Origin of the sequence: Methanococcoides sp. NM1 (assembly GCF_900774285.1) — an archaeon.
Taxonomy (GTDB): Archaea; Halobacteriota; Methanosarcinia; order Methanosarcinales; family Methanosarcinaceae; genus Methanococcoides; species Methanococcoides vulcani.
The window spans coordinates 115,344-173,014 of record NZ_CAAGTW010000005.1 but is presented as its reverse complement, the minus strand read 5'-3'; the positions used below and the strand labels follow the sequence as shown (position 1 = coordinate 173,014).

47 protein-coding genes and 2 tRNA genes (2 of these 49 cut by a window edge) are annotated in these 57,671 nt (G+C 43.2%); 13 read left to right on the top strand and 36 right to left on the bottom strand.

What is annotated here, in order from left to right; all coding sequences use genetic code 11:
• Positions 1 to 405, bottom strand: the start of a protein-coding gene (thiI, locus tag E7X56_RS06725) for a tRNA uracil 4-sulfurtransferase ThiI (protein ID WP_135606044.1). It extends 774 nt beyond the left edge of the window; only the first 405 of its 1,179 coding nucleotides appear in the window; its start codon is at positions 403 to 405; its stop codon lies beyond the left edge, outside the window.
• A gap of 268 nt (positions 406 to 673) precedes the next feature.
• Here thiI and E7X56_RS11775 point away from each other — a divergent pair, with 268 nt between their 5' ends.
• The gene (locus E7X56_RS11775) at positions 674 to 811 is read left to right on the top strand and encodes a hypothetical protein (protein ID WP_167879472.1); all 138 of its coding nucleotides are present in this window, start codon (positions 674 to 676) and stop codon (positions 809 to 811) included.
• A gap of 9 nt (positions 812 to 820) precedes the next feature.
• On the top strand, positions 821 to 973 hold the full coding sequence (locus tag E7X56_RS11770) for a hypothetical protein (protein ID WP_167879471.1): 153 nt from the start codon (positions 821 to 823) through the stop codon (positions 971 to 973).
• Here E7X56_RS11770 and E7X56_RS06720 read toward each other — a convergent pair.
• Positions 961 to 1,437 (bottom strand): toprim domain-containing protein, encoded by a 477-nt coding sequence (locus E7X56_RS06720; protein ID WP_135606043.1) that lies wholly within the window; start codon positions 1,435 to 1,437, stop codon positions 961 to 963. The genes E7X56_RS11770 and E7X56_RS06720 overlap by 13 nt on opposite strands.
• A gap of 148 nt (positions 1,438 to 1,585) precedes the next feature.
• Here E7X56_RS06720 and E7X56_RS06715 point away from each other — a divergent pair, with 148 nt between their 5' ends.
• Complete coding sequence (locus E7X56_RS06715) at positions 1,586 to 1,792, top strand: hypothetical protein (RefSeq protein WP_135606042.1); 207 nt, start codon at positions 1,586 to 1,588, stop codon at positions 1,790 to 1,792.
• 82 nt (positions 1,793 to 1,874) lie between these two features.
• Here E7X56_RS06715 and E7X56_RS06710 read toward each other — a convergent pair whose 3' ends face one another.
• The 9 genes from E7X56_RS06710 to E7X56_RS06670 form a co-directional block, all read right to left on the bottom strand.
• Positions 1,875 to 2,165, bottom strand: a complete 291-nt coding sequence (locus E7X56_RS06710) for an acylphosphatase (protein ID WP_135606041.1) — start codon at positions 2,163 to 2,165, stop codon at positions 1,875 to 1,877.
• A gap of 19 nt (positions 2,166 to 2,184) precedes the next feature.
• The gene (locus E7X56_RS06705; RefSeq protein WP_135606040.1) at positions 2,185 to 4,092 is read right to left on the bottom strand and encodes a threonine--tRNA ligase; all 1,908 of its coding nucleotides are present in this window, start codon (positions 4,090 to 4,092) and stop codon (positions 2,185 to 2,187) included.
• A 106-nt stretch (positions 4,093 to 4,198) separates the two neighbouring features.
• On the bottom strand, positions 4,199 to 5,293 hold the full coding sequence (locus E7X56_RS06700) for an AI-2E family transporter (RefSeq protein ID WP_135606039.1): 1,095 nt from the start codon (positions 5,291 to 5,293) through the stop codon (positions 4,199 to 4,201).
• 77 nt (positions 5,294 to 5,370) lie between these two features.
• Positions 5,371 to 7,401: a phosphoadenosine phosphosulfate reductase family protein gene (locus E7X56_RS06695; protein ID WP_135606038.1), complete on the bottom strand. Its 2,031-nt coding sequence runs from the start codon at positions 7,399 to 7,401 to the stop codon at positions 5,371 to 5,373.
• A gap of 154 nt (positions 7,402 to 7,555) precedes the next feature.
• On the bottom strand, positions 7,556 to 8,926 hold the full coding sequence (gene gltA, locus E7X56_RS06690; protein WP_135606037.1) for an NADPH-dependent glutamate synthase: 1,371 nt from the start codon (positions 8,924 to 8,926) through the stop codon (positions 7,556 to 7,558).
• The gene (locus E7X56_RS06685) at positions 8,917 to 9,768 is read right to left on the bottom strand and encodes a sulfide/dihydroorotate dehydrogenase-like FAD/NAD-binding protein (RefSeq protein WP_135606036.1); all 852 of its coding nucleotides are present in this window, start codon (positions 9,766 to 9,768) and stop codon (positions 8,917 to 8,919) included. The genes gltA and E7X56_RS06685 overlap by 10 nt, the downstream gene beginning before the upstream one ends.
• Positions 9,769 to 10,004: 236 nt before the next feature.
• Positions 10,005 to 10,077: transfer RNA gene (locus E7X56_RS06680), tRNA-Asp, on the bottom strand.
• Positions 10,078 to 10,156: 79 nt separating this feature from the next.
• Positions 10,157 to 10,265: transfer RNA gene (locus tag E7X56_RS06675), tRNA-Tyr, on the bottom strand.
• Positions 10,266 to 10,518: 253 nt separating this feature from the next.
• Complete coding sequence (locus E7X56_RS06670) at positions 10,519 to 11,724, bottom strand: methionine adenosyltransferase (RefSeq protein WP_135606035.1); 1,206 nt, start codon at positions 11,722 to 11,724, stop codon at positions 10,519 to 10,521.
• Between the two features lie 328 nt (positions 11,725 to 12,052).
• Between E7X56_RS06670 and hisG the strand changes: the two genes are divergently transcribed.
• From hisG to hisB, 3 genes are read left to right on the top strand one after another with little or no spacing between them, the layout of a single operon-like run.
• A complete protein-coding gene (gene hisG, locus E7X56_RS06665; protein WP_135606034.1) occupies positions 12,053 to 12,907 on the top strand; it encodes an ATP phosphoribosyltransferase in 855 nt (284 codons plus the stop codon).
• Positions 12,908 to 12,919: 12 nt separating this feature from the next.
• Entirely contained in the window at positions 12,920 to 13,660 is a 741-nt protein-coding gene (gene hisA / locus E7X56_RS06660) for a 1-(5-phosphoribosyl)-5-[(5-phosphoribosylamino)methylideneamino]imidazole-4-carboxamide isomerase (RefSeq protein ID WP_135606033.1), read from the top strand.
• A 24-nt stretch (positions 13,661 to 13,684) separates the two neighbouring features.
• Positions 13,685 to 14,260, top strand: a complete 576-nt coding sequence (hisB, locus tag E7X56_RS06655; protein ID WP_135606032.1) for an imidazoleglycerol-phosphate dehydratase HisB — start codon at positions 13,685 to 13,687, stop codon at positions 14,258 to 14,260.
• Between the two features lie 49 nt (positions 14,261 to 14,309).
• Here the strand turns inward: hisB and E7X56_RS06650 are convergent, their stop codons facing one another.
• The 5 genes from E7X56_RS06650 to E7X56_RS06630 all read right to left on the bottom strand — a co-directional run bounded on the left by E7X56_RS06650 (position 14,310) and on the right by E7X56_RS06630 (position 19,812).
• Entirely contained in the window at positions 14,310 to 16,412 is a 2,103-nt protein-coding gene (locus E7X56_RS06650; RefSeq protein ID WP_135606031.1) for an endonuclease MutS2, read from the bottom strand.
• Between the two features lie 23 nt (positions 16,413 to 16,435).
• Positions 16,436 to 17,269, bottom strand: a complete 834-nt coding sequence (locus E7X56_RS06645; protein WP_135606030.1) for a DUF4130 domain-containing protein — start codon at positions 17,267 to 17,269, stop codon at positions 16,436 to 16,438.
• Positions 17,266 to 18,357 carry a helix-hairpin-helix domain-containing protein gene (locus tag E7X56_RS06640; RefSeq protein ID WP_244603436.1) on the bottom strand — a complete coding sequence of 364 codons (1,092 nt, stop codon included), beginning with the start codon at positions 18,355 to 18,357 and terminating at the stop codon, positions 17,266 to 17,268. Before E7X56_RS06640 ends, E7X56_RS06645 begins: the two co-directional genes overlap by 4 nt.
• 126 nt (positions 18,358 to 18,483) lie before the next feature.
• Complete coding sequence (locus E7X56_RS06635; protein ID WP_135606028.1) at positions 18,484 to 18,999, bottom strand: ArsR family transcriptional regulator; 516 nt, start codon at positions 18,997 to 18,999, stop codon at positions 18,484 to 18,486.
• An 87-nt stretch (positions 19,000 to 19,086) separates the two neighbouring features.
• Complete coding sequence (locus E7X56_RS06630) at positions 19,087 to 19,812, bottom strand: sugar phosphate isomerase/epimerase (protein ID WP_135606027.1); 726 nt, start codon at positions 19,810 to 19,812, stop codon at positions 19,087 to 19,089.
• Between the two features lie 355 nt (positions 19,813 to 20,167).
• On the opposite strand from E7X56_RS06630, the gene E7X56_RS06625 reads away from it, so the two are divergent.
• Positions 20,168 to 22,630 (top strand): PKD domain-containing protein, encoded by a 2,463-nt coding sequence (locus E7X56_RS06625; protein ID WP_244603435.1) that lies wholly within the window; start codon positions 20,168 to 20,170, stop codon positions 22,628 to 22,630.
• A 510-nt stretch (positions 22,631 to 23,140) separates the two neighbouring features.
• Here E7X56_RS06625 and E7X56_RS06620 read toward each other — a convergent pair.
• The 6 genes from E7X56_RS06620 to E7X56_RS06595 form a co-directional block, all read right to left on the bottom strand.
• Entirely contained in the window at positions 23,141 to 24,253 is a 1,113-nt protein-coding gene (locus tag E7X56_RS06620) for a hypothetical protein (RefSeq protein ID WP_167879470.1), read from the bottom strand.
• Between the two features lie 44 nt (positions 24,254 to 24,297).
• Entirely contained in the window at positions 24,298 to 24,726 is a 429-nt protein-coding gene (locus E7X56_RS06615) for a type IV pilin (protein WP_135606024.1), read from the bottom strand.
• Positions 24,727 to 24,739: 13 nt separating this feature from the next.
• Entirely contained in the window at positions 24,740 to 26,551 is a 1,812-nt protein-coding gene (locus E7X56_RS06610) for a type II secretion system F family protein (protein ID WP_167879469.1), read from the bottom strand.
• On the bottom strand, positions 26,551 to 28,203 hold the full coding sequence (locus E7X56_RS06605) for a type II/IV secretion system ATPase subunit (protein WP_167879468.1): 1,653 nt from the start codon (positions 28,201 to 28,203) through the stop codon (positions 26,551 to 26,553). The genes E7X56_RS06610 and E7X56_RS06605 overlap by 1 nt, the downstream gene beginning before the upstream one ends.
• A 155-nt stretch (positions 28,204 to 28,358) precedes the next feature.
• On the bottom strand, positions 28,359 to 28,871 hold the full coding sequence (locus E7X56_RS06600; protein WP_135606021.1) for a type IV pilin: 513 nt from the start codon (positions 28,869 to 28,871) through the stop codon (positions 28,359 to 28,361).
• Positions 28,872 to 29,576 (bottom strand): type IV pilin N-terminal domain-containing protein, encoded by a 705-nt coding sequence (locus E7X56_RS06595; protein WP_135606020.1) that lies wholly within the window; start codon positions 29,574 to 29,576, stop codon positions 28,872 to 28,874.
• Between the two features lie 280 nt (positions 29,577 to 29,856).
• Between E7X56_RS06595 and E7X56_RS06590 the strand changes: the two genes are divergently transcribed.
• The 4 genes from E7X56_RS06590 (at position 29,857) to E7X56_RS06575 (ending at position 34,576) form a co-directional block, all read left to right on the top strand.
• A complete protein-coding gene (locus E7X56_RS06590) occupies positions 29,857 to 31,515 on the top strand; it encodes a PQQ-binding-like beta-propeller repeat protein (protein ID WP_135606019.1) in 1,659 nt (552 codons plus the stop codon).
• A 207-nt stretch (positions 31,516 to 31,722) separates the two neighbouring features.
• On the top strand, positions 31,723 to 32,748 hold the full coding sequence (locus E7X56_RS06585) for an ABC transporter substrate-binding protein (RefSeq protein WP_135606018.1): 1,026 nt from the start codon (positions 31,723 to 31,725) through the stop codon (positions 32,746 to 32,748).
• 30 nt (positions 32,749 to 32,778) lie between these two features.
• The gene (locus E7X56_RS06580; protein ID WP_135606017.1) at positions 32,779 to 33,804 is read left to right on the top strand and encodes an iron ABC transporter permease; all 1,026 of its coding nucleotides are present in this window, start codon (positions 32,779 to 32,781) and stop codon (positions 33,802 to 33,804) included.
• A complete protein-coding gene (locus E7X56_RS06575) occupies positions 33,797 to 34,576 on the top strand; it encodes a heme ABC transporter ATP-binding protein (protein ID WP_135606016.1) in 780 nt (259 codons plus the stop codon). The genes E7X56_RS06580 and E7X56_RS06575 overlap by 8 nt, the downstream gene beginning before the upstream one ends.
• Positions 34,577 to 34,633: 57 nt before the next feature.
• Here E7X56_RS06575 and E7X56_RS06570 read toward each other — a convergent pair whose 3' ends face one another.
• The 4 genes from E7X56_RS06570 to E7X56_RS06555 all read right to left on the bottom strand — a co-directional run bounded on the left by E7X56_RS06570 (position 34,634) and on the right by E7X56_RS06555 (position 38,384).
• The gene (locus E7X56_RS06570) at positions 34,634 to 35,233 is read right to left on the bottom strand and encodes a hypothetical protein (RefSeq protein WP_167879466.1); all 600 of its coding nucleotides are present in this window, start codon (positions 35,231 to 35,233) and stop codon (positions 34,634 to 34,636) included.
• A 204-nt stretch (positions 35,234 to 35,437) separates the two neighbouring features.
• Positions 35,438 to 36,556 carry a PKD domain-containing protein gene (locus E7X56_RS06565; protein WP_135606014.1) on the bottom strand — a complete coding sequence of 373 codons (1,119 nt, stop codon included), beginning with the start codon at positions 36,554 to 36,556 and terminating at the stop codon, positions 35,438 to 35,440.
• A gap of 42 nt (positions 36,557 to 36,598) precedes the next feature.
• Positions 36,599 to 37,348 carry a PGF-CTERM sorting domain-containing protein gene (locus tag E7X56_RS06560; protein WP_135606013.1) on the bottom strand — a complete coding sequence of 250 codons (750 nt, stop codon included), beginning with the start codon at positions 37,346 to 37,348 and terminating at the stop codon, positions 36,599 to 36,601.
• Between the two features lie 550 nt (positions 37,349 to 37,898).
• A complete protein-coding gene (locus E7X56_RS06555; protein ID WP_135606012.1) occupies positions 37,899 to 38,384 on the bottom strand; it encodes a hypothetical protein in 486 nt (161 codons plus the stop codon).
• A 355-nt stretch (positions 38,385 to 38,739) separates the two neighbouring features.
• Here E7X56_RS06555 and E7X56_RS06550 point away from each other — a divergent pair, with 355 nt between their 5' ends.
• Entirely contained in the window at positions 38,740 to 39,138 is a 399-nt protein-coding gene (locus E7X56_RS06550) for a hypothetical protein (protein ID WP_167879465.1), read from the top strand.
• An 88-nt stretch (positions 39,139 to 39,226) separates the two neighbouring features.
• On the opposite strand, the gene E7X56_RS06545 is transcribed toward E7X56_RS06550, so the two are convergent.
• The 6 genes from E7X56_RS06545 to E7X56_RS06520 all read right to left on the bottom strand — a co-directional run bounded on the left by E7X56_RS06545 (position 39,227) and on the right by E7X56_RS06520 (position 52,523).
• Positions 39,227 to 40,507, bottom strand: a complete 1,281-nt coding sequence (locus E7X56_RS06545) for a PQQ-binding-like beta-propeller repeat protein (protein ID WP_135606010.1) — start codon at positions 40,505 to 40,507, stop codon at positions 39,227 to 39,229.
• An 812-nt stretch (positions 40,508 to 41,319) separates the two neighbouring features.
• Positions 41,320 to 43,179, bottom strand: a complete 1,860-nt coding sequence (locus tag E7X56_RS06540) for a PQQ-binding-like beta-propeller repeat protein (protein WP_244603438.1) — start codon at positions 43,177 to 43,179, stop codon at positions 41,320 to 41,322.
• Positions 43,180 to 43,431: 252 nt separating this feature from the next.
• Positions 43,432 to 45,141: a PQQ-binding-like beta-propeller repeat protein gene (locus E7X56_RS06535; protein ID WP_135606006.1), complete on the bottom strand. Its 1,710-nt coding sequence runs from the start codon at positions 45,139 to 45,141 to the stop codon at positions 43,432 to 43,434.
• Positions 45,142 to 45,383: 242 nt separating this feature from the next.
• Positions 45,384 to 47,825 carry a hypothetical protein gene (locus E7X56_RS06530; RefSeq protein ID WP_135606004.1) on the bottom strand — a complete coding sequence of 814 codons (2,442 nt, stop codon included), beginning with the start codon at positions 47,823 to 47,825 and terminating at the stop codon, positions 45,384 to 45,386.
• A gap of 61 nt (positions 47,826 to 47,886) precedes the next feature.
• The gene (locus E7X56_RS06525) at positions 47,887 to 51,141 is read right to left on the bottom strand and encodes a PQQ-binding-like beta-propeller repeat protein (RefSeq protein ID WP_167879463.1); all 3,255 of its coding nucleotides are present in this window, start codon (positions 51,139 to 51,141) and stop codon (positions 47,887 to 47,889) included.
• A gap of 965 nt (positions 51,142 to 52,106) precedes the next feature.
• Positions 52,107 to 52,523: a hypothetical protein gene (locus E7X56_RS06520; protein ID WP_135606000.1), complete on the bottom strand. Its 417-nt coding sequence runs from the start codon at positions 52,521 to 52,523 to the stop codon at positions 52,107 to 52,109.
• Positions 52,524 to 52,901: 378 nt separating this feature from the next.
• On the opposite strand from E7X56_RS06520, the gene E7X56_RS06515 reads away from it, so the two are divergent.
• On the top strand, positions 52,902 to 53,141 hold the full coding sequence (locus tag E7X56_RS06515; RefSeq protein WP_135605997.1) for a hypothetical protein: 240 nt from the start codon (positions 52,902 to 52,904) through the stop codon (positions 53,139 to 53,141).
• 184 nt (positions 53,142 to 53,325) lie between these two features.
• Here E7X56_RS06515 and E7X56_RS06510 read toward each other — a convergent pair whose 3' ends face one another.
• The 4 genes in view from E7X56_RS06510 to E7X56_RS06495 are tightly spaced (at most 38 nt apart) and all read right to left on the bottom strand, a layout consistent with a single transcriptional unit that may run on beyond the window.
• A complete protein-coding gene (locus E7X56_RS06510; protein ID WP_135605995.1) occupies positions 53,326 to 54,675 on the bottom strand; it encodes an ADP-dependent glucokinase/phosphofructokinase in 1,350 nt (449 codons plus the stop codon).
• A 9-nt stretch (positions 54,676 to 54,684) separates the two neighbouring features.
• Entirely contained in the window at positions 54,685 to 56,145 is a 1,461-nt protein-coding gene (pfkC, locus tag E7X56_RS06505; RefSeq protein ID WP_135605993.1) for an ADP-specific phosphofructokinase, read from the bottom strand.
• 38 nt (positions 56,146 to 56,183) lie between these two features.
• Entirely contained in the window at positions 56,184 to 57,368 is a 1,185-nt protein-coding gene (gene argJ / locus E7X56_RS06500; RefSeq protein ID WP_135605991.1) for a bifunctional ornithine acetyltransferase/N-acetylglutamate synthase, read from the bottom strand.
• Between the two features lie 10 nt (positions 57,369 to 57,378).
• Positions 57,379 to 57,671, bottom strand: partial view of a CBS domain-containing protein gene (locus E7X56_RS06495; protein WP_135605989.1) — the 3' portion only. The gene runs 172 nt beyond the window's last position; only the last 293 of its 465 coding nucleotides appear in the window; its start codon lies off the right edge, out of view; the stop codon is at positions 57,379 to 57,381.

Genomic DNA, 57,671 nt, shown 5'->3' with positions numbered 1-57,671 from the left:
TTCCAGGCGACCCCAGACTGCATCTCCACAAAGGCGTCCAATATCAGTGGATGAAAGACCATCTTTACCCGAGCGGCGTGCACGAATACCGAATGATTCGCCATCTTTGATCAGATCAGCACCAATATCGGCACACACCTTTGCCGCGACATCAATATCAGCTTCGACCTTTGCAGCAGACGAAGCGGACACGACTCCAAAAACATCTGCTGCTGCCTTTGCAGCAGCAGGATCATCAGATTCGATAAAAATACGGCCCCATTCCCTGAAGACCCTGGAGAACGATATATTCTCCTGCTTCAGCATGGCTTCAAGGTTACGAACCAGGACCCTTTCGTACAGATTCCTGACACCCGGACTCTTGAGAGCCAATTCGCCATATCTTACAATAACCACGTCGTACATGAGGCATACTTATTCATACATGTTTTTTAAGCTATTTGGTAAAGGCAAAACTGACCAACAAAATCAAAATGCCGAAAACTATAAATATTGATGAGATGATTATATAGGTTTGCCGTCCCACCAGAAATGTGGGGCACAATGTCAATTTCGGCATCAATATGGATATGAGCGTGTTTGGGGAGTGGGAAACTCAACACACCCTTATGGTAATCTTTGTAGATCATATCCTGCGATGTGAAATAATATTTGAAATAGGGGAAGACGTAGCATGAAAACATTACACAAATGTCCAAAATGTAGTTCAAGATTGGAATTGAAAGGGGAAAACATACAGGTTTGCAATGTCTGTAAATACTGGACAGAAGCAGGAACTGCAAGACTTGACTCCATTACAATTCTTGAGTGAGGGGATACCTTGGAAATTACTTTGAAATGCCACCTGTGTGATGTTGACCTGAAGATCATGAGGATTGGCGACAACGCAATGTATTATTGCCAGAAATGTGGAAGAACGACATCCATTGACTCGACCTACAACATTTCTGAACAATCCGCTTATACCGCCTGATGTGAACTGCCTGCAACCTCCCTTAATTTCGTAACATAGGAATAAAGGCTTTCCACATCTTTAATCTCTTTTTTTACCATTGAACTCAAGCGTTCACGCATATACATATCTACATCAATACCAAAATACCGGAGGTCTTCCGAGATCTTTGATGCCAGTAAGTCACCACGACGATCCCAGTCGGTCAGGATTATTACCCTTTTACCAGTATTAACGATCCTTGCAGAAACCTCTGTAAGAGGCCGGTGGGTTGCAAGTTCAATATCCCCATGAAAGCCTAACTTTCTCAAAGAAATGACATCCCTTTTCCCTTCAACAACAATAAGATCACCTTTATTCGAACATTCCAGCATCCCATCAAGAAGTTCCTCGATCCGTTCAAGCTTTCGTTGGTATACAAAAATAGGTGCTTTCAGGTGAGGCCTGCCCACTGGCACATTTCCAGTCTGCTCATGTTCTGACATTAAGATAGAATATTGGAACTTAAACCTAAATAACCATCCCACAAAAATAAGGCTCTGCACACCATACACATCGATAATCTTATATACAAATGTCTATTAAACTTTATACAGATGGTATGATCGACCAGGCCATCAAGGAGTGGTATACATGGTTTGCATCTTTTGTGGAAAGGTTTGTACAGAAGCCGGAGTAGAAGGCGAATATGGGAAAGAGGTTGCTGAAGGTCGCATCGTCGGGCATACTCACATTTGCCTGGATTGTCTGGCAGAGTTAAAAGAGATCCTTGATATTGAAGAAATTGAAAAGAAGCTCGCCGAGACCGAATACGAAATTTTCGAAGAGACCGCCCACTGAAAGACATTAATTACTTAGCATAAATTAATAAAAAGAAGACAGTCCAGGCAGTTTCAACTGTATGGAACTATCAAAAAGTAGTTTATCTTTTAATAAAGAATTCAGTGAATTCATCAGAAATATCGACCCAGCCAACATCGATGCCTTCAACGTTGGAAAGCTCGGGTCCGATACTCAGATTGTCCAATAGCTCAGATATAAGAGATCTTTTACCCTGTGCAATGACCTTTACACGCCCATCAGGCAAATTCTGGGCGTATCCGACCAGACCCAATCTGGTCGCCACCTTCTGGGTAAAGCCCCTGAAATACACACCCTGAACCCTGCCGGAGACATGTATCTCCGCGCAGACATTATCATTATTTTCTGACATATTCACTGCTATAAATATCTTAGAAGAATTTCGGCCTCATGGAAAGCAACTTTGCAAGAGGTAAACTGCGGTATGGCATGTCACCGATCTCGGACAAAACCCGCTCATTGAGCCCCTCAGCAGTCATTTCGACCTTCTTTGGCTTCTTTGGTTCGGACTCAGCACGGATGGTCACGTTGACATTACCACTTTCGACTTCAGAATCGCCGATAACTGCTACGTATGGAACCCATTCCCGACCTGCATCGCGTATCTTCTTACCCACGGTTTCCTCGCGGTCATCAATATCCACACGACACTGAAGAGCATCTGCAATCTCATTGGCAAATTCCATATGCCTTTCAGCAATAGGAATAACACGGACCTGTGTTGGGGACAGCCATACAGGCAAGTTTGGAACCTTACCAGCTTCTGTATCCATTGCTGCCTTTTCAAGGAGGGCATATATACACCTCTCAATTGCCCCGCTTGGGCAGCAGTGGAGAACAACAGGATGCTGCATCTCACCATTGGAATCAGTGTAATTGATATCATAGCGCTCTGCATTCTCCACATCGATCTGCACAGTAGACAATGCACTTGCCTTTGCTGTAGCATCCACGAAATTGAACTCGAACTTAAGGACGAAATAGAAGAACCTTGTATCCCACATTTCCACAAGGACAGGCTTGTCAACCTTTCTTGCAAGGTCCGTGATAAAGTCCTTGTTGCCTTCATAGAAGTCACGTGTAAAACGGATAGCAACTTCAAAGTCACTTACATCAATACCGATCTTGTTCAGCGTATCAATGCACATGCTGTACTGCTCACCGAACTGGGACACAGAACCTTCCATATCCGGACAGAGCGTGTGCATGTCCGGCATTGTGAAAGCACGCAACCTTCGAAGTCCCACGAGCTCACCACGCTGTTCCTTCCTGAAACTGTATCTGGTAAGCTCGATCATCTTAAGAGGAAGATGCCTGTAGGAGATCGTCATATCATGGTTCATCAGGAACTGACCGAAACAGGCAGCAAACCTGAGGAACATGTGACGTTTGTCGGACTCAATAGAATACTGACGTGCAGGGAACCTGTCAAGATACTTCTTCAAAGTAGGATGGTTCATATCATACATCAGTGGGGTTTCTACCTCCATTGCACCGACCTTTGCAGACTCATCGAGAACGAAATTCTCGATAAGTGACTTCATCAACCTTCCCTTTGGATAAAAACGCATATTACCGGAATCAGAACCGGGCTCATAATCTGCGATCTCAAGCCTGCGCATCAGGTCCACATGAGGTGGTGCCTTGTCAATATTCCTGTTCTTGGTAATTTCATAATCCACGAACTTTTTGAGATTATCGTGGCCAGTAAAATCAAAGCCTTCTGCTTCATGAAGCTCACCATCAGGAGTAAGGATACGCCAGTAGGACTTTGCAGTACTCTCTGCTTTCAGTGCTTCAGAAACTACTTCGTCCTTCTTCCCTTCAACTACCACCGCTTCACCACAGGTTGCAGACTCTTCCGGCCTGATAGTACGTGAAAGCTCAGAGAGCGGATGACCTTTACAGCTGATACTGAATGCCTTATACCACCCGAATGGGGCCCTCATGACATTATATTTGCCAGAAAGTTCCTTTTCGATGCTCTTGAGCACAGAGACCGCTACCTTCGGAGATGAAAGGTCGGAGCTCAAGTGTGCATAAGGATAGATCATCACATTTTCAGCTTTTACCTGACCTGCTACCTTCCCTATTTCAGCTACTGCACGCTCAACTACCTGCTGCGGATCAGCCTCATCGAAGCTCTCAACAGCCATGAATGCCGTAAGTGCTTCCTCAAGACGGCCCTGCTTGAAGGACTCCTCGATCTTTTCGGCCACAGGAGTGCTCTTTTTTACATCATATTCAATGTAATCTGAATGGATAAGTAATAACTGCATGATCTCACCGGTTGAATAATCCTGTGCTTTAATTAAACCAATCCTTATTAACCTTTTTCAAGTAAGTGGCTCGGAAACAAAACTTGAATAAAAATTAAAGATGGGTTTACTCTTCTTCTGTCTGTTCTTCTTCAGCTTGCCTTACGTCTACTTGCTCAGCTTCAGCCTTATCCTGACACTCCACATAGACGCGGTAGGCTGCCACCAATGACCCCAGAAGTATCGGGGCTGCAAAGAAACCGGCAATTCCCCCGACAAATGCACCACCAAGGAATGTAACCATAATAAGGAACGGATGAATGTGAGATTTTATACCTGCAAGATATGGACGCAGGAACAATTCAGGTGGTGCATAGATGACGATCGAACATATAACAAAGAATGTCAGAGCACTCTCAAGTCCAAGGTTGAAATAGCGTACAATGGAAAGAACTACCAGTACCATGTAACCGGCAAACATAGGTATCGCAGATGCAACGAAGATAAGGGTTGCCAGCGCAAGCACATGTGACAGACCAAATGCATAGAACACGATAACAGAAAGCGTACTTACTGAAAGTGCAGCATACGCATTGCCAATGAACACACCACTAAGGATCACATCCATGTGATGGACATACCTTTTGACAACATTCTGATCCCCGTCCGGAACGATCCTGAGCATTGAACGGTAGAGCGCATCACCATCTGCAAGAAGGAAAAAGCACATAAAAATAGCGATCAGAAGATTGATCATGAACATAGCGATCCCGCGTGCGTAGGAAACAAATACAAGATTGCCAAGAAGAGGCAGGATAGAGAGAGATGAATCCCATATAGTCTGCTGTATCTGTTCATAGTATGCCTGAGGTATATTGAGATTGCGTACAAAATCGAACAGAGATCCAAGTACAGCAGTTTGATTCTCGGTTATCCAGATTATCTGGTTAGCGATCTCGACAATACCCATACCAAGTATCAGAATAATAGGTGCCACAATGAACATCGTAGCAATGAAAGCACCTAAGTGACGTTTCTTCTTCAATGGCATATAGATAGGACGTGCTATATATGCGAACACAAGGCCAAGCATTATGCCATCAGCAAGCGGCAGTAAGATATAAACGAAAGTGGAAAAAAGTATAACTAAAGCTATGATTACAAGGACCTTCCATCTGGAACCGATCTGCCGGGACAGCTCATTCGATATATCTGTGACCATCAAACACACGTACAGTAATTTTAACGAATAATAATATTATTTAGCATATAATATAACTGTAACACACTATTAATACTTCACTCAAAAGACGTTCTTCTTGCGGACCTTCCATCCAGTTTCAGGATGTCGGAGAGAAGCCTGTCCGAATATTTCAGGACAACACAGGCATCCGTACATCTGCCACAACGTATGCAAGCATCACTTATGAACAACTTCCCCTTTTCGGATCCAAGAGTAATGGCATTCACAGGACAGACCTTCAGGCATATGCCACATTCAGTGCACTTGTTTATGCGCATCAGTTGTTCTGCTGTCCTTTTGAGATATTCCCTGGCATCATCTTCTGTTCTTGCAGTAACCTTGAGACTTCCGGAAGAGAAGAATTTTATCGAATCCCTGCCCGTCCTGACAAGCAACATGCCAAGATCTTCTGAGAGAACTGTGGTCCCAATTATATTCAACACTGCAGCAGCCTCGCTTAAAAGCACTCCACTGACAGCTGCTTCAACGGTGTAACCGCCTTCCCTGCAAGGAGAAAAGCCTGAAGTGAGAATGATAGCAAAATCCTCATCCACCCGGATCTGTTCAGTCCCAATTCCAAGCTCTTTAGCAAGATTTACCATCTTAGGCGGTAACTCCTTCCAGCGCCATAGCCCATGCTTCACATAATCATCCGAAAGACCCCGGGAACGTGACCACTTCAGCAGATAATCATTCCACCTACCATATAGCGATGGATGAATATCACGCAACCTTTCATACTCTGCAGACAATTCCGCAGGACACAGGTAGCAGCCCACCCGCTCAAAGCCTGTATCGTAGAGAGGATTGTACTCCAGCCCGCGCCAGTGTATGTAAAGCCAGACCTCAATAGCACGCCAATCCCTTATCGGAAAGATGTTCAACTGGTAGGGAACAAAGGGATTCTTTTCACTGGCAGCAATATTGGCCCTGGAGAACGACTCATGCTTGCGCTTTCCATCAATCGTCAGGCACACATCACCACTTTCAGTACAACGATCGATTATACTTCCGGCAGGAGCAAGTTTACAGACCTTGCAGCACCAGCGGAAATCTTTTGCAGGAGGACCGAAACTTTCAAGATTGTCCCAGAAAGCATTTCCTGCCTTTGCTTCGATAAGTTCGATACCCCGTTTTTCACAGTAGTCGTGCACGAAATCTACTGTTTCCGGAAACTCTATCCCTGTGTTCAGGAAGAAAGCGTTCACATCCCGGTTCTTAAGAGCACTCAATGTAAGGTCCAGAACCACAAGACTATCCTTTCCTCCACTGAAAGACACATGTACAGGAAGATCGCGGTATTCTTTCTGGTTTGCAATACCCTTGATGGTGTTCATTGCATTCTTCCCAAACTGCCTGAGGTGAGGCAGATTAGCCTTTATCACATCATCCATCACGGATATCCTTTGATTCAGCATCATAGTGTTGGCCAGGATCTTTCTTACCCGAATAACCGGACCTTCGATATGCCCCATGTCATCACTGTTGCACAAAGCAATACCAGAACCAACGAGATTACCTGACACCACAATGACAGGATCGCCTTTTTTGATGTCATTACTAAAGTGCTCCAGCATCTCTGCCTGCACTTTCTTGCCATTAAGATGGGACCTCGTCTTCTTCAGAATAACGGTCCTGCTATCGGTCATTGAATGGAGCAACTGTGCACCAGTTGCAGATGGCTCGAATCGATAAGCCATCACATGCATGTCATAGAACAACACACCTATTTTCAGCCCGTCAACGATCACCTCGTCGGTCTTGTCATCGCCCGGGATCTTATTCAAAAGGACCATATGAAGACCAATGGGATCGCAACCATATTCAGACAACAGCAGATCCCCAAGCACCTCACGCTCATAGGGCGAACAGAAACGTATGTCACCTGAACCTGAAAGTTTCACTTCAAGTATCTCACCATCACATGAATCACATTTTGGTTTGATAAGGGGTACATTACAATCCTTACACCAGAAGATACGAGGATTCTCGTGTCCGGCAGGTTTTCTGAAACCCTTTTTCTGATCCCTGATACCTTTACTAGAAGGACTTTTGTGCATCCGAGAATCGGCCTTTTTTAAGTGCATTGACATAAAAATAGGGCTTGGTGTTCATAAATACTTCCATGAAATATCTATAAGATCGACACTTGAAATATACCAAAATCTACAATTATCGATCGTGACAATGACAGAAATTAAAAAAGAAAATGCAGATCAGTATGACCTGCTGCAAATTTCCTTATTTTGAAAGGTGATCGTTGATGGTCTGTGCAGCCAGTTTGCCTGCACCCATTGCACTGATAACTGTAGCCGCACCAGTCACAGCATCTCCACCTGCACATACACCTTCAAGGGATGTCATACCAGCCTCGTTCACAACAATGGTCCCCCATGAGGTGACCTCGAGACCTTTTGAACCGTCGAAGATTATCGGGTTAGGTGAAGTACCGATCGCAATGATCACAATGTCTGCATCGATCACATGTTCGGAACCTTCCACCGGCACAGGTCGCCTGCGGCCTGATTCATCCGGCTCGCCAAGCTCCATCTTTATACACTCCACACCATTGATGGACATGTTCTCACCCTCAAGGATGCGAACAGGGTTGTTCAGAAGACGGAAGACGATACCCTCTTCCTTCGCGTGCTCGATCTCCTCGCGCCTTGCAGGAAGTTCTTCATCACTGCGCCTGTAAACAATGCTCACCTCATCAGCACCAAGTCTTAAAGCACTGCGCGCTGCATCCATTGCAACATTACCGCCACCTACTACGATGACATGGTTGCCGCACTTGATAGGAGTATCAGATTCAGGGAAACGGTATGCTTTCATCAGGTTCACACGGGTCAGGAACTCATTTGCGGAGTAAACACCATTCAGGTTCTCTCCTTCGATACCCATGAACTTTGGAAGACCTGCACCGGTTCCAAGGAAAACTGCATCAAACTCATCATCGAGCTGGTCAAGTGTCTTTATGCGACCGATCACATAGTTCACCTTAAGGTCTGCACCCAGCTTCATGATGTATTCGACCTCTTCCTTCACAATTGCTTTTGGAAGCCTGAATTCAGGGATACCATAGATCAATACGCCGCCGGCTTCATGCAAAGCTTCAAATATCGTTACAGAATGACCTGCCTTTGCAAGATCTGATGCTGCAGTAAGCCCGGCAGGACCGGAACCTACGATCGCCACTTTCTTGCCGGTTGGTTCGGCAACAACAGGATCTTTAACACCGACCTCGCGCTCACGGTCCGCACAGAATCTTTCAAGACGTCCAATAGAGATAGGTTCGCTCTTCTTGCCGAGGATGCAAAGCTTCTCACACTGCTCTTCCTGAGGGCAGACACGGCCGCATACTGCAGGAAGGGTGTTCGTTTTCTTGATCACACCGATAGCTTCCTGGAAATTGCCTTCTTTCATCTTTGCGACAAAGCCAGGAATGTCAATATTCACAGGGCAGCCTTCCACACACTTTGGTTTTTTGCATTCGAGGCAACGTTCTGCTTCAAGGATAGCCTGCTCTTCGGTGTAACCTAATGCAACCTCATCAAAGTTGTGGATACGCTCATCAGCAGGCTGCTCAGGCATTTCCTGTGTTACTGACATTTGCAATCATCCCCGCAACCTTTTTTGTAATTCTCAAGAGAGTCCATTTCCTCTTTGCGATACAGTGACAGACGGCTCATGAGCATGTTGAAGTCCACATCCTTTGCATTGAACTCAGGACCATCCACACATGCGAACTTGGTCTCACCGGCAATGTTCACACGGCATCCGCCGCACATACCGGTACCATCCACCATGATCGGGTTGAGGCTTACAATGGTCTCCACATCATAAGGATCAGTGACACCTGCAACTGCACGCATCATAATAGGAGGACCAATAGCTACTATCCTGTCTATCTTCTCATCACCATCGAGAAGTTCCTTGACAAGGTCTGTAACAAAACCGTGGTGACCTTTAGAACCATCGTCCGTTGCCACAAGAAGTTCGTCACTTACAGCCATCATTTCATCTTCAAGGATAAGCAGGCTCTCATTGCGTGCGCCAATTATGGAGATCACCTTGTTGCCGATCTCGCGGTATGCCCTGGCCTGAGGATAAACAGGAGCAATTCCAACCCCTCCACCTACAAGAACTACAGTGCCGATCTTCTCGATCTCGGATGCTTTTCCTAAAGGACCTACGAAGTCCTGAAGCTCATCCCCTGCAGCCATCTTAGCGAGCTGTTTTGTTGTTTTGCCCATTTCCTGGAAGATAATGGTAACAAAACCCCCGGCTACATCATAATCTGCAATTGTCAGAGGGATCCTTTCACCCTCTTCATCAATACGAAGAATAATGAACTGACCGGGCTTTGCAGCCGCAGCCACATCAGGAGCCTCGATGTTCATCAGGTGCACATCCGGCACCAACTGACGTTTCTCTACTATTTTGTATGCCATTAGATCACTTTCATAATACAATAGGAAGTACGCGTACTTTTCACCAATATATTAATGTTATCCAAGAAATATTCATCTTATTTTAGGTTTTCTGTCCAAAACCGAAAACATCACCAGAAGGCGTGTTCTTGAGAGAATTACAAGATGAGCTGGAGCTAGCTAACAGTCATCTAAAGTTAATAAACTTTTGTAAAAATTAGAAATTTTTACCGGCATAATTTGCCGGTAAAATTGTACGCCCGAACCGGGATTCGAACCCGGGTCGGAGCCTCGACAGGGCTCCATGATAGGCCTCTACACTATTCGGACATTGCGTTTGATTGCTGTTGTGAGCACACCCTAATACGCTGCCAGGTATATAAACCTTTTGTATCATTAGGATGTTTAGTCCCGCCTCCCAGACTCGAACCGGGGACATCGCGGTGCCTGCGCGGTATGTGCGACAAGTCGCATGAACCATACTACAGCCGCGCACTCTACCACTGAGTTAAGGCGGGCCTCCACTAAATACAGCATCCATTACACCCCACCACTGTGAGATGCAACCCCTCCATATCCATAATGATACTTATTCTTTTCGCCGCCTGAGCAAAAACAAAGCAAAGAATGGGGTAAATAGCAATGAAAATTACCAAAAAAGAGTGTTAAGTACAAAAGAAAGAATGCAAAATACAAAAAATGAAAAGAAATGGCAGTTATAAAGCCTGTTCCCAGTAACTGCCCACTTGCAAAAGACTTATCCAGTCCTTCTCAGAAAGTCATGACGTCGCCGTTGACGACCATATCAGTGATCTTTGTGATGTTCTCAAGCCAGTCATCAATGACAACTTCTGCCTCAGACCTTATGTTAGCGAAGTTTGCACCTTCTTCAGGGATAATACGGGCATTTGCCACTAATGGCTGGTCAATAGGCTGCCCTATCTGAGAGAGCAACTTCACATGAACATCGCTGATCTCATCCACTGCACTTACGACATCCCTTGCCATCTGTGTGGACAGGATGTTATAGATCTTACCAATGTGATTGATAGGATTCTTACCACTTGTTGCTTCCATGCTCATTGGCCTGTTTGGAGTGATAAGACCATTAGAACGGTTTCCACGTCCCACTGAACCATCATCACCCATCTCTGCAGATGTTCCTGTAACGGTAAGGAAAACACGATCGCATCCACCTTCAACGTCATCCGCAGTATTGATGCGGGCGAATACATTCCTTTCAGTATACTTGGTAGCAAGGTCCAGAACATACTCGGTCATCTCTTCCTTTGCACTGATATAGTGGTCCATGTCATCAATATGCTTGCCCACCATACCACAGCAGATGGTAAGGGAAATATCGTCTTTGTCCCTCAGGCCCATTACCTTGATATCCTCTCCGATGCCCGGGATCTTCTTCCTTTTGAGATCTGTAAGAAGCTGCCTCTCGGTATTGTAAACGATCTGCTCAAGTTCTGAAAATGGAGCATGCCCTACACCAAATGATGTGTCGTTTGCCATAGGCACGTGGTCCCTCTGGAAAACGTCCCTGAGATCAGAAGAACCGGTGCCAAGCTTACAGTCGATGATCATGTCGCGCTCCATATCCATATCAACGATAGTGTTTCGGACATAGTCACGTGCGGCTTCAAGAGCAACTGCCTCAACGGGGATCTCCATACCATCGAATGTCTTGGTTGCTCTTCCTACAAGGAGAGTATAGATCGGCTTGGTAACCTCCCCACCACCGAACTGAGGGTTGGCCCTTCCTGCAACGATCTGGGTCTCATCGGTGTTGTGGTGAAGGACTGCGCCACACTTGTCGATGTATTCTTTACAGAGGGCACGGCTTACAGCCTCTGCCAGACCGTCACTGATACTGTCCGGATGGCCCATACCTTTTCTCTCTACAAGCTCGATTTCCTGCTTCTCGATGGGGGTCTCGTGAAGGTGTTCAACTTTGATATTTCGCATCATTTTTAGCCTCTATTAATAAGTTTAAGACGAACAAGATTGAGATCCATATAAATTGAATGGTCTTTGGAATTAGCCTATAAGATGAATAAATTATATAAAATCGTTACTACTCAAGTTTCATTTAATTACCCCCAGTTATAAAGTCGCACATATACAAGAATTATAACAAATGAAAGAACCAAGAAAGGAAGAAAGGAAGAAAGGAACTCAGGACCATCCATGCAATACTTATAAAGGATAAATGTATTTCAGAACATAATTCCAAAAAAGTTAGACTAATCATCGGCCATCAAAACACCGATCGTTCTGATCTTCAGAAGGACTTCAAATGATACGCATTGCAATACCCAACAAAGGAAGATTACACGACCCCACAGTAGAGCTGTTCAAAGAAGCAGGCCTTCCGGTACTCGGAGGATCTAACAGAAAACTGTTCGCAAAGACCACAGACCCGGAGATAACATTCCTTTTCGCAAGGGCTGCAGACATCCCCGAATATGTACAGGATGGTGCCGCAGACGTAGGTATCACCGGACTTGACCTCATATCAGAGACAGATTCCGATGTCGAGATCCTGCTTGATCTGAAATATGGAGGAGCAGACCTTGTACTCGCGGTTCCGGAAGATTCGGAGATCGCATCTTCAAAGGACCTCGAAGGTATGCGGGTCGCAACTGAGTTCCCTGTGATCACAGCCAGATATTTTGAGAACATGGGAGTAAATATAGATATTGTAAAGGTTAGCGGCGCCTGTGAAATGACACCACATGTCGGCATCGCAGATGCAATTGTGGATATTTCAAGTTCCGGAACCACACTAACCATGAATCATCTGAAGATGATCGAAAAAGTATTTACTTCATCCATCTACCTCATAGCCAACCATAAGACACTGGAAGCAGAGGAGAAGATCCAGCACATCAAAACAGCTCTTGAAAGCGTTCTCCATGCCAAGCAAAAGAGATACCTCATGATGAATGTGCCTTCTGACAAACTTGATACCGTAAAAGAAGAACTTCCGGGACTTGCCGGTCCCACGGTGATGAAAGTGGAATCCAAGAAGGACATTATGGCAGTCCATGCCGTAGTCGATGCCGACATAATATTTGCCACCATAACCCGGCTCAAGAAGGCAGGTGCATTTGACATACTGGTCGTGCCTATTGAGAGAATGATCCCCTGATGAGGTTACAAGATGAGCTTTGAAGTTATCCCCGCAGTTGATATGAAAGGTGGAAAATGTGTCCAGCTTGTCCAGGGTGTCCCTGGAAGCGAGATGGTTTCCCTTGATGACCCCGTACAAGTTGCTCTTGATTGGGTATCACAGGGAGCAAAGACACTGCACCTTATCGACCTTGACGGTGCGATCGAAGGAACTCGCACAAATGCACCCATCATCAGGAACATCGTGGAAAAATGCAAGCCTCAGGGGATCTATATACAGGTTGGCGGAGGCATACGTTCCTTTGAGGACGCTGCTGCACTACTTGAGATCGGTGTTGACAGGGTTATCCTTAGCACTGCTGCATTAAAGGATCCTGAACTTATCAACAGGCTTTCCAATGAATTTGGAAGTGATCGCATCAATGTGGCTCTGGATTCAAAGAACGGAAAGATCTCAATTGAAGGCTGGACAAAAGAATCCGAACATACAGCAGTTGAGATGGGATCCATGTTCGAAGATAAGGGAGCAGGCACTATACTGTTCACCAACATCGACACAGAAGGGCTTTTGAGCGGAGTTGACCCAAAACCTACTGAAGAGCTTGTAAATGCAGTTAATATACCAGTGATCGCATCTGGCGGGGTCACAACACTTGAGGACATAGCAACCCTCAAAGATACAGGAGCCAGTGGAGTTGTTGTCGGAAGTGCCCTCTACAAGAAAAAGTTCACATTGACGGAAGCAATAAATACGATCACTGATGAAGTTTAAGCACAGATCGGCAAGAGGAACAGTATGAGAAATGCAAAGATCACACGAAAGACGAAAGAGACGGACATTCGCATGGAACTTGTCCTTGATGGCACAGGGTCATCAGAGATCAATACAGGAATCGGGTTCTTTGACCACATGCTCACATCCTTTGCAAGGCATGGAAACTTTGATCTGAAGATCGACGCAACCGGTGATCTGATAGTTGATGAGCACCACCTCATAGAAGATACTGCCATTGTTCTGGGCCAGGCGATCGCAAAAACACTCGGTGATAAGAACGGGATCGCAAGATTCGGAGAGGCACGCATACCCATGGATGAAGCCCTGGCAGATGTGGTCCTTGACCTGGGCGGACGAAGTTACCTTGTGATGGATGCTGATTTTGGATCACCATGTGTGGGTGAGATGAATACACAGCTGGTCAGGCATTTCTTTGAGTCTTTAACAGAGAATGCAAAAATGAACTTGCATGCAACTGTTGCAGGCTACAATGATCACCATAAGATAGAGGCACTTTTCAAAGCCTTCGCCTATGCACTACGCCGTGCAGTAAAAATAGAAGGCGAAGGTATCAAAAGTACAAAGGGCGTGCTTTAAAGTTTAATTGTAAAACATAATTTCCGGGTAAGCCCTGAAGAACAGAGGCTTACTGGAACTTTTCTTTTAACTTTCTATAGAACTCCTGTTCAATACCATCGGACCTTCTTGAAAGTCTTTCAACTATGAGCTCAGGGGTGCTCTTTGCCACATAATTATACCTTGGAGTCCTCTCCACGATCAAATTAAGGTCTTTATCAAGACCACTTGCTTCAATTCCATCAACACGCACATGGCATTTTGTATTCTCAAGAATAAGCTCCGATAGATGGGATACGAATATAGAGGTACTATTGCTGTTCTCTGAAAGGACCTCAAGAATACCGCCTATTATCTTTGCAGAAGCACCCGGCTCAGTAATGGATTCAAGTTCATCTGCAAGCACGATCTTGGGAGAATCGTTAGCTACTACCGAAAAATCAACAAGTGTGGTTTCAAATGCACCTGCATCCAGTGTTCCCTTGGATTTTCCGAAATAATAGAAACCTTCTGTCAGGCCGATCTCAAGATACTTTGCAGGAGTCGGGAAACCCATATGAGCCAGAATTATGCATTGTGCTACCAACTCGAGCATAGACGTCTTTCCACCGGAATTCACACCACTCAATAATACAACACCGCTTTTGTTCCCATCGGGATCACGTGTGGTCCCACCAACGGAATAATCGATAGGAACTACCGAACCATGCCGTGTTTTTATGAAAAGGTTCGTAGCTTCTTCAAAGGCAATACCGGAACTTTCGATCAATTCCGGCATCTGGAGATCGAACTCCCTGGCAAAACAACCTATGGAAAAACCAACATCGAAATCCAGGGCTTCACGCACCATTTTTTGTGCAATATCATGATAAGTTGAAAGTGCCTTTGCAATATTGCGTTTGTGTTGGACTTTCTTCCTCTTGATCTGGTTGGATATCTGCTGCTTAAAGGCATAAAGGTGTTCCTGCTGCACTTCCAGCGGATGTGATATCTCATCCGGGAAGAAAGATTCCAGAAGCAGTAACTCACCTTTCTCAAGACAAAGTTCATTTGCAAGCCTTCCCTTTGCCTCCTTTACAACAGAATTATAGGAATGATAAAGCTCCTTTTCAAGCAGGTCCTTTATCTCTATTTTACCATTCATGACCTTCAGCATATCCTGGCCGCTGAGCGTAAGTTTGCTTTGTTCAAGGCAGGAATTAAGGGTCGAGTTTGCATCGGATATTACTTTCGAAACACACTCGTCCACCTGATCAGATATCAGAACAAGGCGATCGATCGCAGCATCCGACCCGGATTTTACATCCCCGCTACTATCAATAAGAGAAAGTGTGCTTTTGAGATCCTCAAGATCATTGCCCCCGATTTCTTCCACAAAACCGATCCCTGATGTACGCAACATCTGCGTCATGAGGATAGTGCTCTCCAGGGAACCAAGATTCTTTGCGAAGAATGCGATCTCAAGCTCCGGCACCATATACCACATATCAACTTTCTGAATATCTATCAGAAATTCAGGATCAATGTCTTCAGGGAGATCGAAAAGCATGCACTTGTCATCTGCTGCTACAACATGTGAATAACCTCTTGCGACATCCACAAATTCCCCGCCCCCCCTGACAAGCTGGACATCCATCAGATCACCATATATCTGCTTTGCGACCTCATACTGTTTGCTCTCGGTCGTCAGTATGGCCCGATCACGTATCTTTGGGATAGCATATTTGCATTCGAGGGTCTTGATGCATGACAACAGGGAAACAAGATCCTGATTATCCCCCATTATACGAGCTGTTTCCATATAACCCGCTGTAGCATTGCGTACTTCCTCGATCTTATCCCTTTTGCTTTCCGGATAGGGGATATAGACATGCAGCTTATCCTTTGCATACCTTGTATGACTGAACTGCTTAATGATATCAAGAAGACGTTCATAGATATCAACACCCTCTTTCGTCTTTAGAAAATCATTCATGGTAACCCCTTCGAGCTGCGCCCGAACCTCATGGACAAGAGAGATAGCATAACGCTGACCGACACCTTCAACTTCGGATATCCCTGCAATGTCCCCACCCAGAATAGCTTCAAGAGCAGCATCTTCACTGCCAAAATGCTCTTCAAACCTCTTTGCCATCTTCTCCCCTATACGTGGAATATCCTGTAGACCTTTCATAATTTCACCTTGTAGCCCATCGATCATGCAAAACTGTCAAGCCTGCAATTTGCTATACCTCTCTCCACCTTGTATCGATCCCTTTTCGCCATCTTGCTCATGGAAGCCGAGAACTTTGGCTGCATCTTCTTTGCAAGACCGATATTTCGACGTGATTCTATCATCTGTGAATCATAATAGATATCCCACAGATCATCAACATCATCAGATCCCGATGTTGACTGGAGACTTTCAATAAAAGCTGCCGTTATCTTTGCAAAACGATCAAGTCCTATAAGATCACCATTGCCCACCCATGCCGTTGAATTCACTATAACAGCAACAGGAACATCGGGATTTTTCCTTGCCAGCCAACCGCAAAAAAGCTCGCCTATATCATGTGGTGAATCGATCACAACAGACAGTATCCCACCTTTGAGATCCGGTCGTGAGAACATGCATAGTCGTTCATATGCCCTTGATACATCGCGCATGTAATTGTAGTACCTTTTTGCAAGCCTCCCCTTCCCGGAATAAAGTTGATCAGTATCCCCATTGCATGAAACGATCAACTGTACCAGCTCAACCGGGTCACAGTCCTTGTGCCTGAGAAGAAGGTCCACATAACGTATGGGATTCGGATCGAAACGTGCCATTCGTGCTTTTCGCTTGCCAAAGACCTCTTTTGAAAGTGATTCGGCCCTTCCGTAAGGGGTGAACCCTAATATCTTGACTTGCCTATTAGAACCTGAAAAACTAAGTTTGCGATCAAGTTCCTGTACATCCTTTGCAAAAACCAGTTCAGCATCAGGATTTTCCCTGAAACAGGAGCATGCAAGCAGGATGCCGTCCACAGTAGGACTGAAACCTATTATCATGAACATGCCCCCATGAAAGATGCCAGATTTGCCTGCCTTGATCCGTTTATCGATATGTAGGGCCGTGCATGGGTTACAACAACACCCATACGTGCGAGTTCCTGCTCAGAGGCTATGGGACGCGTACGTATGATCCTGTTTGCACTTATCGGACCGATACCGGGTACCAAAAGCAGATCGGACATATCCGCAGAATTGATATCCACCGGGAATCGGTCAGGTTGTGATTGCGCGAGCATTACTTTAGGATCATAATTACCAAGAAAACCATGTTCATCATAGACATCATCGAAATCATTTGCCTTCAACCCATAATCCTTCAGCAGGAAAGACATCTGATACAATCTCTGCTCACGCCATTTTGGAGAAGGTATACCATCCTCTAACGGAGTATCAGGAACCGGGTCGAAACTCATAAAATACGGCCTCCTAAGTTCGTATTTGTCCATGAACTTATCAACGGTCCTCACAATTTCCTTATCAGATTCTGACACTGCACCAACTACGAACTGAGTATCGTTAGCTCCGACAAGCCGACCCATTCCTCCATACTCACTCCTCTTCTTCTGGATGAGGTCCTTTGTCCATTTGAGTCTCTGGAGAACATCGTTCTTGTAATCGAAATTCGGACATATCTCCGAATAGTTCACTGAATTTGTGGTCTCTGCATTTACACCGAACTTGTTTGCATGTTCGGCTATCTGCTCAAGTAAGTATTTAGGAGTGCCTGGCATCACCCGTATGTTGATGTAACCCTTGAACCCCTGCCCTCTCAAAAGCTCAACAACTTCCAATTGCTTCTGTGAGGTCTGCTCGGCATCACCCATTATGCCGGAAGAAAGGAACAAACCCTCGATAGCATTCCTTCTGTAAAAGGACCAGGTGATCTTTGCGATCTCCTCGGGATCAAGTGTTGCCCTCATAGTATGTCGTTCGCAGCGGTTCGGGCAATAAGCACACTCCCCTGCACAGGAATTTGATAATAATGTCTTATAAAGTTGTATGCATCTTCCATCGGGACCGAACGCATGGCAGACTGCACTCTGGTTGCAACTGTCATATTTAGTTCCTGAGGAGAGTAATTTCATTCTCTCCGATAGTGTCAGGTGTTGTTCGTTCCTTCGTTCAGCAATCATCAATTGATAGATTGCAGCGTAGCTATATAATCGCCAGCCAAGCGGAGTGAAAGTATTATTTCCAAAAAAAAGAGAAGATCATTCCTTCACATGTATGTCAAGCTTGATCTTTGTAACAGGCTCCAGTTTCTTCCATTCTATTGTCGTATCTTCATCAAGAACACAGTTCTTAACGGATTTTTCCGAGAACTCGCCGTTTATCTCATAGACGTAAAGACCTTCGTCACCATCTGTCGAAACGATAACTTCCCGGTCGCCTTTCTTCTGGACCTTGATAGCCGCAACTCCTCGAAGAGCGTCAAGTAACGTTGTACCTTTTTCTACCTCTATTGATTTTGTAGGTGCGAACACATTCATAGCGAGATAGATATTTTCCCTGTTCGGCTTCAACACATGTGTTTTCCCGAAGATCTTTCGCTCAACAAGGTCAGCCTCTTCTAATATCTTAACGTGTTTTGCAGCCACAGGTACGGAAATACCCAACAGCCTGGCAAGTTCAGATATGTGCTTCTCCCCTTCATCAAGCAATTCAAGCATCCGGACACGTGTATCGCTTCCCAGGGCATGGAATACTTTATTATCTAACTGACTCATAAGTTTAAAGGGAGTGTTATCATATATAAACTTGTTGTCACTGCGTTAACTCCTCTTCTATTTTCGTTATGTTCGCGGAGCAGAGTTTCATTTAATGCCCATTCTTTTAAGTGCTTCCAGACTTTTGAGAACATCCTCTTCACACTTATTCTCTATGATCTTAATTGCTTTACTTTTGTTAAGCAAACCGGAAAATGATGGAAAATCAATATTTCCCCCACCAATAAAGAAATGGTCATCAATTTCCCCATTATTATCGTGCAAGTGAAAATGCGAGACCGAGTCCCCCATTTCCAGGAATTTATTAAGGTTCCCCAATGTGTTCGCATGCCCAACATCAAGAGTAAAACCATTCCCTCCAAGATCAAACTCGGGGTGCCTGAGCAAAAAACAATCCCATTTTGGCATGTTCTCAATACACATCCGGACACCTGTATCCGCAGATATTTCCTTAAGGTCAACAATTGAACTCTCAAACGACCTCTGTGCATGCATCATATCCACAGGATAGGAAAAATATCCGGGATGAACCACCAGAACATCGGAATCCAGCTCATTGCAGATGTCAGCCATCTCTTCGACCAAACTGATAGCTGCAAGCCGGATAGGTTCCCTCAGGCTGGACAGGTTCATATCAGTGCTTGGTGCATGGACAGTATACTTCAGATCATAGGAAAATGCCAGTTCTTCCTCACGGAAGAGGTCATGCGGTCCTTCAGAGAAGATCTCCGCACAATCTGCCATCGGTTCGATCTTTTCAAGTGCCTCCGAAAGTGGAAGCTCGTGAAAAGCAAAGGATGACACGCCTATCATATAGCTATCTCCATACTCTCACTACTAACTAATCAGATCTATTTATGTTTGCTGAAAATTCTCTGCAAAATTGGTCCTTTGAAATGAAGTCACTTAAAAAATATGCTCAGGATTTTTCATTATAAGAAGAGATAAACCTAAATTGATTTTTAAAGTCTTAATTTTCACCCTCATCCTGCCCAATACATCACTATTATGACATTATATTGAGATCTTTTTTTCAAAATGGTTATATATCTAGAAAACAACAGTAATCATTCAAAATTAGAATTATAATACAAATAGGTGAGAAAAGATGAAGAATAACAAAACAAAAGTGTTTTTAAAAAAAATAGGTATAATCTTATTAACACTAATGATATTATCCATCCCAGCCACAGCATCTACTGGAGATGAGATAACAGCAACACAATCACTTTCTGCGAGCACAGCCAGTCCAGGCGATACAATTGATGTGACTGTTCAGATGACAATGAACACTCCGGTAACAGCACTCACATACAAAGCAGATGCTCCAGAAGGTTGGACAGTATCCTGGCAAGACGATTTCTTGGGTTCGACTTTCAAATCCAATACATCTGAATGGATATGGTCTTCAGAATTCCCAGCAGGACTTACCCGTACTATCACATACCAATTAGAGATACCTGAATCAGAATTCGGCGGAACCTACACGACCACAGGAGCTGCATCCGGTTATAATATAACTCCAATAGCCACAACCGGACAGACACAACTTACCGTAACAGGACCAACTCACCCCCTTCCAGAAGCTGACTTTGAGGTAAATGCTACTTCAGGAGTTGAATCATTGACTGTCCAGTTCAACGACCTCTCGACAAATGCTGATGCATGGGAGTGGGACTTTAACAATGACAGTGTAATTGATTCAACTGAACAAAATCCTGCATATGAATTTACAAACCCTGGAATTTACACAGTTTCCCTTAAAGCAAGCAGTTCATATGGAGAAGATACTGAAACAAAAGATAATCTAATTACTGTTTCCAGAGACACAGTTGAGCTTTACAGTAGTACTGTGTCACTATATCCAGAAGAGAGAACCGCTCTCGGAGCACTTAACGCAACCGGAATGACCATTGTTATTGATGGTGTGTTTGTTGATTCAATAGAAGGCTATGCAGATAATTACTATGTCGATGGTAGCTACTGGCACTTCTATTTGAATGATGGTTATTCTGATTACGGTTTGGCAGAGACTGTCGTTGAACATGGTGATGTTGTTCAGCTTATCCTCGCAAGTGACGATCCTGTTACATGGGCAATGAACGAATGGGATGTACAAGCTACCGTGACTATCAATGTTGTTGACAAAATTTCTCCTGTAGCAACGTTAATCTCGATCACACCGAACCCAGCTGCTGAAGGTGATGAGATCACATTCAACGGAAGCGGAGTGGATGATGATGGGACTGTTGTAGGCTACAACTGGACATCCAGCATTGATGGTCCGTTAAGCACCTCTGCTAATTTCAGCACTTCAGATCTTTCGATCGGAACACACACCATTTACTTCAAAGTACAGAACGATATCGGACATTGGTCCTATGAAGTTCAGGACACACTCGAGATCATTGATGAAATCGCCCCTGTGGTCACTATCGATGAGGTTGTAACTCCAACAAATGTGAACAGTACGGTGATAACAGGTACTTTTGTAGAAAAGCACCTTGATCAGATCACAGTAAATGGTATCAACGCTACAATTGGAGATGGCACATACTCAGCAGAACTGACACTTGAAGAAGGAATGAACACGATCACAGTTGTTGCTACCGACACCACAGGTAACACAGATACTGAGACAACACAGATCGTGCTTGACACCATTTCTCCGGTGTTCTATTCCGCTTTCAAACATAATAGCACTCATGGAATGGTTGATGTAACATCTTCTGAAAACATTGCAGAATTAGAAGTAAATGTTAATTCTAATCCAATAGTGATTGTTCCTAACGGCGATCTTATGTGGACCGGATCATTCCTGCTTGACGGTGAAAATACATTCAATGTCAATGTAACTGGAACTGACACTGCAGACAACATTGGAGTAAGTAGTTCTACAGCCTTTGTAGAAACAGTCGAATTTACAAATGGAACTGCATTATTCAATGCCAGTACACATGGTACATCTATTACATTCAGTGCCACAAACGTCACCAATGCAAGCATTGTCGTGACAGAAAGTACGAATCCAATGGCAAATCTGACAGATGAATATGTAGGATTGCATTTCATAAACGTAGAACTTGATGACAATCTTGCAGAAAATATGTCAGGTGCCATGATTGCAATACCGATAAGCTCATTTACCCCTCTGCCTGATGGAATAACTAAAGGTGATGTTAGCATCCATTATTACAATGAAACAACATATAGTTGGGAGAAGCTCGATACTGCAATAGAGATAATTGGTGGCAAGGAATGCTGGGTCACACATGTGGAACACTTCTCTATCTATGCAGCAATAGCACCGGCTCCAGAAGAACCCACCACAGTTCCAGACGAAACACCAAGACATTCCTCAGGTGGTAGCAGCGGTCCAAAAGCCACTATCATCAGCAGCACTACTGAAATTACAGATACTGACGAAGAAGTGCAAGCACAGGATGAAGAGGAAAGTACAGCATCTGGTGACGAGACCACATCTGTCGATTCAGACACAACAGCTCCAAGTGTCGAATCCGAGAATGAAGACAATGAAGAAAACGCCAGGAACGTACCTATGATGGATGGTGTGCTAGGAACATGCGCTATTGTCATTGTTGGCATGTACCTCATACGAAGAAGAGACTAAGCGAAAACCACTCGAAAGGAGACAATTTGGTCTCCTTTTGAATCTTTTTTATTTTATAGAGCTACATTTTTGATGTCTTTTTTCTAACAAAATAAAGATCTTGTCTTGAGTCCCCTGCACATGAATTCTTCAGGATAAGACAGTTGATGTGACCGTTTAGTTGTTCAAGCGCCTGGAACAGGTCAATAAAAAAGAAAGGTTGGTCTGGAATCAGGCAGTATATTTGTTCATTTACAACTACACATTAACTTTATGGATTTGAAAGAACCACCACAAATCGACATCGAATGAAAAAATATCAGAATAGATGTTAACGATTGTGAGGAATATACCCTACAAATTCAAGTGTTTGGTTCCAGAACCTTAAACCAATCACGTGATCAATGAAAAGAAGAAAAACGAATTTCGACCAGCTAAAGAGATAGATATCTAGGTCCATTGAACAGATCCTTCCAGATACTTAGTTCCTAATATTGAAAATCACTAAAAACAATAAAGAGCTCCTGAACATCAAGGAAGGGTTACCTCAACCTCCCTTGTTGTTATCCATACCGTTCTATTGTGGAAAGATGAATAAACAGTGTCATTCTCGATCCTGGTATCATTAGCTATCGATATAAAAAATTTGTTCCATGCATCGGCCTGCTCTGAACTTATATCCATGCGTATGTTGCTAACATTGGAATAAAGATGATCCTCACTGCCAACAACCCGAAGAGTGACTATCGAATTCCCATTCCCGCTGAGACTGGATTTTTTACCGGTAATATTAAAGACAGACATATGCAGTAAAGAATCATTGTTCTCAAAGGACATGAACGGACAGGACCTTATCTCCGAATTGCGGCCTTGTTTCAGTATTACTGCACCATTCTCAAAGATCAGTTCCTGATCGATCCAATAATTATTGGATGCCCTGTATTTGAAGTATCCCGTAGTTATGTTCAACGTTTCATTTACAGGTGTATAAGTTACCTGGAAGGAACCATTGAAGGTCAAAGAGAAAGGTAAAGAATCAGGGTCATTGTAAGTATCATTCAGGATCAGAGGGAATTCGGATTGAGCAATGTTCAAAAGGTCCATACCAAACGTGTTTCCAAGTATCAGAGAGTCACCCGGAGTCCCGGACCGTAATGTGATATTACCACGGGATGAATTATTAGCAAATGTATTTGTTACCAAAGCACCATTTTGAGATACAAATATTGAAGTCCTGTTCTCAGTATTATTATTGATAAAGACCGTATACTCGCCTGCTTTCAGATCATCGGTCCACATCCTTAAGGACGAAACATTTGTGATATTATGGATAGTAGTGACACCATCAACATCCTTACTTACCTCAGAGATATTTTCCAGGGATATGTTGATACTACTGCCACCCGGATCCAGAGTAATGATCCCGCTTGAAGAAAGCGATGAATAGAAAGGCAGCCCGCCATCCCCAAGAGGCATGTGGACAACACCGCTTGGAGTATCCGAACATGCTTTGGCAGCAAATTCAGTAAAGCTCTTGTGGACCTCCTGCATATGATCGATCTCGTGCTCTGCAGCAAGAGCAGGAAGATAATAAGCACGTATCGCCGTAGCAAAGGTTGTGAGAACTACCAGAACAAGAAGCACTGATACCACCGCTGTTATTGCCTAACGATCACGGAACAAAGCAATTACCATACAGGCCTCACCTCTGCTGTTGCAAGAACTGCTCTGGGGTGTACTACAGAAATTTCTGTTATGTTCGTAAGGCTGGTATTCAAATGAAGCGTATCACCGAACTTCCAGTATTCCATATAAGTATCATTTTCCCATGAACCGGAAGTCCTGTTCATCTTCCATACGGAGTTTCCATCATTCAGCTTTATTTCAGGGTATGTTCCACTGGCATTGGAGACCAGAATAGTTACATATATGGAATGGACCGGATCACCACCAACATGCGTAATATCTGCCGACGATGACGTTACATTGGTGATTTCAATTTCAACATAAGGCACCCTTTCATCAGGCATATTTCCATATACTGCCATTGAGAGCACTGACACCAGCGTTACTGCTATCGCAAGTTTCAACATTTCCCCAATAATCTCTGAGACCATTTTTTATCACCACTCAATAACCCATTAGCATAGTAAAGGATGCATATGTCAACAACAAACAAAGAATGGAGTGTTTCAGACCATACAGGATGCTACCTTCAGCCATTTCGCCAAGTATAAGACCTGAAAAAAAGCCAAGTATTCCACATGTATTGAACATCGTCGTCTTTATGTGCTCCACGTCAAGCAAATTCTGCCCCCCAAGACTGGTAACAGAAGGAAGGAACTGGGTGGAGAAAGAATAGCAAACATAAAGGAATGTCCCAAATGCGAGATATACCGTTGCGATGTAGACAATACTGGTTTCAAGTCTTTGTTTTCTCAAAGACAACATGTTCTCAGCATCTTCTGCAGCGATCAACAGGACATCCCTTGTGTCCTCGCTTACAACACTGGCATTCACAATAAGAGTGACCGCACGCCTTAGTGAAGGAGTGCCTATACGGTTCTCAAACCGTACCAGTGCATCTTTCATCTCACCTCCCCATTCCATATCAAGCCATATCCTGTTTATTTCTCCTGAAAGGCGACCTATATCCGATTTTAATAACATGCCTATTGCATTGTTCAATGTCAGGCCCATTTCGTTGATCTCTGCAAGGCGACGAAGGAAATCGGGAACCGCTTTATCGAGCTTTGCAAGCGTCCTCATTTTATATTCATAAGCTGCTGCCACTGGAAGAAGTGCAAGAAGTGCTGAGAGAAGGAACTGCTTGTTGATGCCTAGATCAAGGTAGATGAATGGTATCAACATCAGAGGAAGACTTATGACCGAGGCCTTGAGTGGCTCTCTGAGAATAGGTTCAAGAGGGTTTTTCAGTTGCTTTAAGATTTTCTTATAGAGTTTCTTCTTGTTGTAGAATTTTAATTTCGCTGCATATTCATTTTCATTTATCTCTTCTTCATCTATAGCCATGGATTTTCGCAAGACGACCTTCTCGACATACCTCATGCCAAGATCCTCTTTGGGAGATATGGAATCCAGCAATATTATCAATGCAATTGAGCCGATTGGCAATCCGACGTAAAGGGCTTGAAACAGGTAAGGTGCCTGTTCCAGATTGAGCAAACCTATCGTCACAAGAGTGATAAGAAGAAAGATTGGAACCGCCACAAAGGCTACAACATAGACCTCTGAGATAAGTTCAAGGGTCTTCAGGAACATCTCCTGTGTCTTTCTTGCATGCTCAAAATACTGATCAGTCTTTAGTTCGAAATAATGATGGATATTACTTCCACCTTCCATCATCGGGATAAGATTTTCCAGAAAGTCTTTAAAGACCGGTGAAGGACTTACACTTGCAGTATTCTTTATTGCAGTGACAAGGTCTTTTCCCATCATGTCCACATCCCTGACGACATATGATGCCTCTGTTGCGATCTCACCATAGATGTGCGGGTTCTTCATCAGTTCCTTGAAGATCTCATAGATGGATGATCCGCCTTTGCTCATTCCAAAGCAGAATGATGCTGCATAGGGAAGGACCATGTCTATCTTCGTTTTGCGTGAATTTGCCGTAAAGGAAGGATACATGAGATAAAGGCGGAAAACAGCAATACCGATCACGAGGGGAACAACTGCTAAAACAAGATCAGAAATAATGATCGACCTGTATGGCTCCAGAATTGAGAAATAAGGTGTTAAGAACATGAAGGGAGTAAAAAAGAAAAAGATGGTGAGCATGAGATATGTCTGAACTCCATAGGATACAGCCTTCTCATAAAAGGTGGAATAGTGCATGTCCATCCTTGCCGACCTGATGGACATTTGGAGATCAGCATATTTTCCAGGATTTCTTCTCACATAACGACTGATGAAGCTCATTATATCCCCTGTGAGACAAGTATTTCGTTTTCGCATTCATCGATATCCAGAAGGTTGTTGCCTGAAAGTATGGAATGCATGGGATGGGAGCTATCGCCATCCAGAAGCAACATTGTATCTACTGGGTTTTTGCAGTATGCATTGATCCAGCGAACGATACTATCATAGTCCCGGATACCATGTTCAATTAGCTTTACCAGGAACTTTGCACGCATTTGGAGGATATCTTCAACTTCTTCGGCGCTCCATCCCCTGCGTCTGCGGATGTCATCGAGTACACCAGACCCTGCAAAATTGAAATCATCTGCCACAACGTCCCAATGGAAGATGTCTTTTGTATGAACATCCTTCCCTACACCTGTAACCTCTGCAACCACTGAGACCTTTCTTTTTTCAGCGCCATTTTCATAGGAATTGCTCAACATACATATAACATCAAGAGCAGTGAACATTGCAGCAGGCACATTGATCGGTGGGTTCGTGAACCGGTTGATAACTTCTTTGGGGGTTCCGGCATGGAAAGTCGAACAGGTCGCATGGCCGGCATTCATTGCCTGGAACAATATCTCGGCCTCCCTGCCCCTTACTTCCCCAACAAGGAGATATTCCGGCCTTTGCCTTAGGGATGCACGGAGCAGGTCTTCCAGGTCGATGGTCGCAGCATCAATGCTGGAAACACCATCCCTGGTCACAGTCGGGATCCAGTTCTCATGAGGAAGCTGGATCTCACGCGTATCCTCCAAGGTCACAATACGTATGTTCAGAGGAATGAACATACAAATAGCATTCAGAGCAGATGTCTTGCCCGTTGCAGTTCCACCACATAGCAATATATTCTTGCGGTTCTCCATACAGAGCCAGAAATATGCCATCATTTCAGCTGAGAACGTTTTCCATGCAATAAGATCCAGAGGTGTAAGCGGGACTTTCTTCTGTCTGCGTATACTGAAAGAGCTCCCCTTAGGACTTATGTCATGACTATAGGTAATATTGATACGGGACCCTTCTTTCATGACCGTATCAAGGATCGGGTTGGACTTGGACAGATGTCTTCCACCCTGCTGCGCAATACGCATGACAAAGGAATCAAGTTCATCGTCTGTATCGAATACGATGTTCGTTGGCAGATCACCATATCCGGAATGATAAACATAGATAGGAATGCCCACTCCATTGCACCATACATCTTCCACACTATGGTCATGCATTATGGCACTGATCTTACCAAATTCCACAAAGTCACGTTTTACATAGTAGAATATCTTTTCGAACGATCTGGTATCAAGTTTAGAATACTCCGAAAGGATCCCGGCTGTTTTTCCTCTTAAAAGTTCAGATTTGTCAACATTTTCGAACTCATCTATATTGTCAACACCCCTTAAGGTCAGAACATCCTCAAGCATCATCAGGACCTCTTCAAGAAGGATCTTCTCAAACCTGTTGAGCTTTGGCTCGACCACGACATACTTTGTGTCATTGCGGATCGTGTCATGAAGGATCGATACAAATGAATAAGGTTCATCCACCCAGTACCTTTCAACCTCATCGAAACCTTCCGGTATAGTGAAAGATACCAGATCTTCTTTTAGCTGATCATGGCTATCAGAAACATCAGGTCCCTTTGATAAACTTCTCCCCTTAAGGCTATCCAACAATCCACCAAACCCTTTAGAGGATACCTTTTTCAAATTTGGATTGGACGTAGATAGGTAACTTTTGATACTTCCAGTAATTTTCTTCATAATTAATTATCGATAAGATTTCGTTTGGTTTCATGTCTAAAAATCAAAATTGAACCTGAAAATGATCAAGGCCCCATTACAATTTTTGCAGAATATATTGCCATATCAGTCTCACGATCTACTACTGTTAAAGTGAACGGGACTCCAATTCCTATTAATTGACCAGCAACATTACCTGTTTCATAACCTACTGCATTGTCATTAATAGGAAAACTGATCTTTGCCACCTTCCCAGGTCCTAATATATCTGGTTTATATTGAGCAGTATTTATGGGATAAAAAGTAACATCGGAATTGTTCACATAACTTGACATTTTTGGACGACCTGAACTAATTTCAAACTTCACAAAATCCTTATAAATTGGATCGCCGCCGAGATGTTCAATAGTAATATTCCTTTCAGAGAACGATGCAGATGCTTTGAAAATGGCTGATGGGATATCCTCTTTTGTAGTGATACTTCCTGAAAAGGAACTAACTGCAGCAGCAAGAATAACTGTGACAACTATCATCAGCATAACACCAATGACAGGACTCACACCACTTTTATCTTTAAAAAAGGAGTTTAGATGACACATTTAAATCACCCTAACTTCGGAATCAAAAATAACTTTCTGACTTGGATTATGAATTATTTTTACAGTAACATGATCGCCACTTCGGACACTATCCCAATCTGCAAACATTGCCTGCATCCCTGTTATAGGATCAACTTCAGGATCTACCGGAAAGCTACCACTACTCCTATATCTCCACTCCTCACCATTATTATCGTCCCAGGTAGCTTTATCATAGTTCGACCATTCATCGGCAACCATGCTTCTTCCTGGTTCAAGGATATATTCTCCAAAGAAAGAATTCTCTTGTGTATCAAGAGTTGCCCCTCTGTTCCAAAAAGGTACAGTACCAATGTAGTTTCCACCTCCTGAACAGTGAACGTTAGTATTCACCTTGTTCGGATGCACTTCCATAACACCATTATCGCCACGAGCATTGGGATTTATTGTGAGAATGGAAATATCTTTAGTATCTATCGAATCACCTGAAACATGACGGATGGACATATACGATGTAGTAATACCAGACCCCATATTTCCATCTATGTCTTTTACGATCTCAACGCTGAATACAGCAGAAGGAGCCTGTTCTACCCCATCAAGTATTCCCTGTGAAGAAGAACTAACTGCAGCAGCAAGAACTACAGTAACTACTACCATAAGCATTACACCTATAACCGGGGACACCGCCCTGGAGTCATTCACAAGTTTCATTTTTCTTTTCATTGCCAGACCACCATATCATGAGTTGAATAGTTAATAAGAGTATATAGAAGAGAGTGTGTTATCATAACCATATATAAACCTTGGTATTTTTATAACAAAAATAAACTTTAAAGATAATGTACAATTGAGTAAAACTAAAAAATATCTGTTAATAAAATAATTAACGTTGGTATTTTAGATTACAAACATATATTAAACAAAACACAGATAGGAGTTATAAGAATTAATAAATGATTTTAGATCACTAAATAAATATTCTAAAAAACAAACGGTGGTTGATATGAACACTACAATATTTAAAAATGTATTAACACTAACAATTGTATTGATATGTATAGTAACAATGTCATCTAACGTACTGGCTACACCTACCATGGAAGATGAATGGTATCAATACCAGAAAGATGCGCAGCATACTGGATTCACAAATTCTGATGCCCCAGATACCAGTACAATATTATGGACAAGTGGCGAAATTGGAGCTATCAGTGGATCTTCACCAGCAATTGCAGAAGGTAAAGTTTATGTTAACTGTGGTGATGCCATAAAAATACTTGATATGTACAATGGCACATATTTGGGAGATGCAGAAGTATCTGGAAGTGGCGACAGTGAGTCGTGGGATAGTGGTTCGTGGACTTCAGTTTCATACCATGAAGGCAAAGTTTGGTGCGGCCATCCCAACGGGGTTAATGGTGGAACCACCATAGCTGATGGAAAATATTATCATGGAGACTATGGAGATGGAACTGGAGACTATGGAGGAAAATATTACTGCTACAATGAAAATGATGATACCCAACTTTGGGTATTTCCAGTGATCGGACATGCACAGGGAACCCCAGCATATAGCAATAATAGAGTATATCTTACCGGATGTCTTTACCAGGACAGCGGATATGTTCACTGTGTCGATGCAGATACCGGTTCTGAGATCTGGAACAGAACATTTGATCGTGAGACAGATGGTACTCCCACCATTTATGAAAACATCTTGTATGTTACAACTTATAATTGGGACGGTTATGGAGATATTATTGCACTGAATAAAAGTACTGGTCAAACTATCTGGTCTCAAACCATACAAAGAACAAATTCTGCACCCTCAATTGCTTATGGTAACGTCTACGTGGCTGGTGGATGTTATGGATGGTCAGCACTTCAAACACAGTGTTTCAATGCTACTACAGGACAACTTGTTTGGAGCACAACCGAAAGTGGATCTGGCATTGGGGACTGGAGAACCTCTCCAGTAGTTGCTGATGGGAAAGTATTCGTTGGAAGAGCCGATGATCCATGGTCCTATGCAGGCCTCTATGCCCTTGATGCTTTTGATGGAAGTGAAGTGTGGTCACTTGCAAAGGGGGGTGCAAGCCCTGCAATATCAGATGGGATTGTATTTACGGTCGGAAAATCCGGAAAAGTCTATGCATATGCTGAAACAACACCAGACCTCGAAACGTCAACCATTGCACAATCAATTGTATCTTCCGAACAATCAAATAATATAACTGTGCTAATCAAAAACAATGGTAACGTAGATGCAGATTCTTTTAAAATCATGATGTTAGTGGATGGGATCACGTTGGATACTAAGACAGTATCATCCCTATCAAAGGCTTCAAACACAGAGGTCACTTTTGAATGGACACCTGCAACCGAGGGAGAATATGAACTGCAGGTGGCTCTGGATATACAGAATAGCATAGATGAAAGGGATGAAGCTAATAATTACTTCGCCATGAGCGTAACAAGTGTGGACGATCTCGACTGGAATCCATGGAACGATGTGATGTCAGATGGAGGAATAGCTATTACCACTACGGAATTACAGGAAGGTATCTACCTTTGGGTAAACGATTCCCCAGCCCCAAATACGGGAGCATTGATCACTACTCCAATGCTACAGCAGTTGATCAACGACTGGCTGAACTCTTAAGGCGTTGTAAAAGCTGAATGATTAGCATTAGGCACCTCATACAGGTGCCATCTTTTTTTATCTTACCTGAAACAAAAGCTAAAGATGGTTATGCTGGCGTCAGGATTCTTATTATCGATAAAACTAATAAGTAATAAGTTGAAGAGAACCTTTTTATAGTGATATATCGATTGATTCTAGAAATTAAAGAAAAACAGAGGGAAAATAATGTTCAAAGGTTTTTATGTATTATTTTTGATCCTTGTACTGATATCTGCTTCAAATGCAAGCGCGATAGAATCCGGTATGACAGACTATCCTCTCACCATAGTGGATAATATGAACAATACGATTACAATCGAAAACAAACCTGAAAGGATATTGTCCACGATGCCAAGCAACACAGAGATCCTTTTTGCTGTAGGGGCCGGAGATAATGTAGTAGGAGGCACGATCCATGATGATTACCCTCCTGAAGCCGCAAATATCCCGAAGGTAGGAGGATACACCAACCTTGACTTTGAATCTATTGTCAGTCTTGAACCTGACGTTATTTTTGCCTCTGAAGCTAATGGGGAAGATGCCATCAATATGTTAAAGAACCTGGGATTTACTGTAATTATGATAGAACCCAAAACCATCGATGATATCATGAACAACATCGAACTGATAGGAGAAGTGACTGGAAATAAAGAGACAGCACTATCGATCACAGATGACATGAGAACACAGATGGATGCTATCACGAGCAAAACAGAAGATATCCCCGCAGAGGATCGCCCCCGTGTGCTTTACCTTATCTGGCACGATCCGATGTACTCTGCCGGAGTAAGCTCTTATCCTGATGACCTTATCACAATGGCCGGAGGAAACAATATACAAAAAGCTGAAGGATGGCCGGTTATCAACCTTGAAGATGTCATTGCCAGCAACCCACAGATCATAATCTGTTCCGGAATGGGCGGAGGATCGTACGTAATAATGGAATCGATCAAGAATAACGATGCTCTGGCCCAGACAGATGCCATAAAGAACAACAAGGTGTATCCAATCGACCAACCCGGCATCATTGAGATCCCTGGTCCGAGGATCGTGGAAGGACTAAAAGAATTGCACGGATATATCGAACCTGAGATCGAGGGCAATGCAGAGCAGACAGAAGACGACGCACCAGTGAACAGCGCACCCGGATTTAGTGTTCTGGTCGCATCCTGTATGTTGATGGCAGGCTACCTTAGAACAAAGCGTTCCTGAATATAAATTCGGAAGAGGAAAAGGGTAAAGATGGCAAGAGATGGAAGAGCTGTTATCATTCTGCTTTCATTATTGCTGGTAGCTATGATCGCCAGCAATACTGCAATAGGTAGCAGCGATATTTCCCCTGTCGACACCGTCAGGATAATGGTTACTGCCATTACCGAAAAATTGATGATCGGTAATCTCCTGAATATAGAGAAGGTATGGAGCGATAGCCAGGGCACCATCATAATGAACATCCGACTTCCAAGGGTCCTCCTTGGAGCATTGGTAGGTGCAGCGCTGGCAACTGCCGGCTGCGCCATGCAGGGATTGCTTAAAAATCCCATGGCAGACCCATATATAATAGGGATGTCATCCGGTGCCGGCCTTGGTGCAGCTCTTGCTTTTGCACTTATGTTACCCCTTCAGCTTCTTGCTTTTGTGACAGCAGCAGGATCCATATTCATAGTATACAATATTTCGAGGATCGGGGAAAAAGTACCTACGGAAACATTGTTACTTGCAGGAATTGCTGTTGGGTTCTTTCTTTCATCGGTGACATCGTTCATCATTTTTCTTTCCCAGTCACCTCACCAGATAATCTACTGGTTGATGGGAGGACTATGGACAGCCAACTGGGATAAAGTTAAGATCACTTTTTTGATGATATTGCCAGGCGTTTTCATGCTCTACAGACAATCATGGAACCTGAATGTGATGCTGCTTGGTGAGGAACAGGCACAGTGCATGGGAGTAGATATAGAGAAAGTAAAAAGGAGCGTACTTGTATTCTCATCACTTGTCACCGCAGCCGCAGTATCTGTTAGTGGGATCATAGGTTTTGTAGGGCTTATCATACCACATATCATGAGGATCATCGTAGGGCCTGACCACAGGATACTCCTGCCAACATCAACCCTCATGGGAGCGATATTCCTCGTATTTTCAGACACTATTGCAAGAACGATACTCGAATCTACCGACCTGCCAGTAGGAGTTGTGACCGCCTTTTTCGGAGCTCCTTTCTTCATATACCTGTTAAGGAAGAGGAGGAAGAGTATCTATGCTTGAGATCAAAGATCTGAGTGTGAGCTATGGAAGCCGAAAGATACTGAACAATCTAAATATCTCTGCTGAAAAAGGGGAGTTTTTAGGTATCATAGGTCCAAACGGATCCGGCAAGACAACATTAGTTAAAGCTATTATCAACGTTCTCAAGCCTGAATCCGGAGATATAACCCTTAACGGAAGATCCATAAAACATATGAGCAGCACAGAAATTGCCAGACATATAGCAGTGGTTTCGCAAGTGTTCTCCATCAATTTCGAGTTTGCTGTGAAAGATATCGTCATGATGGGGCGTACCCCTTACATAAAGGGGAAGGAATGTCATGAGGATTTTGACATCGTTGAAGAATCCATGAAAAAAACTAAAACAGACTTCCTGAAGGACAGGATGGTCACACAACTGAGTGGCGGTGAACTTCAGCGCGTCATCATAGCAAGAGCTCTTGCACAACAAACGGACATCCTGCTTCTCGATGAACCCACCTCACATCTTGATATCACGAACCAGATAGATATCCTGAACCTTGTCAAAAAGGAATCAAGAAAAGGGAAGCTTATAATTGCAGTGGTACATGACCTGAACCTTGCAGCATATTACTGTGATAAGATAGCCCTCCTAAGGGATGGAAAACTGATGTCGCTGGGCACACCAGCAGAGGTACTCACACCGGAGATTATTGGAAAAGTATACAATCTACCTGTAGAGGTTGTCACCAATGAGATCACAAATTCCCTGTATGTGATACCCAAGCTTGAACCTTTAGCACATCCTTGAACTCTCTTTTTTAAACAAGTAGTAAAGGGAAGAAACCTTTCGGACTTTACCTTAATCTTATTCAATTTCTGCCCAGACAACTAGTATTCCTTTCATAGAACCAATATTTGAATAATCAGAAGGTACATGAAGGGTAAGGTCCGCAGTCGTCATTTCTTTTGAACCAAGCAATGTAGAATATTCATCCCACATACAAGTATCAACATACAGACCATCTATAAACAGGTCATCTGCAGCATCCATTACATCAGCAGTAATAATTGTATCATCTGCACCCCTGTTATTAATTAGTACAGTCCTTACTTCACTGACCTCACCCGCCCCAAGGAAACCGAAATTGATGGTCCCGGGAGTCACAACGATACCTACTGCAGGAATGATCTCTGCACCAAGAGATACACCCGAAGACATTGATCCAGCCTCTGACCCGTCATCGTCAGAATCATCATCGTCAGAATCATCATCGTCGGAATCATCATCGGAAGTCGGCTTCTTTTTCCCACCACCATTGCTACCAATAGATCTTGTAATACCAATTCCCTTGTCGTCAGAGGTGGTTGGACTCTTCCATTCAGAGTAGACACTCTCATGATGATCATCTGTGGGATCGGGCACAAGCACCGGAGAATTAGTTGAAACTCCTGAAAGTCCACTCATTAGCAACGTAATAAAGAGTAGAAGACCTAAAGGTTTGATTATTGGATGCATACCGAACCACCAAATAAATTATATTTGATACAATATAAAATAAATAGATATGAAAATGAAAGATAAAGAGTTATCATAACTGTTTCCAATTTAAGATGCTTTTTAAATTAAAAATGAAAGGGATAACAATCCCTTTCAAACTTTACCTTAATCTTATTCAATTTCTGCCCAGACAACTAGTATTCCTTTCATCGAACCAATATTTGAATAATCAGAAGGTACATGAAGGGTAAGATCCGCAGTCGTCATTTCTTTTGAACCAAGCAATGTAGAATATTCATCCCACATACCATTATCAACATACAGACCATCCATAAACAGGTCATCTGCAGCATCCATTACATCAGCAGTAATAATTGTATCATCTGCACCCCTGTTATTAATTAGTACAGTCCTTACTTCACTGACCTCACCTGCTCCAAGGAAACCGAAATTGATGGTCCCGGGAGTCACAACGATACCTACTGCAGGAATGATCTCTGCACCAAGGGATACAGCTGCAGACACTGATTCAGCCTCTGACCCGTCATCACCAGGTTCATCAACAGGATTGTCGTTCGGATCAGAAACGATGATATGATCGATCTTTATGACTGAGTCACTACCTGCAGAGTTCACCACACCGAGTTTTACGTCAAAGTTGCCTGCTGAAGTGAATATATGTTCAGGATTTTGTTCAGTTGAATCGATGATACTATCAGTGTTAAAATCCCATGCCCATTCAGTAGGAGCACCGGTTGAAAGATCTGTAAACTGAACGGTCAACGGAAATGTTCCGGAAACAACATTTGAAGAGAAATCCGCTTCTGGCACAACTACCGGATCACTTGGGGTGGAAGAAACAATAATGTCCTCGTCACCCAAAGTTTTCGAAGGAAAAATATCGTTTGCGGAGTAAGTACCTGATATTGTATAGGTCCCATCCGGTGTATTTGAAGGCACTGTTACATCATAGATGATCGTTCTGCTACTCCCTGCGTTGAAAAGAGACATAAATACCCATTCTAAAGTAGACTCTTTGAAAAGAGAAGCTCCCCCATCATTAACTACATTCAAATTCCACCCCTCAGGAAGGTCTTCATTGATAGCCGGAGTTGATATCGCTGAATGTATAGATAGTTCAACAGATACCCTTAATGTATCCCCTGGCGCTATCTCTGAGGTCGAAAACGACCTTACAGCACTTAGATCCCCTGCTGCCATTGCAGGCGAGGAAACAGAAATAAGCATGAAACATGCCATCAATAACATCATTATTTTTCTTTTGTTCATTATCGCACCACCTTTTTCATCTATATCTTGTTTTTTGTCTTGTTAGTATCTTTTAGACAAATATACGGACATCAATAATCCTACAACCGCAAATAGAAGTTCAAACCCGGGAGTTTTAGGCTCAGAATCCTGATATTGTACATCATCTTGGGAAACCTCAGCATTTGCAGGTTTTTCTACAGGTTCTTCCTCAATGACAGGATCAACATTGCTTTCTTCTTCATTCACTTCAACGGCATCTTCCAAAATTGTTTCAGTAGGAGAAGTGGGAGTCCCTGTTGAAGAAGAGATACCTGAAGAAGAATCTTCGGGATCATCAGTATTTCCGGAAGATGAAGATCCTGTTACAGTGATCGTGTTGTCACCTACGATAGGAATTGAAAGAATGTTTCCGGAACTGGCACGAACCGATGCTTTACCATGAATATGATAAGTTCCTTCTTTTTCATTTGATGGAACCGTCACTTCATATACCAGATTCCTGGAGTCTCCCGGAAGTATAGGGGCAGTCCAAATCCATTCATGGGTCGATTCCTTGAATATAGCTCCACCATCCTGAACCATGCTAACAGTCCAACCAGCAGGGAGGTCTTCATCAATCGCTGGTCCCTCGTATGAGCCAGTGGAAGATAAGCCAACGGTTACAGTGAATGTGTCACCTGCGCTAACTGTATCTTTTGAAATATCCCTGCCACTGGTAATACCCTCCCCGGCTAATGCCGGAGCAGACATCAATGATAACGCTATAACCAGTAAACTGAGAAAAACACTGTACTTTTTTAGATTTACCATGTTAATTTTTCCACCTTTTCCTTTTAAGTTATTGGGTGATTATCCCCGGACATTTCCAATCTCTGAGGATAGTAACTATTCAAATATATTAATGTGAGACAAATATACTATTATTTTTTTATCAATCCTATTCTTATTCGATCTAATTTCTTCATACGTTATGGAGCAGATCCAGATGCACGAACATGCTTTGCAGGCTAAGGAATTCAAAGACGGACAAGAAATCGGATATAATCCTTAATTTTAAGGCAAAATATGAAAGGTGTTCATACCCACATTCCAGAACTTGCTATCGATAGGCTTTCACTTTGTCGGGAAATTGATACACATCATTTCCATTTCTGTCAGACTTGTCATTCCTCGCAAATACATGTATGATCGATCTTATCTTCCACCATCCAATTTATACACAATAGACTTTAATGATAATTTAATAAAGCCAATTATATAAGTTAAAAAGCATACAGACATTATATGATTTAAGCATATCTTTTTTGGTAATTCGTGTAAGCAATATTGCTAACATGATGGAAATTCCCTTCTTATTTATTCATTTATTTACAGTGCTTCGTCTGCGGTACAGTGCATAAACAACAATGCCTGCAATTAGCACCAGGGAAAGCCCTGCACCCTTTATGAACATATTAGAGACCTGTGCATTAACAGGGATCTTAATACCACTTCCTACTCCCAGATCGCCTTCCGGAGACATCGATAAAACATAAGCTTTAAACTCGTGCTCACCTGTACCAGAAACAGGAGGTTTAAATTCCAGAAATACCTCTTTTACCTCACCTGCCTCCAGAGTGAAATTATCATCAGATATAAGGAACCATTCAGTATACGCATCATCCACATAAACAAGATAATTAGAAATCGAATCACCCGTATTCTTCACATACAAGGACTGGGTATCTGAACTTCCAACCTCTGCAGTGAAGTTCAACCTTCCTGGAGACGCACCGACACCAGTTGCCGAACTTGCCTGTGCCATCATTAATAGGACCATTATACCGATCATAATTTTTTTTAGCATTATTCACACCTGCAAAATCATTGAAAATAAGATATACTAATACATAAACACTCATATATGAGCTTTATTCTAATAATTAAAAGACTTAAAGCAATTTTTGTTATCCATAACTATAAATATATAAGATTTTGAACTTACATGCTAATAACATCACGGTGCAAATTATAAAATTATGCACATGCCTTGCAAAGAAAAACTATCAAGAAAAGACTTGAAGATGTCTACAGTTCCCTCATCATAAGAATCAGTAAGGTAGTTTATAAAAAGAAAATATGGGGCTCTGTAGAAATCTGTTAAAATAATAAAAAGTATTTCATTTCTGTAACAAATCAAAGCATAAAAGGAAGACGAAATTATGAATAGAAAATCCATATTTATCACAATTTTGATGGTGACTTTAATCTCCATAACTCCTGGATGTACGGAAGTGACTGAAGATTCAACTGCATCCCTAGATGAAACATGTGATCAGATTACGGAAGGTAAAATGTTGGGGTTTGACGAATCCATTGAACAGCTTAAAAGCGAAATGGAAAAGGATGATGGTATTACAGAAGTCAGTTTCCTAGACATAAATGGTGAAAAAATACTGGTGGTTTCAATCCATGAACCTTTTGAAGCAGATGCTTTCTTTGAGTACTCTTCTGAAATGTGTGACCGGTACTTGAAGGGATATGGCATTGAAAATGTAACAATTGATGTGCGTGTGGGAAAAGAGCAGTTAGTTTACGATACATACCGGATGGATACCTAAATATCCAAATTATTATTCTTTTGTATTTTTGTTTTATAAAAAAATGAGAGAAGATTTGCTTAAGCACAATCTTCTCCGTTTAGAAGGTTTATCCAAGTCCAATAAGGTAGCCGTCATCATTACCGAAGAAGACCTGCCCGCCTGAAATGGCTACACCCTGAAGTATGTAGTTATCATTGGTAGGCGTATAATCGAACTTTTCGGTATAAGAAGCACCATTATCCTTGACACCGTAACATGTTCCTGCTGCTACATTTGTTGTGTAGTAGACAACGTTATCTCCACTGTCCAGATCATCACTTATTACCGGAGATGATTGTGCAGCATCGGACCCGTGTTTCCAGTTCTGGGAAAGGTCATCGGCATCCAGAGCATATAGTCCACCACTTGCACAAACATAGACAACACCTTCACCTATGTCAATGGCAGGAGTGGATGTACTGTATGAAAGACCGGTATTGCTGTCTTTATCGCTGGTGTCGAAAGAGTACACTCCCCCACTCTCATCCAGTCCTACATAGTAGCAAGAGCCGCTCTTGGCTGTGAAATATATCCTTTCATCGGTACCATTGTCATAGTAAACACATGTTGACCTGATTTCGGAGTTGTCAGAGAATACACTGCTGATGTCGAAGGAATCTGCAACATCCCCATCGGCTTTCTCTACCAGGGTTACATTGCCGGCATCATTCCCGTAGACAATATAGTTGCCTACACTGCATGCCCCTGCCCAGTAGTATCCTTCGCCGTCTGTTGTAGTAGTGCTCCAGTCCTGAGTTCCATCTTCATCGTAACAATAGTAGGTTCCGTCATCACTATCATTGGTGGCATCAAGGTTGCTCATCCTGACAGTACCAAAGTATAGTTTATCATCGTCGTAGAGAATAGGGGATGAGCACTGGTAATCACTAGTTCCAACGGTTGTACTCCAGAGAGTGTCACCATCGTCTGCATCGATTGCATAAAGTGTTGGTGTGTTTCCATAACCGGTTGTTATTACGAAAATTGCACTTCCGTTTGTTGCAGGCACAGAGTTCTGGAAACCGTTGCCCGCCAGACTAACCGGCCAGCTTCCTGATGTAACTTTGGTTCCTGTATCACTGACTTTGTAAAGGTCTCCATTAGAGGCAATGGCATATACATAGTCACCCACTACAATAGGAACGGAATCTATGCCCATCCATCCACCGCCGCCAAGGTAGGTCTCCCAATTTGTGCTGTCACTGGTTGAACCGTCTTCAACCGTAAATGCGTTCTTGTCGGTTGAACCCTGGAACTGTGTCCAATTTGCATCGGCCGATGCAGGGATTGCAAGCAAACCCAACACCATCATTGTGCTAATTGCTAGCACCAAATTTCTTGATTGCATTTTCTAGTTTCTCCATATTTGTCTTTTTGTCAACAAAAAAATCCTAAAAATGATTTTTCATCGACTTTTGCAGGAAAACTTATTAGGAGAAAAGAACAATAGGCATAATGGTAGCGGATACTTGAGATCAGTTAACATTAACCCAAATTGATTTCAGGGATCCCCCTACTACCATAATTCTTCAAGTTCTATTTCTCAGATTTCCCGGATCTAATAGTGTTCCATTTTTAAATGCAACACATATCATAATAATGGTAATGGCTGCATGAATATATAGTTTCCTATAATGCCCACATATGGTATTTATTACGAACATATACAATATCCATTTGGATTACATATTGCATTTTCAACTTTTACATTCTTTTTTGTATGATAAATAATCAATAAATTACCGGTAGTGGAATGCACTGGAGTACTGTGCCCAAAAATTCATTGATGTTTTAGGTTACAATGTAGCCCAATAAGCTATGTTTATGGACCTAAGCCTGATAGAAAATGGACTTTCGTGATCATAAACGGTGAAATTAAAAGAAACTGTTACAAAAATATCTGCAGCCATATCCCAGTCCCTTTGTTCTGGAACCAATATTTGCGGATTAGCAATATGTTCAGAGATGAAATCGAAAAGTTAAGTAAAAACTATGTTTCCCGCTTCATTAGGCAATCTCAAGAAAAACTGTTTCCAACAAACTGCCTCTTGCCAACGCCCGGAGTATTAAGATAGAATCAAAAAAGCAATAATGCCCTGACAATTTTGAGATGTGGACATATTCCGACCCTAAAGGCCAGAATAATGCCCTACCACCTATTTAGGAATTCAGCCATAGATGGATCAGGTTCTGCAGTCTATCGGTTGAAATTATAGAACCTGTTACTGGTGCGGGTTCATCCGTTAGCCAGCAATTGATCGCCTCTTGCAGTTCTGTTGTTTCGATCGCTGAACCTGAAACCGAGTGAGGATCATCCCAGGAATTCCACTCTGCAAGCCCGAAAAGATAGCCTCTGTCATTGCCATAGAATATGCGCCCGTCCTTTATCGTAACACTATGTAGCGTATATTCATTCATTTCAGGGGGGGCTTCATAATACCATTGAAGTTCGGGCTCAGTATTACCTGTATAATCCTTTAGACAATATACTCTTGCATCGTTAATGTTCGTGGTGAAATAAATGTACACTTCCCCATCCCCATCATCATAAGCAGTGGATATTACCGGAGAGCCCTGTATACCACCATTGGGAGTGTATTTCCAGATCTGCGAGAGATCAGCTTCGTTCAGGCAATAGAGATCACCGAATCCTGTGAAAGTACCTGTTCCCACATATACCCTGCCATTGTAAACAGTTGGGGTACATGTGCTTTTACCGATGTAGGCCTTCTGAGCATCCGATGTGTCAAATGTACCGTCCGAATTGAAACCAATCGAGAAGCAGTAACCCGCTTCGGAAGAGGAATATAGGCGACCTGTTTCCGGGTTATATGCTATGCAATTCCTGATCTCTTCCCTTTCACCATTGTATCCAAATCCCAACAATTCAGAAACGTTTATTTCATCAATAACTTGCCCGTCGTATTTATCCAGGGATGTAAGATGAAGAGCATCGTCACCGAAGATCAGATATCTTCCTACAACCGATGGCCCTGCCCAGTAATAGCCCTCCCCGGTAGGGGAAACATATGCCCACTCCAGAGTGCCGTCTTCATTATAGCAGTAATATTTGCGGTTTCCCTCAATAAAGGAGGAGAGCCATTCACCAAAAAAGATCCTGCCATCCTCATACATCACAGGAGTGTTCAACTGGGTGAATTCCAGGTTTTCAGAATCAACAGTGACATTCAACAGCTCATCGCCTGATGTAGCGTTATAAGCATATAGTTGCCCGAAAGCGGTAACAAACAATTTTCCATTACCGTAAGCCGGGGTTCCCAGAGGAGCAGTGATACCTCCGACAATGTCGTTAGTCCATTCAATCTCTCCTGTGTTCCTGTCAACTGCAAATAAGGAACCCATTGTTGACACATAAACCATATCCCCTACTACAAGGGGGTGCACATCGACTCCATAAGCACCTGGTACCCCGTAGGTCATAGTAGACCAGGATTCTGATACATCTGGTTCCTGCACAGGTGCCCTGTCGCTTGTGACAGCGTTGTTGTACAAATCTTTGCCGATCAGGGGCCAGTCCGTGGAGGTGAATATCTGCTCACCGACAACCTCTACTGAGGTGTCACCAGTGACTTCATTGTAGTAATAATACTCGGTAGCAGCATCATAAGCAGAAGCCCAGCCTTCCAGGTCATACATTCCACCGTTTGTTTCCGTTGGCACGGTAACATTATAAATGATGGTTTTACTGTTTCCCGCTTCAAGGGTAGTCCCCGTACTGTCAATCCAGGTATATATATCATTTATTTTTGCAAATACCAGACCATCATCCTGTACGGGCGTTACTGTCCATCCATCAGGGAGTTTTTCTTCCAGCATTATGGCTTCCACATCTGTTTCACTAGCTGAGAATACAACCGTTACTGTAAAGATATCTCCCGGTTCAATTGAATCCGGCTCAATACTTCTTACTCCATTGGTCCCAACTGATGCAGCTACCGGAGTGATAAATGCCTGAAAGAGAATTAAAATGATCCCTACTAAAAATATGTATTTATGCATTTTCAATTTAAAACCTCTTATTAATCTTGTTTGTGTAAATCTGGAAACACATGATTTTAATCTTAATGTCTCCAAGATCATGCGTTATAGAATACTAGTTATTAGCATCAGAGATTATAAAACTTTCCAGAAATGTATGCAGTCATCTCAATAAAAAGAGATGACCGCACAACTAAACTTGTTTTCCAATAAGGTCTTTTTCTTAGTGCTGAAATGACAGATCCCGGTTATCAGGTACTATAAGAGGCCATTTCACATGGGAGTCTGTTTTTTCCACTTGAACACCAGTAACTGGAGTTCCGAGCTTGAAATTATGTGGTCTGTACCTGCCAGTGGAGTTTGTTTTTTCCATTTGAACACAGCAAACTGTAATTCACCACTTGTGATCAAGCTACCTCCGTCAGAATCCGGATTGTTCCAGGGGTTCCAATCGACATTGATATAGCCCACCTCTGTTCTGGTGTCCACGCCCTGTGAACCAATTGCTGTCAGGGTTACGTTGTAAAGACCTTCTATATCGTAGGTGTGTACCGGATCCCTTACAGTATAATCCGTGTTACCATCACCATCCACATCCCACCTCCACATTATGGCTCCAGTGGACAGATCGGTGAATTCCACAGTAAGCGGGACATCTCCTGAAGTTGTATTTGCCGTGAAATCCGCAAAGACATATTGCGTATTGAGACTTTCACTGGTAGCAAGGCTGAACAGATAGCCATAGTCATTCCCATAGAATATCCTGCCATCTGAGATGGATACTCCCTGAAGAGTATACCCGTTCTTCTCCGATGGGGGCTGGTATTCCCACCTCACATCCGGCTGGGTGTTTCCAGAAGAATCCTTCAGGCAATATATCTTTGAATATTCGGTATTTGTGGTGAAATAGATATAGATCTCACCGTCACCGTTATCATAAGCTGTTGATACTGCAGGGGATGCCTGCACGCCGCCATTTGGAGTATAGCTCCATATTGGTGACAGGTCCGATTCATTCAGGCAGTAGAATTTCCCATTGGACCCATAAAGGCCACTTCCTACGTATAGCCTGCCATTATAGACCACAGGAGTTGAGGTACTTGCCAGACCAATGTCCTGCCTGACTATATCCGATACATTAAAAGTGCCATCCTGGTTCATACCTACGGCATAGCAGTAACCTGCTTTTGATGAGAAGTAGATCCTGTTGTCCTGCTCGTTATAACAGATCGATGAAGCGATCTGGCGGGCATCAAAATCCGGCCATAGAGAGGACACATTAAGTTCATCCACGGTTATGCCGTCATTTCTGTTGACGGAAGTAATGTATGACCCATCGTCCCCGAAGACAAGATAATCACCTGAACTTCCAACCACTGCTGCTCCTGCCCATTTGTACTGCTTTCCGCTGGAAGATGACCTGTTCCAGCATTCTGCTCCGGTATCATCATAACAGTAATATTTGTTCTCTCCCCCATAATCCCCGATGTATATCCTGTTATCAATGAACGTGATAGGGGAATTCAATTCCCCGGAAGATACTGTGACATCCCAGAGCTGGACACCGGTCATAGCGTCGAAAGCATGGACCTTCCCTGCATTCGTGGGCACGAACAACTTCCCATTACCGTATGCAAGGTTCCCTGTAAGGAAACCACCGCCGCTTGATGAACTTGTCCATTGCAGCAACCCTGTGTTCTTATCATAGGCCCACACAGACCCGTCAAATGTTGATACATACAATAGGTCCCCGACAACAAGAGGAACAACATCTATTCCTGCCATTCCACTTGAAGTCACATACGTGTCCCAGCATTGCGGAACCTCGGGTGCGGTAATTGGTGCTTTGTCAGACGTTATGCCTGTCTTTTGTGTATCCACCTGAAATTGTGTCCAGTCGGCTGCTGAAGCCACCATCGGTAAAAATATCAGAATTATAAGTATTGAACTCAGAAACAAAAACGTTCTTTGATCTTTTTTCAAATTGGTCCCTCCATCCCTGCATATTTGCTTAATTTGCCTTTTGTCACAAAGGACACTGGTTCATACGAACTCCAGCCCTTTAGGCTGCCTGAAGAAAGCGTGTGCCACCAGGACAAAAACCTGTTGTTGTTTTTCATATTATTCCAAAAATTATATCCCGCCATTATTTCCGTATTACCAAAAAATAAAAAAAAAGTTCACCCGGTTTCCCGGATGAACAAGACCTGAATCGGAATTCAGGGTTATTCAGTTGAGGCAAGCCACTGTGAGATGACTTCCTGCAACCTGTCTGTGGTAATACGTGCTCCTGTTACTGGAGCAGGTTCGTCGGTAAGCCAGCAGTTGATTGCCTGCTGCAGTTCACTGGTGACCACGTTTTCATCGGCTACAGAGTCGATGTCATCCCATGGGTTCCAGTCCTCTTCGATAACAACAAAGTCATCACCATCAACATTGATGCCGTTGACATCCACAGCGTTAACCATAGCAGAAACAAAACCTGTGAAGTCATAGGTAGCTGCAGATTCATTGTATGGGATCTGTACAATGTATGAGATGGTTGTGGTATTTCCAACAAGCATATCATCTGCCCATACCCATTCATAGGTATCTGCTGCATCAGGACATGCCCTGAATGATGAACCATCGTTGTCTGCAGGAGTTAATATCCATCCTGCAGGAACTTCTTCAATCACTGTGAGAGCTTCAATGTCCTTGAGGGCTTCAAACTCAATGGTTACCAGAGTTGAGTTGTGCTGGTCTGTAGTAATGACTTCATCCTGCATGAAAGTCTGGGTTGCAATGGTCCTGATTGCTTCCACAGGAGAATCGTCGTTAACTGTGATGATCACACCATAGTTTGCACCATCTGCACTTGCGACATATGTGCCGGTTTCATTCAGTGTCCACAGTGGACTATAGAACTCAACGACATCGCCATCATTGAGATGATTGGCACCAGTGCCATACGGTGCGAGCTCGCCGTTGATGAGAAGTCCCCAGCCGGTACCATTTACAGCACCGATATCATTGATCCAGAAGGAAGCAGGATATGGGTCTGATGCAGGGGAATAGGCTGCATCAATAGCAAGATCGGTCTCCATGAGAGCTCCGAGGTCTGTCAGGGTATCCCATGATGAAGGAGCAGCAGGATCGACTAAACTTGCATCTAATGTATTGTCGTTCATCAGTGTAACTTCACCCTGCCAGAGAATCACAAGGCTGGATTCGATCTCACTGTCAGCGGCAATCCATGCGCCCATGAGTGGATAGGTGTCGCTTCCGAATGCATCCTCACCAACACCATTGCCATCGGCATCATTACCTGCATAGTCGGAGTAGTAGTTACCGAGATAACCTGTGCAGCTTGCGCCTCTGTAGGTGTAGGTGACCTCCTCGGAGGTGTTGAAGACAGAACCTGTTGCACTTGTAATAGGCACAGTGACATCAATGAAGTTGTTCAGGTACACCTGACCACTTAACACACATTCAGATAACGATAACATTTCATTGTTACGAATGATATTATTTGAATTACCATTATTTAAATAAAATTGTCCACTGCTAAGGTAATTGTTTTCAAATAAGGAATCGGTAGCATCTACTGTAAAGCGACCATATGAGAAATTATTATCCCTTACAATTAGATTTGAGGCAGAACCCTCTAATCGTCCCAAGTCACCAGAGCAGTTCTCCATCAGGATATTATTACCCTCTACACCGATCTCGGGAAGTATGTAACCATCATGTCCATCCGACAATGCTTCAAAATCACAGTTTCTGAAAACAGTATCATTCTTAATAGACGCACCATCTCCAGTACCTACATTTCCAATGAAACTGCAGTCCTCATATGTCATTCCAGGATTATATACATCGAGCTGAAGTGGATCCACGCTGTACGGTCCCATAGCCCCAATAAATGAAATGCCCCTGAAGGTTGTCCCTGAAGCATCAGCATCAACAAAACCATGATCCACACCAATCTTTATCACATTATTCATACTGTTGCCGTTGGTAGAAATGATTACTTCACCTTCACCTTCATCAGCCATGAAAGTCAGGGTTTTGGGTATGAATAAGTAGGCCTCCATCCAATCTCCCGGAAAAGTGTATGTACCGGGTGCCATCATGATAGTGTCCCCTTCCTGTGCATTGTCGATTGTATCCTGCAGGGAATCAAGCGTAGTTATGTGAATAATAGGATCGTGCGTGACAACGACATTCACAGTGTCATCAGCAATTGGTGTCTCCACGTAAGCCTCTCCAACAAAAGTGTATGCAGATGCAGATCCACTGATCGTTTTGAGACCGGCTATTTCAAGGGAATTGACAGTAACATCATAAGTTATAGTATGGATATCACCGGGATGCAGTTCCGGACCTGACGCAATCCAGGAAGCGGTATCGCCAATAACGGAGAAGGCGTATCCTGCACTCTGGTTTTCTGTGACGGTCCAGCCAAATGGAATCGTCTCTTCAAGACCCATACCTACAAAATAATCATCGGTACCTGTACATTCCAGATCCACTGTAACGGTAAAGGTATCTCCCGGAGCAACGTCTGTCACTGGGACCGTTCGGTCTGCGATCAAATTTACATCTGCCAGGGCAGGAGTCACCAAAGCAGTAACGGCTACTATTGCCACCATCAACAATAGCCCCAATGTTCTATTTACATTCATTTTCGTACCTCTATATTTCACTCTGTGTTTTTACTCTTCTTTTTATTTCTGAAAGCTTATTTTACATAGGAGTCTGTTTTTTCCACTTGAACACCATGTACTGGAGTTCAGAACTTGAAATCACATGACCTGTGCTTATTGGAGTTTGTTTTTTCCACTTGAACACTGCATTCTGGAGCTCAAAGCTGGCTATCAAGTTACCACTTACAGAAAGTTCGTCATTGTAAGGATTCCAATCACCTTCAATGCAGTAGAGATAACCAGCGTTGGTACCATAGTACACCTTGCCCTGGGAAACTGCAGCTCCCTGTAAAACATAGCTAGTATCACCGGGAGGATTATACTCCCAGATGAGCGTGCCATTCTCGTCAAGACAATACAAGGACCCGTCCTCCATTGCTGACGTGAAATAAATAAACGGTTTGTCGTAATAGGTTGAAACGACCGGAGATGATTTTACACCATCTGGCGCATCATATGACCAGATCAGCTGTCCGGTGGAATCATCCACACAGTTGAGCTTACCTGTATAGCCGTGCTCACCCTGTCCGACATACACCCTGCCATTATAGACCACAGGTGTGGATGTGCTGAACCCTTGCATCAGGCTCCAGCCATCATTCAGGAATTGACCTGTACCGGAGTTGAAGCCTATCTTCCAGAGGAATCCCATATCCTGGCCCTGTTCAGAGGTGGCATAGACATAACCGTCCTCATATACCACCGAAGAACGGAACAGACCCGGAGTTTCATTTGCAAAAGATATCCTGGTGCTCACATCGCTGTCAAGGTTCACCTCATCAACAAGAGTGCCTTCCTTCCTGTCAAGACATACCAGTTTACCTTCATGTGTCGAATAAACTACATAGTCCCCGACAACAGAAGCACCGTTCCAGATGAATCCCGCACTATCGTTATTCGGGTAGCTCCACAGATGGTTTCCAAGATCATCATAACAATGATAATATTTGGTTCCCACATCCAGTCCAAGTCCATCTCCAATGTATATCCTGTGATCAAAGTAGGTTATCGGTGATTCAAAACCTTCATCCGAGACCTCAATTGACCACTGTTCAACACCGGAATCTGCATTATAGGCAGACAGGTTACCGCCCATTGATGCAACGAATATGTTACCGTCACCATATGCCGGTGTACTGGACTGGATAATAGCAGGTTCCAGACCTTTCTTCCACAGGAAAGTAGCATCGTTCTTATTATGTGCATAAAGTGTGCCGTTTGAAGTGTAAGTGTAAACCACATCCCCAACCACAACCGGCGGACAATCGATATGTTCTCCTGAATGATCAGCACTCCATTTGAGTCCTGCAGAATCATCTATCGGAGCATAACTGCCTGTCATACCGGGCTTAAGCCATCCATTCTGGAACTGAGCCCAGTCATCGCCTGTCAGTGTGCCAACAGGCATTTCGGATCTTACTGAAACAACGGGTTCCAACACATTATTTGTTTCTAAAAGCTCCACGTTCTGAGAATCACTATCAACGATAACGGTTAATCCAACGTTTCCGGTAGTTGATGGCATCCATGTAAAACTGACACTGCCGTTTGTATCGGGAGATACTGCAGGCAAAGTAACATCGGCAATGATAGTACTGCCTTCCATTACAGAGACATTGCAGGGAACAGAAGCCTTGTAACCGATATTTTCGACACTGGCTGTCATCTCATACGTATTGTTCACGTAGATCTCAGACGGGGTCAGTGATGTTGGACGAAGGTCGCAGTTTCCGCTCACCACAGAGATGGTTTTGGGTCGAATGTTGTTATTTTCATCCGCCTCCACAATTGCATTATCAGGATCAACCTGAACGTAAAGGGTGTGATCACCGGCCTGGGATTCTGTAGGTGTCCAGACGAATGTGAGTGTCTCAGACAGACCAGCAGCAACACCATCAGTGATAGTTTGGTTACTGAACTCCACCCCATCAATCAGTAAGCTAACTGCTACATCGTTGCCTGAGTAAGTTGTCCCTTGATTTTCAATAATTGTTGTGATAACATTTGGCGTATCACAAAATGCCGTCGTGGCTGCAAAATCTAAGGTTTTAGGGATCAGGTCAATGAAAGCATTGCTTCCGTCATAGCAATATATTGCACCACTACCGATTGTGAGCAATTTGCCATCGTATATTGCTGGCGAGGTACCTCCGAAGTTACCCTTCCAGAGAATATCACCGGTGAATGCATCCAGAGAATACAGTCCAGCATACCCGAACATTCCACCTCTTCCTCCAACATAAACCTTGCCATCGGCAACAGCTACAGATTGGGTCCACTGCCCCAGCCCGAGAGAAGCATCGGTTTCCCATACAATATCACCGGTACTTGCATTGAAACAGAAGGTTTTACCACGCTGATAACCACCGGCTACATAGACATTGCCGTATGCCAGCGTGGGTGTTGCATCAGTCCTCCATGTTTCCCGTTCCCAGACAATAGATCCATTATTGGCATCAAGCGCATACGTTGCCCCGGTACCATAGAAATTATAAGTAGTTACGTAAACACGGCCGTCATCTCCGCAAGCCACAGAACCGCATGCATTCTGTTCCAGTGAGGTTTCCCACAGTTTCGTACCGGTGTCAGCATCAACGCAATATACGAAACCCTGTGTTAAAGACCCATTTACTGTATTCTGGTAACTGAAACTTGTCAGGTACACCTTGCCGCCCATATAAGCAGCGTATCCCTGTGCCCGGGGGCCACTAAGACCTGATCCACCATCGTCAAATGTTGAAAAATTCCATAACTCTGTACCGTCTGTTTCATTGAGACAATAATAGTGACCTCCATCCCAGTCGCTGCAGAATACTTTTCCGTCTGCAATGGTTGGACCACCATTTACAGAAGCAGCTTTAACCCCGTCAACCGGCGGATTTTCAAATGTCCAGATAATATTGCCTGTTGCTGCATCAATGCATGTTGTATTCTGCCCTGATGATGTGAAAACGCGACCATTATGGTATGCTGGAGAAGCCCATGAGCCATATTCCATAGCATCGACCCCAGTACTCCACTCCAGACTCCCATCGGTCAGGTTCACGGCTTTGATATAGCTAAGACCCGAATCCCATGAACCACCCTCCTTACAATTCACAAACACTTTACCTTCAGCAATGACCACAGATGAATCCCCTATAGCATCCAGAGGATCACTCATCCAGGCGATCTGGTTTGTATCAGGCCCAATGATCTGGTAACCTGTATGCCCAGCATCCTTGTGGAACTGATGCCAGGAATCACTTGTTGTCTCTTCCGCCATAGCCGGCGAAATAAGCAATACTAAACTCAAAAAAATGAGTGTGAAGATAATTGTTTTCAACTTATTATTCATAGATAATAGCCTCCATTAAGGATAGCACAGCTTTTTTTCTTCAATGTGAAATTACATTTTGAAATCATACCAGGTCACCACACCACTTGCATATTGAATGATTGTTAGACAAACATATTAGGTTTGAGACTTAAAATTGATAGTTTTTTATATACTTAAATGTATTGTTTTAGATAATTTATTTTAGCTAAATTGGTAATATAAAATGCATAAGATTCAAATCTTAAACAACTTCCATAATAGCCCCCATCAAGGACATCACGACTTCTTTTATTCAATGTGAAATTAGATTTTGAAATCATACCAGGTCACCACACCACTTGCATATTGAATGATTGTCAGACAAACCTATTAGGGTTGAGACTTAAAATTGATAGTTTTTTATATACTTAAAGGTATTGTTTTAGATAATTTATTTTAGCTAAATTGATAATATAGAATGCATAAGATTCAAATCTTAAACAACTTTCCTTCAATTTTCCAATAATTCAAATATCATAACTAGGTCCTATAATCTTGCATCAAACCAATATCAGTAAAAGCATCCAGTAATCACTCTTCAGAAAAATTTCGGACCCATTTTATGTTGAAAGATGTTTCAAAAAATGGTAGAACAAGAAAAATGACGCAACTTGAGCAGATTAATGAAAAAGACTCGGCTTTTAAATCAAAGCTCTAATCAATTATCACCTTTCTTGTTTGTATAAATTTGACCATACATAGAAACGATGCCTGGACCCATTTAAGCATGTGTTTTGGGCTGATGCTCGTTAGCATTCAGAATTGCCTCAATTTATAGAAAATGTATGCAGTTATCCCCATAAAAGAGATAACTGCACAATTCCACTTATGTACCCGATAATATCCTTTTCTTTAATATGAAATGGACAGATTCCAGTTATCAGGTACTATAAGCGATCATTTCACATGGGAGTCTGTATTTTCCATTTGAGCACAGCAAACTGGATCTCGCTATTTGCTATCAAGCTACCTCCATCTGAATCAGGATCGTTACAGGAGTTCCAGTCCAAAACAGTATCAGGCCTGTAAATGACATTGTCACTGGCATCGATCCCATAACCCGTAATTCCGGCACAATCAATGACCACGCCAGCCCTAGAATCACCTTCAATTACAAGTGATTTCGATATATCCAGAGTCTCGGTATAGACACCATCATAAATGTGAATACTATCCCCAGATCCAGCAACGGCCATAGCATCATTAATTGAAGGATAGATGTATAGAGTATTGGTACTTGCCATAGTCATGGTACCTGCTGTATTCGTACCGGATTCATCGTCATCGACATAAAGTGTAGCACCTTGAGCTACACTCATTAACATTATCAATCCTATCATGAGCGAAAAGCCCATTTTTCTGATATTAATTTCTATCGTTCCACCATTTAAAACTAATAAATTAGAAAGACAATATAATAAATTCCAAATATACTGTTGAAATATATTAAGTGTAATCGGAATTTATAGTGAATGTCGTATAATTCAAATATGATATAAACGTTTCTATTTAAGATTGTTTAAGATTTTATTAGTACTAATATATGTGAACCATCGAGAAATTGATTGGTTCAATGAATGATAAATATATAAGAAAAATGCTCACTGAACGCATATAGCAAAAGATGAACATCCCGGCGTATCTAACTCAAATATTAAGTAATTCTCACCCTCATCGATAATTTCGTTAGACAGCTCATGAAACATATCGCCCTCATTCCAGCGATAGCTATTTTGGTGGCTGCACTACATAAGGAAACTTTTGCCAATGATATGTGTGTAGGTCTTTCTCATATGGACAGTAATAATAGTGGCTTTATCGAGATCATCTTTCCTAACTTCACAGGATCATCTATAAATTTAACAATAAAAGGTTCACTGCATAGGTTTCCAACAAAAAAAGTGGAGATGAACATGTTAATTATAAGAATAGCTTAAGTAATATCCATATAGCCATCAAGTGACGGAAAACTTCCGATGGAGCATGCATCACCATCGTAGAGGTTATCAATGCATACAATTGTTTCAAAAATAGAAAACTTATTGGAAGTGGATCGGATGTTCAAATTGGAGATCTTACCCTCGAACGTTCTATCTTATTATGTTAAACTTAAAGTAGTTATTACCCCTTCCCATTTCCCCCGAGTTCCAGCCACCTCAAAAAAGTAGCTGAAGAAACAGTATCCCCAAGCCCCACCGTGGATACCGGCTTTTCACAGATGATGGTCGGCAGGATACACACCAAAAAGTCCCTGTACTCCCCGCATACACCGCCCTCAAACTGTTCGCCACCAATAAGGTCCTGCAATTTGCCTGCCTGCCTTATCCCTTCTTCGCTTCTGGCAAGACCACTCACTGAATCTTCAAGTTGGGATCGTTCAGGCAGTTTTCCTGATGCTGCAAAAGCTGCTGCACACATAACACCGAACTGCATGCTCCGCATCTCACGAAGAGGCGTGGAAGTTCCTTTCCTGAAAATGCCCATAATGAAATCACGTGTATGCAGGACGATCTTCTTCAGGCCGGTGGATGAAGCACATTTGACACAGGCATCCAGAATAGCGCAGGCATCCATTTTTCGTATCATGTCCGAGGGAACACCATGCAATTCAGTAAGCATTACCAGTTCATCCTCGTTCATTCCGATGCTATCCACCGTACCGGAAAGTTCGGTGAAAATGGAAACACCCATATCCACACTCATGAAATGACCGAACTCAACATGGATCGGAAGATCAGGATTGCGTGCTTTCCAGTCCTTTAATTGTGAGTGTGCCTTTTCAAAACGCGCAGTATATCCGGAACCGTCAGGATAGCATTTCTGCAACTGATTGAAACCGGAAATGATCGCCCCGTCCATCTCGGTCACATGCTCACGACTGTACTCTTCAAATTCATGAGTGATCGTAAGTTCCGTATTGATATCATCATAAGTGGCAATGAAACGATTCTCTCTGGCCACTATTACCTCTGTGCCGAAAAGATCGAAACGGGTTCCACTGCTAAAATCAAAAACAAAATGGATGATCTCATTAGCGTCTTTGGAGGTTGAAGCATCCTGTGGAACGGACTTTCCCGAAAAAATAATGTTCCCGCCTGACATCAATGGCTTTATGCCTTCTATATCACCAACCGCATTCATGACAACCTGATCTGCACCCATGTGGGACATGACGTTTGCCATTATTCCCATATTCCCCCCAAGGCGTATCTCACTTTTCCCATAATATCGGCTTTTCAGGAAATGAAAAACATCATCAGAATAGATGAACCATTCCGCACCTGTGTCTTTCTGCATATGCAGGACCAATCCTGCCACAAGATCAGAGATCGACCTGATCTCACCCGGAGCATCGCGTATATTCTCAAGCAGTTCCTCCATATCCACAATCTCCATGAGATCTGAGATCTCCTCCCCGGTTATCTTGTACACAGCATCGATGTTGACGTTATATCCACAAAGGATCTTCATGGGAATGCCTCACTTAAGCTTTGAAAGAAATGCCATAAATGCAGTAGCTGAGATCGCATCCCCTATACCAACAGTGGCAACAGGTTCACTTACGACCTTTGTAGGAATGATAAGAGCATCATACTGCGGTGTGCATATACAACCATTCTCGAAATCTTCCATGCCACATATTCCGCTCCTCACTAGATGCTTTTCGAGCTTTTCAAGTTCCTTGTGACCTTCATCGGAGATCGGAACATCAAGACCTGACTCTGTACTTTCAAGGGAAACTATCTCACCGTGAGATGCCTTCGCAGCTGCAACTGTTGATCCAAAAAGCAGGGCTTTGCGGTGGTCTTCAACAGATACGGGGCAGTTCTTCGACACAAGGCAGATGTAAAATCCAAGGGAATGGATGTGCACCCTTTCAAGTTCAAGCTCCTTCAAAAGCTTCACAGCGCCCTCGTACAGTGAAACGATAGCATTCTCGCCCTTATTGATGACAGAATAGGCCAGTTCCTCATAACCAAGAACGTTCAGGGCATTTGCAACCTCAACGGTGTCAAGGCCAAGGGAATGAACATGCTGCCGGACTATATGTTTGAGTATGGCCTTCCTGATGACCTTGTTCTGTATTGAAGTGAATTCCACGTGTATACGTATGTCAGGATTGCCTTCCTTGAGCTCTTCGATGACATTTACGGCCTTCTCAACATAGTCCATGTAGGTAGAGCCATCCTCATACTCCTCTTTTATCATCTGGTAGCCTGCCAGTATGGCACCGTCAATGTTAGCCTGCAACTGGGGAATCCTCTCGTAAAGCTCAGGATCCATCTCGATACGGATCCACTTTGGCCGGGAAGAGATGATCAGACGATTATCCCTTGGAATGACAAAATGCTCTCCCGCGAACTTCACATCCATTCCCTTTGAGAATTCCAGTATCCAGTTGACCTTTGGCCTGTTATCAGGATCGAATGCCTGTTTAGGATGCTTCAGCACAAGCTTCCCGTCCTCTACCACAGGGAACAGCAGGTTCTCGGAATCTACAAAGTATTCTGCCTGCTCCTCAGAAAGCCATGGGACATAGGTAATTACTTTCTCAATTCCCATGGATGCCAGAAGGTTGGAGATGATGCCTGCCTGGCCGCCCATTCTTGCAGAATCAAACACCAGATGGTCAGTAAGCCAGTCATGGATCTCAGTTGTATTCGTCGGCACCTCGGCGGCCTTTCCGTCACGCATAGCGATGATAAGTCTTGCAACAAGATCAGAAGGAGAATCGATCTGGCGCGGATACTCGAAAACCTTCTCCCGAACCTCTGATATATCCACATTCATCAGCAGATGCTCAATATCCTCCGCGCCTATGTGCTTGATGGCATCGATATTGCTGTTATATGCAACAAATATCCCCCTGACATTTCCAATAGACGAAAGAATGTCCTCATAGGACTTTTGATAAATAGAATCCCACTCCCTTATTTCCATAAGATCACCTTCAAATTCAAACTGCCAGATCGGCCATTTTACGTAGTATATTCAGCATTGATCCTCACATAATCGTACGTCAGATCACAGCCCCATGCTGTCGCACAGGAATCCCCCATATGGAGATCCACCTTGATAATTACCTCCGGGCTACCCATGATAGAGCCCAGCTGTTTTAGCAGCTCACTGTCCTCTGATACGATCTTCCCGTTATCAACCAGAACTGCAGAATCCGAGCCATTGGAAAATGCAAGCGAGATCTTACCCTGGTCAACATCCGCACCGGAATAACCTGCTGCTGCCACAACTCTCCCCCAGTTGGGGTCCTTGCCGAAAACTGCGGATTTTACAAGAGGAGACCTGACAATAGCCTTTGCAACAAGCCTGGCATCGTCCTCTGAAGCTGCACCCCTGGCCTGTACCTCGATCAGCCTTGTAGCGCCTTCTCCATCTTTTGCGATCTGTTTTGCAAGGTCCGTCAGGACATGCTCAAGTCCCTGCTGGAACTCGTTCATATCAGGCTTTATCCCGGAAGCACCTGTGGCTGTAAGCAACACCATGTCATTGGTACTGGTATCCCCATCCACTACCACCATATTAAAGCTCTTGTCCACTGCTTTTTTCAGGCAACTGTCAAGAACATCGGTATCAACTTCAGCATCCGTGTAGACAAAACCGAGCATAGTACCCATATTCGGTTCGATCATTCCTGAGCCTTTGCCAATACCACCAATACAAATGCCGGAACTAAGTTCAACAGCAGCCATCTTCGGAACAGTGTCCGTTGTCATAATAGCGCGTGCAGCATGGCTGTTTCCCTGAGGTGATGATGTAAGCGAACCCATAACTTCATCGATGTTGTCATTTATCCACCCAACATCAAGTTTCCTTCCAATTACACCTGTGGATGCCACGCCAATAAGCTCACTGTCAACCCCAAGTTTCGTCGAAAGAACAGCTGCCATCTCCCTGGCATCAGCCAGACCTTCCTCGCCGGTAAAAGCATTTGCATTGCCACTGTTAGCTATTATAGCAGCCAGTTTTCCGTTCTTCTGAAGCGCTTCGCGCGTCACGACCAGAGGAGCAGCTATCACTTTATTTCTGGTAAAAACACCTGCTGCATTGCCTTCAGCTACGATCACCGCAAGACCCATCTTTCCCGGCTTGATACCGTAAGAACGTATACCTTTTACTGAACATATGCCGCCATCTATAATTTTCATTTAAACCACATTAAATACCTGCAAGACCGCGGATTATATCCCCACGTGTGATTATGCCCACAAGCTTATCGTCATCGAGAACCGGAAGCCTGTTAACTTTATGCTTTGTCATTAATCTGGAAGCATCTTCAACTGAACTTTCAAGGCTCACAGTGAAAATATCTTTCTCCATAATCTCACTGACCGGTTTTGAACCGACATCTGAAAGCATCTTCTTGGTATCCTCCCAGCTGATAAGTTCACGTATGGGTATCTCTATGACCTCAAATGGACTGGGAAGCCACAGACCGCCATGTTCAGGGA

Bases quoted from the DNA above. Each gene is read 5' to 3' on its own strand.
- gltA (WP_135606037.1), bottom strand. From the start codon at position 8,926: ATGTCAGTAACACAGGAAATGCCTGAGCAGCCTGCTGATGAGCGTATC.
- E7X56_RS06510 (WP_135605995.1), bottom strand. From the start codon at position 54,675: ATGAAGATCCTTTGTGGATATAACGTCAACATCGATGCTGTGTACAAG.
- argJ (WP_135605991.1), bottom strand. From the start codon at position 57,368: ATGAAAATTATAGATGGCGGCATATGTTCAGTAAAAGGTATACGTTCT.
- E7X56_RS06635 (WP_135606028.1), bottom strand. From the start codon at position 18,999: ATGAGTCAGTTAGATAATAAAGTATTCCATGCCCTGGGAAGCGATACA.
- E7X56_RS06600 (WP_135606021.1), bottom strand. From the start codon at position 28,871: ATGTGTCATCTAAACTCCTTTTTTAAAGATAAAAGTGGTGTGAGTCCT.
- E7X56_RS06720 (WP_135606043.1), bottom strand. From the start codon at position 1,437: ATGTCAGAACATGAGCAGACTGGAAATGTGCCAGTGGGCAGGCCTCAC.
- E7X56_RS06595 (WP_135606020.1), bottom strand. From the start codon at position 29,576: ATGAAAAGAAAAATGAAACTTGTGAATGACTCCAGGGCGGTGTCCCCG.
- E7X56_RS06590 (WP_135606019.1), top strand. From the start codon at position 29,857: ATGAACACTACAATATTTAAAAATGTATTAACACTAACAATTGTATTG.
- E7X56_RS06640 (WP_244603436.1), bottom strand. From the start codon at position 18,357: ATGAAATTACTCTCCTCAGGAACTAAATATGACAGTTGCAACCAGAGT.
- E7X56_RS06710 (WP_135606041.1), bottom strand. From the start codon at position 2,165: ATGTCAGAAAATAATGATAATGTCTGCGCGGAGATACATGTCTCCGGC.
- E7X56_RS06700 (WP_135606039.1), bottom strand. From the start codon at position 5,293: ATGGTCACAGATATATCGAATGAGCTGTCCCGGCAGATCGGTTCCAGA.
- hisB (WP_135606032.1), top strand. From the start codon at position 13,685: ATGAGAAATGCAAAGATCACACGAAAGACGAAAGAGACGGACATTCGC.
- E7X56_RS06550 (WP_167879465.1), top strand. From the start codon at position 38,740: ATGAATAGAAAATCCATATTTATCACAATTTTGATGGTGACTTTAATC.
- E7X56_RS06520 (WP_135606000.1), bottom strand. From the start codon at position 52,523: ATGAGTGTAGCTCAAGGTGCTACACTTTATGTCGATGACGATGAATCC.
- E7X56_RS06545 (WP_135606010.1), bottom strand. From the start codon at position 40,507: ATGCAATCAAGAAATTTGGTGCTAGCAATTAGCACAATGATGGTGTTG.
- E7X56_RS06570 (WP_167879466.1), bottom strand. From the start codon at position 35,233: ATGAGTGGACTTTCAGGAGTTTCAACTAATTCTCCGGTGCTTGTGCCC.
- E7X56_RS06625 (WP_244603435.1), top strand. From the start codon at position 20,168: ATGATATTATCCATCCCAGCCACAGCATCTACTGGAGATGAGATAACA.
- E7X56_RS06615 (WP_135606024.1), bottom strand. From the start codon at position 24,726: ATGGTCTCAGAGATTATTGGGGAAATGTTGAAACTTGCGATAGCAGTA.
- E7X56_RS06705 (WP_135606040.1), bottom strand. From the start codon at position 4,092: ATGCAGTTATTACTTATCCATTCAGATTACATTGAATATGATGTAAAA.
- E7X56_RS06560 (WP_135606013.1), bottom strand. From the start codon at position 37,348: ATGGTAAATCTAAAAAAGTACAGTGTTTTTCTCAGTTTACTGGTTATA.
- E7X56_RS06540 (WP_244603438.1), bottom strand. From the start codon at position 43,179: ATGCATAAATACATATTTTTAGTAGGGATCATTTTAATTCTCTTTCAG.
- E7X56_RS06555 (WP_135606012.1), bottom strand. From the start codon at position 38,384: ATGCTAAAAAAAATTATGATCGGTATAATGGTCCTATTAATGATGGCA.
- E7X56_RS11775 (WP_167879472.1), top strand. From the start codon at position 674: ATGAAAACATTACACAAATGTCCAAAATGTAGTTCAAGATTGGAATTG.
- hisG (WP_135606034.1), top strand. From the start codon at position 12,053: ATGATACGCATTGCAATACCCAACAAAGGAAGATTACACGACCCCACA.
- E7X56_RS06670 (WP_135606035.1), bottom strand. From the start codon at position 11,724: ATGATGCGAAATATCAAAGTTGAACACCTTCACGAGACCCCCATCGAG.
- E7X56_RS06515 (WP_135605997.1), top strand. From the start codon at position 52,902: ATGAAACATATCGCCCTCATTCCAGCGATAGCTATTTTGGTGGCTGCA.
- pfkC (WP_135605993.1), bottom strand. From the start codon at position 56,145: ATGGAAATAAGGGAGTGGGATTCTATTTATCAAAAGTCCTATGAGGAC.
- E7X56_RS06580 (WP_135606017.1), top strand. From the start codon at position 32,779: ATGGCAAGAGATGGAAGAGCTGTTATCATTCTGCTTTCATTATTGCTG.
- hisA (WP_135606033.1), top strand. From the start codon at position 12,920: ATGAGCTTTGAAGTTATCCCCGCAGTTGATATGAAAGGTGGAAAATGT.
- E7X56_RS06565 (WP_135606014.1), bottom strand. From the start codon at position 36,556: ATGAACAAAAGAAAAATAATGATGTTATTGATGGCATGTTTCATGCTT.
- E7X56_RS06575 (WP_135606016.1), top strand. From the start codon at position 33,797: ATGCTTGAGATCAAAGATCTGAGTGTGAGCTATGGAAGCCGAAAGATA.
- E7X56_RS06645 (WP_135606030.1), bottom strand. From the start codon at position 17,269: ATGATAATAGGTTTCAGTCCTACTGTGGACGGCATCCTGCTTGCATGC.
- E7X56_RS06650 (WP_135606031.1), bottom strand. From the start codon at position 16,412: ATGAAAGGTCTACAGGATATTCCACGTATAGGGGAGAAGATGGCAAAG.
- E7X56_RS06585 (WP_135606018.1), top strand. From the start codon at position 31,723: ATGTTCAAAGGTTTTTATGTATTATTTTTGATCCTTGTACTGATATCT.
- E7X56_RS06630 (WP_135606027.1), bottom strand. From the start codon at position 19,812: ATGATAGGCGTGTCATCCTTTGCTTTTCACGAGCTTCCACTTTCGGAG.
- E7X56_RS06610 (WP_167879469.1), bottom strand. From the start codon at position 26,551: ATGAGCTTCATCAGTCGTTATGTGAGAAGAAATCCTGGAAAATATGCT.
- E7X56_RS06695 (WP_135606038.1), bottom strand. From the start codon at position 7,401: ATGCACTTAAAAAAGGCCGATTCTCGGATGCACAAAAGTCCTTCTAGT.
- E7X56_RS06715 (WP_135606042.1), top strand. From the start codon at position 1,586: ATGGTTTGCATCTTTTGTGGAAAGGTTTGTACAGAAGCCGGAGTAGAA.
- E7X56_RS06530 (WP_135606004.1), bottom strand. From the start codon at position 47,825: ATGAATGTAAATAGAACATTGGGGCTATTGTTGATGGTGGCAATAGTA.
- E7X56_RS06685 (WP_135606036.1), bottom strand. From the start codon at position 9,768: ATGGCATACAAAATAGTAGAGAAACGTCAGTTGGTGCCGGATGTGCAC.